Here is a 55,024-nt window from a genome sequence, read left to right as displayed (position 1 = left end):
CGGGGAGCTTGCCCGCCCGGAAGTCGCTGAGCACCGCCTCCGTGTACTCATTCAGCCGCACGGCGGGCACGATGCCCTTGAGTTTGTCGCCCGTGCGCTGCGCCTGCCCGATGCTGCCCGCGAGGTGGACGTTGTAGACCTCTTCCTCCCCGCGCAGCGCGCCCATAAAGCCGAGGTCGGCCACCTGGTAGCGCGTGCAGGCGTTCGAGCAGCCCGTCAGGTTGATCGTGAAGGGCACGTCGAGGTCGGCGAACTTCGCCTCGATATGGTCCACGAGGTTCGCGGTCCGCGCCTTCGTCTCGGTCAAGGCCAGGCGGCAGAACTGGGTGCCCGTGCAGGCGATGGTCGTGCCGCGCAGGGTGGTCTTCGGCGCGAGGTCGATGGCCTCCAGCTCGGCGGTCAGCGCCGCGATGTCCTCGCTGCGGACGTGCGGAATCATCATGTTCTGGAAGGCGGTGGTGCGCAGCACGCCCTTGCCGTAGCGGTCGGCGAGGTCGGCCAGCCGACGGGCCTTGTAGGGATCGATGCGGCCCACGGTGGTCGCCACGACGACGTAGTTCAGGCCGTCGGCTTGCGGGTTGACGCCCAGCACGTCGTTGCCGCCGAAGCGGGCGACGGGCGCAGCGGGGCCGTCCGTGAGCTTGCGGCCCAGATATTCCGTCTCCACGATCTCGCGGAACTTCTCCACGCCGATGTCCTTGATCAGGAACTTCAGACGGCTCTTCTTGCGGTTGACCCGGTAGCCGTGGTCGCGGTAGGCCCCGGCGATGGCCCGCCCGACCTCCACCACTTCCTCGGGCTTGATGAACGCCCCCAGCCGCTTGGCGAGGTGCGCCACCGCGCCCAGGCCGCCGCCCACCCATACGTCGAAGCCGACCTCGCCGTTCACCCGGTGCGCCAGGAAGCCCACGTCGTTGATCATGTGGATGCCTTCGAGCTCGGGGGTGGCGGTCAGACTCATCTTGAACTTGCGCGGCAGGTCCTGGAAGTCGTCGCTGCCGGTCAGCGTGCCCTCCATCGCGTGGGCGATGGGCCGCACGTCGATTGCTTCGCGGGCGTCGAGCCCGGCGAGCGGCGAGGCGATCACGGCGCGCACCGTGTCGCCGCAGGCTCCCCGGGGATGCAGCCCCAGCGGCTCCAGGCGGTCGAAAATCTCGGGAATCTTGTCGATGGTCAGCCAGTGAAACTGGAAGGCCTGACGGTCGGTCACGTCCAGAAAGCCTCGCCCGTACTCCTCGGCGATGTTGGCGACCTCGCGCAGGGTGGCCGTGGCGAACTCGGCGCTGGGCACGCGCACGCGCATCATCAGGAAGCCGTCCTCCTGGGGCCGCTGCGGGTACACGCCCGCCCACTTCAGCAGGTCGATCCGCTCGGGGTCGATAAAGCCCTGCTGCGCGTACTGCGGGATCAGGTCGAAAATCTGGAAGGGCGGGACTTCTTTTTTGAGAGCTTCGATGTCGCTCATGGGATCTCCGGGTGGGGGGAAACGAGAGGTCAGGGTCGGAGCGAGGGTGAACAACGTCGGACGCCGGGCTCCAGCAAACTCATGCCCCCCAGGATACCCGAAAGATGACAACTTCGATCAACTTGTCTCGACCGAGGAGACAGACGAGGTGTTGAGCCGCGCTTAAGCGTTCGGCTTGAGCAGGTGCCCCAGGCAGTGCCCGTAGCTCACACCCTGCCGCGCGTCCACCACGAGGTCCTGCACGCTGAATTCTTGAAGCACGGCGAGCATCGCGTCGCGCATCCGCTTGTAGACCGTGGCGCGGGCGTGGCAGCGGTCTTCTTCGACGCACGGCTCGTGCCAGTTGAGGCTGATGCACGAGAGGGGCGCCACCGGGCCGTCGATGGCGCGCACGATCTCGCACAGGCTGATCAGGTGGGGCTTGCGGGCCAGCGCGTAGCCGCCGCCGATGCCCTTTTTGCTCTTGACGATGCCCTTGGCCGTGAGCGCCGCCAGAATCCGCACGAGGTAGGGGCGGTGGACCCCGGTCGCGTCGCTGATCTCCTCGCTGGCGACCCAGCGCGCCGGGTCCTGCATCCCCAGGAAGCCCAGCGCCTGGAAGGCGTACACGTCGGTGGCCGAAAGCCGCATGAGGGAAAGTCTAACGTCCGAAGCTGATCGGTGGTTGTGCCCCCGGGTGACTGGCGACCCACCCGGGATGGGGCTCCAGCCTCGCCTTACTCCCCGAAGCGTTCGCGCAGGTAGTTCAGCGCCACCGGGTCAAATCTTCCCCCCGGCACCCAGCGTTCCTCCAGGTTCTCGGTGCCGAAAAGAGCCCAGGCGGCGGCCTCGGTGTCGGCGTCCCACGCGCCGCCGGGGAGGGAACCCGCGTAGTCCTGGCGAATCAGCAGCGCCCGCAGCCAGCGCCGCCCGTCCTCGTCGAGTTCGACCGTTGTTTCGGGCCGCCCGAAGAGGAGGTCGGAGATGCCGAGCAACCTCTCCAACTCCGCGCAGGGATCGGGGTGATCGTCGGCGCGCAGGTTCACCCAGTCGTCGGTGAGGCCGCCGTAGCCGCGTCCCGGCCCGACGCACAGCAGGGCCGCCGATTGCCTGCCCCTGCGGTCCCCGCCCGCCGCGTCCCCGGCCCGCAGCGCCCCGAGGAGTCGGCGGGGAAGAGGTTGCCCGGCGCCCGCCTCCCAGGCTGAAACCATCGCGTCCACGACCTCCGGCCCGGTCAGGATGTTGCCCTGGATCGCCACGTCCGGCCCGGTGAAGCCGCCCGCCCAGGCGTGACACCCCGCGCCGCTGTAGGTGACGCTCCGCCCGTCGGCCCCCACGATCCCGAACTGCCGTTGATGGATGGTGGCGTCCTCGGCCTGGAACTGCGCGGACACCTCCTCCGGGCTCAGCCCCTCGGCGAGCAGGCGCAGCCCGTCCGGCCCGAAGTTGGGATTCACGTAGCTCTGGGTCGCCACCGCGCCCACCCCCGAGCGCGCGAAGGGGACGAGGGCGCCCACCGCCAGGAACTTGCTCGCCACCGCCACGCCGAGGTCTCCGGTGGCGGGGTCGCGGCCCACGATGGAAAAGGTCATGGGGCGAGGGTAACAGGCGCGGGCCCCGGTACGCTGGTCCCATGCTCCTGAAAGCCTGCCTGAACGGGGGCCGCCCCGTGGGAAGCCACTCGGCCCTGCCCGTCACCCCGTCCGAACTTGCACAGGCGGCAAGGGGGGCGGTGGCAGCGGGCGCCGGGGCCCTCCATCTGCACCCTCGCGACGAGGGGGGCCGCGAGTCGCTGGAGGCGGAGGTCGTGGCCGCCGCGCTGAACGCCGTGCGTGCCGCCTGCCCCGGCGTCCCGGTCGGCATCTCCAGCGGCTTCTGGATTCTGCCGGACGTGGAGGGGCAACTCACCGCCGCCCGTGCCTGGACCGTGCGCCCCGATTTCGTCTCGGTGAACTGGCACGAGCCGCACGCCGTTCCCTTTGCGGAGACGCTGTTGGAGGTGGGCGTGGGGGTGGAAGCCGGGCTCTGGACGGTGGAGGCGGCGCGGTCCTTCCTGGGCTGGCCGTCGCGTGACCGGGCGCTGCGAATCCTCGTCGAGGTGATGGACCGGGAGCCGCGGGAGGCGCTGACGGAGGCCGCCGCCATCCTCGCCCTGCTCGACGAGGCCGGGGTCACGCCGCCCCGCCTCCTGCACGGCGCGGGGGTGAGTGCGTGGCCTCTCCTGCACGAGGCCGCCCGCCGGCGACTGGACACCCGCATCGGCCTGGAAGACACCCTCACCCTGCCGGACAGCTCGCCCGCCGCCGACAATGCCGACCTCGTGAGGGCCGCGCGGCGCGTGTTAGCCTCGCCCCGATGACTTTTGCCGCCGCCGTCACCGAGCGCACCCGCCACCTGAAGACCCGGCTGTGCGTGGGCCTCGATCCCCGGCTGAAGGCGTACCGGGACGTGGACCACCTGCGGGCGCACACGCTCGACGTGCTGGAGGTGACGGCCCCCCTCGCCGCCTGTGTCAAGCCGCAGCTCGCCTTCTTCGAGGCGCTGGGCCTGCGCGGCTTCGCGCTGCTGGAGGAGGTCTGCGCGGCGGCCCGGCTCCTCGGCCTGCCCGTGATCCTCGACGGCAAGCGCGGGGACATCGGCTCGACGGCGGAAGCCTACGCGCAGGGGTGGCTGGGCGGGCCACACGCGGGGGACGCGCTGACGGTCAACCCCTTCCTGGGGTTCGGGACGCTGACCCCGTTCGTGGAGGCCGGACGCAGAAACGGCGGCGCGGTCTTCGTCCTCGTGAAGACGAGCAACCCCGACCAGGCAGACCTCCAGGGGCACGGCGTCAGCGAGCGCGTGGCCGCCGAGGTCGCCCGCCTGGGGGCCGAGGAGGATGGCGAGTACGCGGGTGTGGGGGCGGTGGTCGGCGCGACCCATCCCCGCGACCTCGCCGCCTTCCGCGCGCTGATGCCCCGCGCCCTGCTGCTGCTCCCCGGCCTGGGAGCGCAAGGGGCCGCAGCCGCCGACCTCGCCCCCGCCTTCCACCCTGGGGGGACGGGGGCGCTGGCGAGCGCGAGCCGGGCCGTTCAGTATGCGGACGGGCTGGACGTGGCGGCGAGCCGGGAGGCGGCGCGGCGGCTGCGCGACGAACTGAACGCGGCGCTGGGCTGACCTACCGCAACCGGTCGTCCCCCGGGTGGACGGCGAAGACGCCGCCCCACGGACGGTAACGGCTGAGCAGGCGGTCGGTCCGGACCTCGCCGCCCTTCATCTGCACGCGGCGGACGAGTTCCACCCGCATCCCGGAGGCGGGCATGTCCACCCGCCGCGTCTCGCCGGGCGCGAGGCCGGGATCGGCCAGGAAGGTAGGCGGAAGGGCCGGCCTGCGGTCGCTGACGCGGGGCTCCGAAACCTGGACCTGCCGGTCGGAGGGCCCGCCGAAGAGGTCCACGCGCAGGGTCTCTCTCTCCAGGTCCCAGGACACCTGCATCAGCAGCGGCCCGCCCGTGTCGTTGCGAAAGCGCAGGTTCTTGCTCGGCGCGTACACGGTCGCCTCGAAGCCCACCGGGTCGTAGTAGGCGACCTGATGGGAGTGGGCGTGCCGCTCGACGATGGGCAGCCCCGCCAGGTACGCGGCGCGGAAGACGGTGGTGCTGACCTGGCAGATGCCGCCCCCGTCCTCCAGCGCGAGGGTGCCGCCCGCAATGACGTAGCCCGGCACGAAGCCGCGCGCCCGGTTGATCGCGCCCGTTCGGGCGTTGAAGTCGTAGACGGCGCCCGGCTCCACCCACCCCCCGTGCAGCCTGCCCCCCCCGACGCGGATGTTGTGGACCCGGAAGTCCGGGCTGCCCGCGAAGCTCGACTCGCCCGCCGCGAGATGGGCGACCACCCCCCGTTCCCGCAGCGTCCGCACGCTCCGCGCGGGCGGGGTGAGACCGACCTCGACCTGTGCGGTGCGCCGCCCCTCCTGCAAGGCGTCCAGCACCGCCCGCTCCGCCCGGTCCCGCCGCACCGTCCACCCGGTCTGCCCCTGGGCGGTCCACACGCCGCCCACCCGGCGGAACACCGCGTCGCGCGGCTTCCGGGCGTCGATCCTGGCGTACACGGCCTCCAGCGCGGACTTCAGAGGGGCCACCGACCCCTGCTCCCGCACCTGCCGCACCTGCTCCGGGGTCAGGGTCAGGACGTACCTCCTCTGGAGGAGGGGCCGTTCGACCCTCCCGCCTCGCAAGACGGGCTCGGGGGCGCTGACCTGGAGGGTGAGCGGCAGGGGAGGGGCCGGGCGCGGTGGTCGGCTCGTCCCCGGGGCGAGGCCCGCCGACCCCACGGCGCCGCTCACCCCGCCGAGCAGCGCGAGCCGCAGCGCGAGTCCGAGCGGGGACATGCCCCGGCGGGCGGTTCTGGTCACGGGTGGGGCCTCCTTGCTGTTCATCCTCCGCCTCCAGCACTCGGGGGGAAACAGGCGGGCTCTCCCTGCTTCCCCCCGCGGCCCGCCCTCGCCTCAGCTCGGCGGCAGCAGCACCGTGTCGATCACGTGGATCACGCCGTTGCTCGCGGGCACGTCGGCCCGGGTCACGGTCGCGTCGTTGATCCGCACCGTGCCGCCGCTCGCGCTGACGGTCAGCGTGCCGCCCTGCGCGGTCGTCGCGCTGCTCAGCCCGGCCACCTGCGCGGAGGTCACCCGCCCCGGCACCACGTGATAGAGGAGCACGGCCCGCAGTTGCGCGGGGTTGTTCAGCAGGGCCTGAAGCTGGTCGGCGGGTACCTTGGCAAAGGCCGCGTTCGTCGGCGCGAAGACCGTGAACGGCCCGGGTCCCGCCAAGGTCTGGGTCAGCCCCGCCGCCTGCACCGCCGAGAGCAGCGTGCTGAAGTTGGGATCGTTCGACACCACCGCCGCGATGGTGTTTCCGGTCGGCACATTGGCGCCGCCGCCCGCTGTGGCGGGTCCCGCAAGAAGAAGGACGGCGCTCATTGCCAAGAGACGCGTTCTCATAGGTTCCTCCCCGAACACGAGAGAAGGGGGTCGCCGTCATGAAGACCCACGCCTTCATTTCCGAGAACGGCCCGTCAGACACCCGAGTTTTGCCCCTCTTTCGTTGTCGATCAGCGTAAGAAGAAAGGTGACGACAATGGGTATCTGTCCGTACAGTTGTGCTTGAGCGGAAAACCTGCGTCTTTTCATGGACATCATGGGTGAGCGATGAGCCAAATGGTCGGAAGCTCAGCCACCGTCGAGCCCGAGGTCGCCGGAGTTCTCCACGGGAAGAGGGGAAACCTCGAAGGGTTGGCGCCGGAGGAGAACAGTGACGCTGATCTCGTCCTCAGCGAGCTGACACAACCGCACTTCGCCCGTGATGGTCGCGTCCTCGATGGGGGCGTCCTTCCCGGAGCTGGGCGAGCGCGTCCTCGGCGGTCAACACGCGCCTCACGCCCCGTCCTCCCCCGCCCCGTGCGCCTCCCGCAGCTTGCGCCACCGCTCGGCCACCCGCGCCTCCCAGCCCTCGCCCGTCGGTTCGTAGAGGTCGAGGCGCACGCCCTCGGGGAGGTAATTCTGGCGGAAGCTGCCCTCCGGGTCGTCGAAGTAGTAGGCGTAGCCGGTGCCGTACCCCTGCTGCCTCATCAGGGCCGTCGGCGCGTTGCGCAGGTGCAGCGGCACGGGCAGCGTCTCGCCCTCCCGCACGGCGTCCAGGGCCTTTTTCCAGGCCACGTACACGCTGTTGCTCTTGGGGGCCAGGGCGAGGTACACGACCGCCTGCGCGAGGGCGAGGTCTCCCTCCGGGCTGCCCAGGAATTCCGCCGTGTCGCGGGCGGCGACGGCCAGCCGCAGGGCCTGCGGGTCGGCGAGCCCGATGTCCTCGGCGGCCATGCGGACGACGCGGCGGGCGACGTACATCGTGTCGGCCCCGCCCTCGATCATCCGGGCGAGCCAGTACAGAGCGGCGTCCACGTGGTTGCCCCGCACGCTCTTGTGCAGCGCCGAGATCAGGTTGTAGAAGTCCTCGCCGTTCTTGTCCATCGCCGGGAGGTGGCGCCCGAACGCTTCCCGCGCCGCCTCCTCGTTCACCGGGTCGGCGAGGGTGGAGGCGACCTCCAGCGTGCTCAGCGCCCGCCGCGCGTCCCCGTCGGCGAGCCGGGCGATCAGGTCGAGGGCCCCTTCCTCCGCCGTGACCCCCGGCAGCCCGCGCGGGTCGCTCAGCGCCCGCCCCAGCAGGCCGCGCAGGTCGTCTTGCGTCAGGGCTTCGAGCACCAGCGTCCGCGCCCGGGAGCGCAGGGCCGGGTTGACCTCGAAGCTCGGGTTCTCGGTCGTCGCGCCGATCAATGTCAGCAGGCCGGACTCGACGTGGGGGAGGAGGGCGTCTTGTTGCGCCTTGTTGAAGCGGTGGATCTCGTCGAGAAAGAGGATGGTGCGTTGGCCCCGCCCCCGCAGCCGCTCGGCCTCCGAGACCGCCTCGCGCACGTCCTTCACGCCCGCCGTCACCGCCGAGAGGGGGATGAAGTGCGCGCCGACCTCACCCGCGACGAGGCGCGCGAGCGTCGTCTTGCCCACGCCGGGCGGCCCCCAGAGGATCAGCGAGCCCAGCCGCCCGGAGTCCAGCACCCGGGTGAGCGGCTTGCCCGGCCCGAGCAGGTGCGTCTGCCCCACCACTTCCGCCACGGAGCGCGGGCGCAGGCGTTCGGCCAGGGGAGCGGGCGGGTCGAAGAGGGTCACGGGGGGAGGATAGCGGGCAGGTATGGGGAAGACCCCTCGGTGGTCCTCGTGCCGGAACTGTTCAAGGCGGCAGGGTCCGAGTTGTCGCCCGCACTCCCGGATGGACCGTTTCGGCACATCGAGTTCGGCGGCGAATGAAGACCCCTTATCCTCCCCCTATGGACATCGCCGAACGCTACCTCCGCCTCGCCCACGCCATCGACGCGCACCGGGAGGGCTTCGTGGACGGGTACGGCGGTCCGCAGGAATGGGCCGACCGCACCCCGCGCGACCCCGCCGATCTCCGCGCCGAGGCCCAGGCCCTGCTTGACGGGGTGGCGAGCGTGGAGGACGACGCGCGCCGCACCTTCCTGACCGTACAGGCGCGGGCGATGGACACGATGACCCGGCTGATCGCGGGCGAAGAGCTGCCCTACGCGGACGAGGTACGCGGCCTGTACGACATCGAACCCGTGCGGGCGGATGTGGCGGCCCTGGAGCGGGCTCTCGCGGAGCTCGACGCGGCCCTGCCCGGCTCGGGCTCCCTGATCGAGCGAGAGGAGGCGTTGCGCGCCCGGGTCGTGGTTCCCAAGGACGACATCCTGCGGGTGGCCGAGCCCATCCTCGCGCACCTCCGGGAACGGACGCGGGAACGCTTCGGGCTGCCGGAGGGCGAGAACTTCACCATCGGGCTCGTTCAGGACAAGCCGTGGTCGGGGTACAACTGGCCGCTGGGGAACCTGAGAAGCCGCATCGACCTCAACACCGACCTCCCCGTGTTGCTGCCGAGTCTGCCCGACCTCCTCGCCCACGAGGGCTACCCCGGCCACCACACCGAGCACGCGACGAAGGAGGCGCGGCTCGTGCGGGAACGCGGCTGGCTGGAGCACTCCATCCAACTCCTGAACGCCCCCGAGTGCGTGGTCAGCGAGGGCGTCGCCACGAACGCCCGCCGCGCCCTGATGACGCGTGAGGAATTGGAGGCGTGGCTGACAGGCGAACTGGCGGGGGTGGCGGGCCTCGACCCCGGGGACGTGGCCGCCTTCCTGGCCGCGAGTCGGGCGCGCCGGGACCTCAAGGGTGTCAGCGCCACCGCCGCCCTGATGCTGCACGGGGACGGGGCGCCCGAGGCCGAGGTCCTCGACTTCCTGCGGCGCTACGGCCCGGCGAACGAGCAGAGGGCCCGCCAGAGCCTGCGCTTCATCTCGCAGCCCACCTTCCGGGCGTACATCTTCACGTACAGCGTGGGCGGCGACCTCGTGGAGGGGGTGCTGGAGCGAGGGGGCACGCCGGGCTTCGCGCGACTGCTGGGGGAACCCGTGACGCCGGGCCAGCTTCGGGAGGGCACGCCAGACGCGGCACAATGACGGAATGGACCTTCAGGCGCAGATCGCACACGCGGGCTTCCCGGAGGGGGCCTTGGTTCACGTCGTCGGCGAGGGACCGGGGCGCGTCTTCCGGGTCACTGGGCTGGAGGGACGCGGGTTTGAAATCCTCCTGACCGACGATGCGGTGCAGGTGTACGGCGAGGGGCCGACGGTGGCCCTCGTCCTGGGGCGCCTGCGCGAGCGGGCCGAAGCCGGGTTGCCCCCCGCCCGGTCCCCCGGCGAATACGGGCGTCAGGTCTTCGTGGGGGATTGACGCGCTACAGGCCGAACACGTCCGCGAGGGCCGCCCGCGCCGCCCAGTATCCGGGCATCCCGTGAATTCCGCCGCCGGGGGGCGTGGCGCTGCTGCACAGGTAGACGCCGGGCGCGGGGGTGCGGTAGGGGGTCGGGGTGGGTACGGGCCGGGCGAGCAGCCCCCACAGGTCGCCCCGTCCCCCGTTCACGTCCCCGCCCCGGTAAACCGGGCTGAAGGCCTCCAGTTGACGGGCATTGGTCAGCCTGCGCGCGAGGATCAGGTCTCGGAACCCCGGCGCCGCCCGCTCGATCTGTGCCTCGACCGTCTCCGCGTACGTGTCGGGCGTGCCGGGCGCCGTGTGCGCGTAGGCCCAGAAGGTGTGCCCCCCGGCAGGAGCGCGGGTGGGGTCGAAGAGGGTGTGCTGTGCGGCGAGGATGTATGGAGACTGGGGGGCCACACCCCGCGCCACGCTCGCCTCTGCCCGAACGATGTCCTCCAGCGTGCCGCCGAGATGTACGGTCCCCGCCCGCGCGAGGGTTGGGTCACGCCAGGGCACGGGGCCGCTCAGCGCGTAATCCAGTTTCAGGATTCCCGGACTGTAGCGGTAACGGCGCACCCAGGCGCGGTAGCCGGGCGTCACCCGGTCCCCGAGCAACTTCAGTAACACACTGGGGCTGGAGTCCACCAGAACGGCGCGGGCGGGCGGCACGTCTTGCATGGAGCGCACCTCCACCCCCGTCTCGATCTCACCGCCCAGGAAGCGCAGGTAGGCAGCGAGGGCGTCCGCGAGACTCTGCGCCCCCCCTCGCGGAAAGGGCCACCCGACCGTGTGGGCAAGGGTGCCGAGCAGGAGGGCCGCCGCCCCCGTCCCCGGCGTGGCGAGCGGCAGGTTGACGTGCGCCGCCAGCCCCGCCCAGGCCGCCCGAGCTTCAGGAGTCTGAAAAAGCCGCGCCGTCAGGGTCGAGGGGGGCACGCCCCGCAGCCCGAAGCGGGCGAGCGTGAAGGGGTGCCGGGGCAGGCGGGGGAGGGGCCGAAGCACGTCGTCCAGCAGCCCCTCCCAGTGGGCCACCAGCGGTCCGAACAATGCCCGCCACGCCCTCGCGTCCGGCCCAAAACTCGCCGCCGTCCTCTCCAGGTTGCGCTCTATGACCACGCCCGTCCCGTCCGGCATGACCTGGGCATAGGGGGCGTCCGGCCACACCCACTCCAGCCCGAAGGCGTGTAGCGGCCACTCCCGGAAGGCGGGCGAGGCGTAGCCCAGCGGGTGAATCGCGCTCCCCACGTCGTGAACGAAGCCGGGCAGGGTGAGGGGGGCGCTGCTCAGCCCTCCGCCTGGCCCCGCGTGCCGCTCCAGAAGGCGCACCCGCAGCCCCGCCCGCGCGAGCGTGACCGCCGCCGCCAGCCCGTTCGGCCCGGCCCCCACCACCACCGCGTCCAGCCTTTCCGGCGTCATGGAGGAAGGGTAAGGGAGGAGGTGGGCATCAAAAAGCGGCGGACGGGTCCTCTTGCCCGTCCACCGCTCGAAACCGGAGCCTCTACTCCCCCGGCAGCCAGCGCCGCAGCAGCCTCGGAACCACCTCTGCCGCGACGACCACCAGCAGCGCATACCGCAGCCCCCGGACGAGGCCGATGTCCCGGACCTCCTGCGGCAGCAGCGCCAGCCCGAAGAACACGGCGAATACGATCAGCAGGCCGACCACGCCGACGATCACCCGGCCCGCCACGTCACGCGGGGGGGCGAAGGTGGGCCGCACGAACCAGAACCCGGCGAGCAGCCCCAGCGCCGTGCCGTACTCGCGCGGCGTCCCGGCGGGCAGGAAGGCGGCGAGGCCGAGGAGGATCACGGGGATCAGCCACCGCAGCGCCCCCTCCTGTGGAAAGAAGCCCCGCACGGCGAGGGCCGCGAAGACCACCCCCAGCAGCAGGCCGACGATCACGTCGCTGGGGTAGTGGACGTTCAGCACGAGCCGCGAGACGGCGATCAGCGCGATGAGGAGAAGGGCGAGGGTCCATACCGGGCGCCGTCCGACCTGCGCCGCGATCCCGCCCCACAGGGTCGCCGCCATCTGCGCGTGCCCGCTGGGGAGCCCGGGACCGCCCGCCGTCGCCCGCGCCGTCGCGCTCGCCGCGTTGGGGTCGTTCGTGAAGGGGCGGGGCAGGTCGAGGCCGAACTTCAGCGCCGTGTTGACGAGGTACGAAAGGGCGAAGGCGACGCCGAGGTCGCGGCCCCCGCGCGGGTTGACCAGCCAGGTGTACAGGGCGAGCGCCACGATGAACACCTCGTCGCGCCCCAGGTTCGTGACGGCCAGCCAGAAGGATTCCATGCGCCGTATTGTGACGTATCCCCCGTTTAACGGTCTCGGGAAGGGCGCCGGTCTACACTGGGGGTATGACCGTCCAGACCCCCGACGTGCTCCTCGAGGTGCGGCACAAGTCCGAGTACGCGCTGGAGTTGCGCGGGATCACCAAACGTTTTCCGCTGGTGCTCGCCAACGACAACATCAGCATGGCGGTGCGCTGGGGCTCGGTGCACGCTCTGTGCGGCGAGAACGGCGCGGGCAAGAGCACCCTGATGAAGATCGTCTACGGCGCCCAGCCCCCCACCTCCGGCGAGATCGTGGTGGACGGCGAGGTCGTGAACTTCACCGACCCCTCACAGGCCATCGCGCGCGGCATCGGCATGGTCTTCCAGCACTTCATGTTGGTGGACACCCTCACCGTCACCGAGAACGTGATCCTGGGCGCCGAGCCCACGGCGGGCACCTCCATCGACTACGCAGGGGCGCGGCGGCGGGTCGCCGAACTCATCAAGCAGTTCAACTTCGACCTGCGGCCCGACGCCCTCGTCGGTGACCTCCCCGTCGGCCTCCAGCAGAAGGTCGAGATTCTCAAGACGCTCTACCGCGGCGCCCGCATCCTGATCCTCGACGAGCCCACCGCCGTCCTCACGCCGAGCGAGACGGACGAGCTGTTCGATTTCCTCAAAAACCAGTACGCGGCGAGCGGCAACGCGGTGATCTTTATCAGCCACAAGCTCCACGAGGTCCTGCACATCAGCGACACCATCAGCGTGATCCGCGACGGCAAGATGATCGGCACCATCCCCGCGCAGGGCGCCACCACCGAGACCCTTGCCCGCATGATGGTGGGCCGCGACGTGAGCCTCAAGGTGCAGAAGAAGTCCGCCCAGCCGGGCGCGGTCGCCCTCGACGTGCGCAACGTCACGGTGAAGGGCGCGCACGGCAACGCGGTGGATGGCGTCTCCTTCCAGGTGCGCGCGGGCGAGATCGTGGGCATCGCGGGGGTGGAGGGCAACGGCCAGAGCGAACTCGTGGAGGCGATCACGGGGCTCACGCCGGTGGGCTCGGGCGAGATCACCTATCTGGGCAGGCACGCGCGGGGGGTGCGTGAGGTCGAGGAGAGCGGCCTGTCGCACATCCCCGAAGACCGCAACGAGCGCGGCCTCGTGCTCGACATGACGACCGCCGAGAACTTCATCCTGGGCGAGCACGACCGCCCCCCCTTCGCCGGGCGGCTGGGATTCCTGAACCTCGACAAGATCAACCAGACGGCCCGCGAACTCAGCGAGCGGTACGACGTGCGCCCGCGCAGCGTCAGCCTCCAGGCGGGGCGCTACAGCGGCGGCAACGCGCAGAAGATCATCGTGGCCCGCGAGATGCGCAAGGGACCCAAGATTCTCGTCGCCTCGCAGCCCACGCGCGGGGTGGACATCGGCGCCATCGAGTTCATCCACGCCCGCATCGTCGAGGCGCGCGACCAGGGCCTCGCGGTGCTGCTGATCAGCGCCGACCTCGGGGAGGTCATGAACCTCGCCGACCGCATCCTCGTCATGTACGAGGGCCGCGTCGTCGGCGAGGTGGACGCCGCGACCGCCACCGAGACGCAGCTCGGCCTGCTGATGACGGGCAGCGGCGGTGCGAGCGGGCGCAGCGGCGCGGTGAGCGAGACGCAGCAGACGGGCGAACGCTGAGGGAAGGCACAACCAGAAAGAGGCCGCCTCCGATATGGGGGCGGCCTCCTCGTTTGACGGGAGAAGCTTACACGTCCTCGTTCGTCGTCGAGATCAGGGTGCAGCTCGTGTAGGTGTCCACGGTGCTGACGTTCCGGCTGTTGAAGTTGTAGGTGGCCGTGCCGGTGTTGACGCTGAGGGCCGCGTAGAAACCGGAGTTGAGGTTGTTGCCCGCCCGCCCGCTGGCCTCGACGATCTTGACCTTGGCCCGGACCGGATTCACCACGATGGACTGGGGGAGGAAGCCATCAGCCGGATTGGCGGTGAAGGTCAGGCGGTAGCTGCCGTTGCCGACGGCGGCAAGCTGCTGCCCAGTCACCTGAGCGTTGTAGTTGCTGTCATAGGCACTGGTGGTGAGGCCCCGCAGGCCCACGTCCACCGTCTGCACGTTGCCTCTGACGTTGAAGTACACGGAGACCTGAGTGGTGGCCGTCGCGTTGTTGAAGTTGTCGCAGGAGACGAAGCGCCCGTTCTGCGTCCGGTACTCCGTCCGCACCTCCGATACACGCCCCGACCCGCTTCCGTCCGGCGCGGTCCCAGTGCCGCAACTCGCCAGCAACGCGCTCAGGCCGACTGATCCCAACAGCATCTTTTTCATAGGCCTCACTGTGGCTGCCTAAACTGATCCCGGCGTGATGGGCCCTTGAGAATTCGTGAGGCGATTACAAATGAGGGGGAGCTTGGGTGTCCGGCCTCCCCCAAGCTCTGCCGTGCGATTACGGATTTTAGAGCATCTGCCGCAAGAATATTGTCTTGCTGAGCGAAGCGGAGCATCTCCCAGCCGACGAGCCAGACCCTTCGCTTCGCTTAGGGTGACAAGTCTTTTTGCGTCAAGTGCTTTAGACCATCTGGAGCGGACTGCTCAGCGCCGCCGCCTCTGGACTGAAGCGCGGCAGCTCGGGCAACTCGCGGCCCTGGGCGTCCACCACCTTGCCGTACAGCATGTGTGGGGTGGCGTGTTCGATGCGGACGTGGTGAATGCCCGCACCCGTCACGCCGACAGCCTTGGGCACCACGGTCGGGTGGTTGCCGCGCGTGTGGCCTTCGAGGAAGGCGGAATCGTGGGCGTCGCCGCGCAGCAGGACTTCCTGAAGGGTGCCGACCCTCAAAGCGTTCTTGCGCGCGCTCCACTCCTTCTGCCTCACGATCAGGCGTTGCAGACGCTCCGTCTTGACCTCGCGCGGCAGGTCCTGGAAGTGCCGGTAGCTCGGCGTGCCGGGGCGCGGCGAGTAGATGAACATGTAGGCGCTGTCGTACCCCACCTCGTCGTAGAGGCTCAGCGTCTCCCCGAAATCCTCCTCGGTCTCGCCGGGGAAGCCCACGATGATGTCGGTCGCCAGCACGACGTCCGGCAGGTGCCGCTTGATCTCCGCGATGTGCCCGAGGTACTTCTCGCGGGTGTACTCGCGGGCCATGCGGCGCAGCACCCGGCTCGATCCACTCTGCACCGGCAGGTGGACGAACTCGCACACGGCGGGCGTCTCGGCTATCGCGGCGGCCACGTCCTCGGTGAAGTTCATGGGGTGACTCGTCGTGAACTTGACCCGGCGCACGCCGCTTCGCCCCACCATCCGCAGCAGGTCGGCGAAGGAGGGATACCCGGCCAGCCGCGCCCCCTGGTCCACCCCATAGGCGTTCACGTTCTGCCCGAGCAGCGTGACCTCCTGCACCCCGGCGGCGAGCTGCATGTCCAGCTCGCGCAGGATCGAGTCGGGGTGGCGGCTGACCTGCGGTCCGCGCGTGGTGGGCACGATGCAGTAGGTGCAGTGGTGGTCGCAGCCGCGCATGATCGTGAGGTGCGCTTGCAGCCTCCCGGCGGGCGGCGGGGGGATGTGGTCGTGCAGTTCGTCCTTGAACTGGAGGCCCCAGAAGCGCTCGTTGCTCTCCAGCGCCTTCCCGATGTCGAGCAGGCTGCCGGGCCCGAGAAGCACGTCCACCTCGAACTTGCGGGCGATCTGCTGGCCCTCTTCGAGCTGCGCGAGGCAGCCCATCATCCCGACGACGAGGGGCCGCTGACTCTTCTGTTTGCGCAGGTCGCCGAGGAGGCTCCTCACCTTGTCCACCGGCTTGCCGCGCACGGCGCAGGTGTTGATCAGGACGAAATCCGCCTCGTCCACGCTGCCCACCATGTCGGCGCCGAACGAGACGAGCTGCGACTCGACGAGGTGCGTGTCGTATTCGTTCATCTGACACCCGTAGGTGATCAGGTGTGCCTTCATGCCTGTACCTTCATGATCTGGCCTCCTGGGCCTGACGGAGGGATTCCGGGGCCCCTATGTCCTCGCGGGTGGCTCAGAGCACCACTCCCGCAAAGCGGAGGAGAGTCTAGCGCGCAGGCTCAGGGCACGGTGGGAACGGGCGTCACGGGGGCCAAGGGGACGGGGGCAGAGGCGGGCGCGGCCTCCCCGGTCTGCTTTTCCAGCGTCACGTTGTAGCCCAGCAGCTCGCGCCCCAGCAGCACGGTCCTCAGCACGCCGCTGAATTTGGTCCCGACGATCTCGCCGCGCAGGGTGCCCCGGTACTTGTTGCCCTCCTCGAAGAGGCCCACGTCTATGGCGCCGCCATTCTCGACCCGCTGGAACTTCCCGCTCACGGCGTAGGCTTTGCGGCTCTCCAGATTCGTCATGACGCCGCTCGCCTTGCCCTCACGCTCCTGCACGCTCAGCACGAGGCGGTAGGGCACCCGGCCCGTGCCCCCCACGCCGACGCCCTCGTAGGTGCCGCCCACCGCGCGCTCCAACGGCGTGGTCGGGCTGATAAAGGCCCCGAGGGCACACCCGGTCAGGGCGGTGAGGAGGGCCGTGGTGCAAAGGAGGCGGGGCAGGACGTTCGGGAACATGCCGGAGATTATGCGGCGTGCGTGAAGCGGGTCTGACAGGACGGGCCAGTTCGGGGCTCGCGCCTTCACGCGCCCTCGTCGTGCCTGGCCGTCTGGCCTTCGAGGCTCAGCGCCAAGCCCAGCAATCGGTCGTCCTCCCCGTGCCGCCCCACGAGCTGCACGCCGACGAAGGGCGAGGAGGAAGGCAGCGCGACGGTCGGGGCGCCGAGCAGGCTGAAGGGCGCGGTGAGGCGCAAGACGGCGCGGCGCAGGGGGGTGCGGCCCTCGCGGAGGTCCACGTCCTCCTGCCCGATCAGAGGCGGTGGGGTGGGCACGGCGGGCGCGAGGAGCACGTCATGACGGGTGAGGAGGGCGTCCAGTTTGGCACGGTACGCGGCACGGCGTTGGTGGGCCGCCCCGACCTCCGCCTGGGTCAACTTCCGCCCTTGCCTCAGCAACCCCAGGGTGAAGGGGGTGAAGCCGGGGTCGTCCTGTTCGAGAGCCTGAGCGTGGACCTGCGCGGCCTCGCTGAGCACGATGGGCGAGTAGGCGTCGAGGACTTCGGGGAAGTCGGCGTCCTCCAGCCGCGCGCCCAGCCCCTCCAACTGTGCCGCGAAGCCCTGCACAGCCCCCAGCACCGTGTCGTCCACCCAGCCGTCCGGGAGCCACAGGCCGACCCGCAGGCCCACCCACTCCTGACGCACGACCTCCCGCCCCGTCAGAGCCTCGTGAACCCGCACGAGCGTCCGCACGTCCCGCGCCAGAGGCCCCGCGTGGTCGCACGTCCAGCTCAGCGGCAGCACCCCCTCCGTGCTCCACGCCGGGTGGTCCTTCGTCGGCTTGTACCCCGCCACCCCGCACCACGCCGCCGGAACGCGGATGGAGCCGCCCGTATCGGTGCCGAGCGCGAAGTCCACCTGCCCGAGCGCCACGCTGACCGCCGCGCCGCTGCTGCTGCCCCCCGGCACCCACTCCGGGTCGAAGGGGTGCGTCGTCCCCCCGAAGCCGTTCATGCCCGTGATCCCGAGGGCGATCTCGTGCAGGTGCGTCTTGCCGACCGCCGAGGCGCCCAATTCGATCAGCCGCCGCACGAGGACGCTCTCGCCGGGATCGGGGACGGGAGCGCGCGTGCTCGCCGTGAGCGGCCACCCCGCCACCCCGTACAGGTCCTTGACGCTGAAGGTGAGCCCCGCGAGCGGCCCACCCGGCTGGCCGGACAGGGGAGAGGCCGGGCGGTACGCCCACGCACGCTGGGAGTCGGGCAAGTCGGGGAAGGTCACGCGGCCCAGGGTAAAGGGTCATGCGTGCCCTCGCTGACGGTTGCCCTCAGAACGGCAGGATCGCGGGTTGCTGCCACACCCCCTGCGCCAGGGTGAAGGGTCCGAAGGTGGGGCGTCCCAGCACGCCGAGGTCGGCGGTGAAGGTGCCGTCCACCCGGTAGCTGACCTGGGTGCCGCGCGCCACCTTCAGGAAGGCCCCGGCGGTCTGGAGGGTGACGGGAATGCCGAGGTTCGCGTCCTGCACCGTGCTCCCCCGCGCGGGGAGGGCCACGTTCGGCAGGTCCACCCGCCCCACGTCCGCCCCGTCGATGAAGAGGCGGGCGTTGAAGTTGGCGAGGCGCACGGGCACGGGGTTGGGGTTCTCCACCCGCACCCGCAGGGCGAGGTTCGCCTGGGCCGGGGTCGGGCCGCTCGGGAGGGCGAGGCTGGTGAGCCGGACCTGCTCGACCTCGAAGGTGGGGACCTGGATCACCCGCTGGGTCGGGGCGCAGGCCCCCAGCAGGGGGACGAGGAGGGGCGCGAGGAGAAGCCGGTTCATGCGCGTCACGTTACCCGCTTCCGCCCCGCCGCGCCTGACGACCCGCGAACGGGCTACGCTGCCCCCCATGACCAGGATGATGACGGCCCTCGCCCTCGCCGCGCTGTCGGGCGGGGCGGGTGCCCTGAACCTCGACTTCGGCGTGACGTACCGGGGCGGCGGCGCCTCGGTGTGGGACGGCGGGCTCGTGCGCTTCGGCGTGAGCGACCTGACCCTGGGCCGGGGCACCCTCGCGGCGGGCGTGTCGAACCGGGCGCTGGAGGTCGGCGTCACCCAGGGCCTCAGCGTCCCCCTCGTCGGGGCCGTGGCGGCGAGCGCCGACGCCGCCGTCACCTGGGGGGGAGGCGTGCGGCTGGCCTCGCGGGTGAACGCGACCCTCGGCCCGGTCGCGCTGAACGCGGGGGGCGCCCTCTTCACCACCGCGGCGACGGCGGTGGACCCCCTCGCCGCCTGGACGCTGGCCCCCACCGACCTCAGAGAACGCGGCTGGAACGCGGACGTGACGGCCCGCTACCGCCTCAGCCGCACCCTGATCGCGGTCGCGGGGGGCGAGTTCGGCGCACAGCCCCAGGCACTCGCGGGCGTGGAGTGGCGGCGCGACCTCACCCGCGTGCTGCCCCCCGCCGAGGGCGACGACCCGGAGGCCGAGCCCGCCACCGAACGCACGGGAAGCGTCACCCTGCGGCTGGGGGCGCGGGCGGGCCGGGACGTGCTCGGCGTGACGGGCGGGGTGACCTACGGGGCAGAGTCGGGCGTCACGCTCACCCTCGACGCCCTCGCGGGGACGGGGGCGGGTGGGGCGGCCACCTGGGGTGCCTCGGGCAGCCTGAGCGCCCCCGACGTGCTCGGGGAGGACAGCCTCGCGCGAGCCTACGTCGCCTACGAGCCGTGGCGGACGGCGAGCGCGCCGCTGCGGGTGGGGACGGAGGTGCGGGTGCCCACGGGGAGCGGCACCCTCAGCGTGGACGTGCGGGGGGGGCGGCTCCGCGACGGATCGGCGGGCTTCGGGGCGCAGGTGGGCTACTCCTTCCCGCTGGGCGGACCTCCCGAGGAGCCGGGGGAGGAGCCCTGATTTCCGCGTCCCCGCGGCGGTGAACCCCCCGTCAGCGTCCGCGCGTCCTTCTCATCGGGGGGGGTGGAAGACTCCCAGGGTGAAGAAAGCTCTCTCCCTGCTCACCCTCGCCGTGCTCGTGTCCGGCGCGAGTGCCCAGACCGCCCAGGACATCCTCAGCCGCGTCGACGCCGCCCAGAAGGCCGCCAAGGACGTGACCTTCCGCCTGAGCGGGACGGCCACCCTGGAAACCGCCCCCCAAAGAATCGACCTCACCGTCAAGAGCATCCCGGCCCAGGGCGTGGCCCGGTTGCAGTTCGCCGCCCCCGACGCCCTCGCCGACAACGTGGTCGTGGCGGACAAGAACGAGATTCGCCAGTACCTCTTCCTGACCAACCAGATCACCGTCACGCCCACGAAGACCGCCGCCGCGAACTCGGGCCTGGGCGGGCTGGACTTCACCGGCCTCACGAACGCCGCCACGCTGCTGAATACCTACAACGTGCGCCTGATCGGCACGGGCACCGTGGCAGGCCGCAAGGTCTACCAGCTCGAGGCGACCCCCAAGGGCACGGGGGGCACCGACCGCGCCCGCGTGTGGATCACCGAGGCGGGCTGGCGCCCCACCCGCGTCCAGCTCGTCGGGAACGGCAACAAGGTCCTCGCCGACCTGAATGTCACGAATTACCGCGTGAACAGCGGCCTGACCGTCTCGGGGCTCAAAGCCCTGCCGAAAGACGCCCAGGTCATCCGGCAGTAGCGGGAAAGGCGAGGAGGGGGAGTGGGAAATGGCCTGCTCCCCCTCCTGCTTTGGGAGAAACTTCCTTCCAACCACCAGAATTCTGCCAGGCAAAACACCCCCGCGCGGGTGGCAGGGTTGCTTGGTCGGTGCGCGCCCTTCGTCGCGGCTCAGCTCAGGATGCGGCGGGCGCCGATATAACGGCTGGCCCAGTACACGTTGCCGAAGAGGGGCTCGATGACGGTGCGGCCCTTGAAGCTGTTCGCGTTCGCCATCAGGCCGTCGCCGATGTAGATGCCCACGTGGCTGGCGGCGCGCCCGGTGGTGTTGAAAAACACCAGGTCCCCGGCGCGCAGGTCGCGGCGGCTCACGCTGGCCCCCATCCGCCACTGGGCGGCGGCGGTGCGCGGCAGCCGGATGCCGAGCTGCGAAAAGACCCGCATCGTGAAGCCCGAGCAGTCCAGGCCCCGGCCCCCCGTGCCTCCCAGCGCGTAGCGGATGCCCAGGAAGCGGGTCGCCGCCGTGCGGATGAAGGCGCTGCCGCCGCGGGGCGCGGGGGCCTGCGCGCTCGCGCTGGGGGGCACGGCGGCGCTCACCTGGCGAGTGGGCGCGGCGGGGCTGGCCGGACGCGCGGCGACCGGGGTGGGGGACGCACCTTCCTCTGCGCCGCCGACCTCCAGGGTCTGGCCGACCTGGAGGGTAGGGCTGGGCAGGCCGTTGAGCTGCATCACCTGCACGGGCTCCATCCCGTACTTCTGCGCGACGCTGTAAAGCGTGTCACCGGGTTTGACGGTGTGCGTGGCGGCGAGGGAGGCCCCACTCGTCAGGGCACCGGCAATCAGGAGGGTACGTAGCGCGTTCATCGACCGGGAGAGTTTAACCCGACTTTATTTTATTTGCCCTTCATTCTTGGACGAATACGCCCTCGCTATGCGCCTATACGGTCTTTATGCTTCCTGATCCCCTCGTCAGAAACGAGAAGAATTCGACTCCAACTCAGTTTTCTCAGCTCCGGGCTCACGACCGCCCGTTCCGGGCAGCCGTCGTCACAGACGGTCTCAAAGGTGTCCCGGCGCAGGTTACGAAACTCATGATTCTCAGGGAGGTGGGCGAGGTGGTGGGCAGGGGGAGGGCGCGGGCCGTGGGAGCGCCCCCGGCCTATACTCAGCGCCAGCCTCGCAGGCCGACCCGCCCCTCTCCCGCCGGAGGAGTCATGAAAGAACAGATGACCACCGACCAGCTCTTGCAGGGCCTGAAGCATTACCGCCGCATCGCCCGCCAGGACATGTTGCGTGCCCCTGAGACGCCCTACCCACAGGCTTTCCTGACCCACGCGGAGAGCCGCCGCGAGGTATACGCCGAGCTGAGCGCCTATGCCGGGGAGCACGCGCCCGACGAGGTGACCCTCTACGCCCTCGACCTGTACCGGCGCCTGCCCTTCGTGACGGGCACGCCCGAGCCCGAGCACCCTGACATCAAGGGCCGCGAGAACGCCCTGGAAAACTATTTCCTGCTCGTCGGCCTCGACCCCAAGACCCGGCGCGAGGCCCGCAGCAAGCGGCCCAAACTCGGCGCCGCGCCGGAAGAGGCCGCCCCCACCCCAGCGGGCGAGACCCCGGCGGCGGGCGGCTAGGGCGCCCCACCCCCCCAACCGTGCCCCCGTCGCCGCCGCTCCTTCCCGGGCGGCGGTACGCTGTGGCCCATGCTTTCTCGCATTCGGTGGAGGCGGACGTGACGGGCGCGGACATGGCCGCCCTCGGGGCGCTCGAAGCCCGCGCCAAGGGCTGCACCGCCTGCAAGCTGCGGCCCGGCTGCACCCAGGTCGTCGTCGCGGACGGCCAAGCGGCGGCCCCCCTCCTGATCGTCGGCGAGGGCCCCGGCGGGGACGAGGACCGGGTGGGCCTGCCCTTCGTGGGCCGCGCCGGGCAGCTCCTCGACAAGATTCTGGGGGCCGTGGGCCTCACGCGGCAGGACGCCTACATCACCAACGTCGTCAAGTGCCGCCCGCCCGCCAACCGCACCCCCGAGCCCGACGAGATCGCCGCCTGCACCGGGCTGTGGCTGGGGCCCCAGCTCTCGTTGCTGCGCCCGCGCGTGATCCTCACCCTGGGGAACACGCCGACCCAGTACCTTCTGGGCACCCGGTTGGGCATCACCAAGACGCGCGGCACCTGGCACCCCTACCGGCACGACGACGGCGGGGGCGGCAGCTACGAGGCCCTCCTCATGCCGATGTTCCACCCCGCCTACCTCCTGCGCCAGGACACCCGCGCCCCCGGCGGCCCCAAGAGCTTGACCTGGCGCGACATCCGCGAGGCCGCCGCCGTGCTGCGCGGGGAGAAGGAGCCGGAGGGGCTGGCGACGGCCCAGCCGAAACCCGAGAGCACGCAGCCCACGCTGTTCTGAGTCTCTCGCGTCCGGGTCGGGTACGCTGGGGTATGGATCATGGGCGGACGGAAGACGAGCGGGCGGCGGGCCTGCTCACGGCGGAGGTGCTGCTGGAGATTCGGGACCTCCTCCGGGACATCCGGGGGCGGCTGGCAGGGGAGAACGCGGCGCCGCTCGCGGCAGCGGACCTGGGTGAGGAACTGCGGCGGGTGCAGGCACGGCTGGAGGCGGCGGACGCGCCCGAGCCCCTGCCGGGCGACGTGGTGGCCGCCGAGCCAGAATCCGACCGCTCGGTGATTTCCGAGAGTTGACCCCTCCGCCCGGGACGCTCCGTCCCACGTACACTGCCCCCCATGCCCAACCTCGAATTCGTCGGCCTCGTCAACTCCCTGCAAGCGACCGCCGAGGCCGCGCTGGGGGACCTCAACGCTGCCACCGCCAGCGCCGCCCGCGACGGCCTGCTGGATGAAAGCCGGGCCCGGCAGACCGCCGAACGCTCCCTGCGACTCCTGACCATGCTCGCCGAGAAGACGCGTGGCAACCTCGACTTCACGGAGGCCGAGCTCCTGACGGACGCCATCGGCAGCCTGCGCGCCCGCCTGGGGAACTGAGGGGGTGCGCGCCGTCCTCCAGCGGGTCACGCGGGCCCGCTGCACGGTGGGGGGCCAGGTCACGGGCGAGACGGGCCCCGGCCTCCTGATCCTGCTCGGGGTCGCGCCCGGGGATACGCCCGACACGGCCCATACCCTCGCCGCGAAGATCGTCAAGCTGCGCGTCTTCGGCGACGAGGCCGGGAGGATGAACCGCAGCCTGCTCGACGTGGGGGGCGGGGTGCTCAGCGTCAGCCAGTTCACCCTCTACGCCGACACCCGCCGGGGCAACCGCCCGGGCTTCTCCGGGGCCGCGCCGCCCGAGCAGGCCCGCGCCCTGTACGCCAGCTTCAACGCCGCCCTGCGTGGGCACGGCGTTCCGGTGGGGGAGGGCGTCTTCGGCGCCCACATGAGCCTCGACCTGACGAACGACGGCCCGGTGACGCTGGTGCTCGACACGGCGGAGGGGTAGGGCCCGGAACGCACACAGCCTGTCATGCCGAGTGGGGCGAAGCGTCCCCACGCTCAGCCCACCCCCCGCTTTTCCCCGTGTGGGAGGGCGCTCCCCGCCGCCCTTACGGTAGACCTTGCGCCTGGAGTGCGGCTATTCTGCCCTCATGAGCCGCCCCCTCCTGCTCGCCGCCGCCCTCCTGCTGGGCGTGGCGGGCGCGTACACCGTCAAACCCGGCGACACCCTCTACAGCATCGCGCGGACGCACGGCACGACCGTCGCCGAGATCACCCGCCTCAACGGCCTCAAGAACACCTCGCTGGAGGTCGGGCAGACCCTAAGGCTGCCGGGTGAGACGGCCCCGCAGGCCCCGGCGCCCGCGACTCCGCCCCCCACGACGGCGGCACCTGCGCCCACCCCCCTGCCCGAACCCGTGCCCGTGGGGACGGCCCAGGTCGCGGGAGTCACGGTGACGGCCCCGACGAGTCTGCGGATGGGCGACGCCTTCGTGATGCGCCTGAGCGGGCCACGGGCGGGGCAGGCGACGGTGCGCTTTCCCAGCGAGGTCGGCGAGGACGTGCGCCGCCCGGACGAGTGGCTGATCCCCACGGGCGCGGCGGGCGAGTACGTGGTGTTGGGGCGTGTGGTGCTCGGCAAGACCACCCCGGTCGTGTACGAGATCAAGGTGGGCGGCGATCAGGTGCGGGGCAGCATTCCGGTCACCGGGCTCACCCAGACGATCCAGTACCTCAACCTGCCGCCCTCCATCAGCGGCAAGCTTCAGGACCCGGGGCGCAAGGCGGAGGAGGCCCTCGTCGAACGGGCGTACACCCGCCGCACCCCCCAGGCATGGGCGCGGCCCTTCCAGCCTGCCGTGAACGTCCGCGCCCAGAGCAGCGCCTTCGGGCAGCCCCGCACCTACGTGGCGGGCGGGCCCGTCCAGTACCACTACGGCACCGACTACCCCGCGCCCACCGGCACCGCCGTGCGGGCCGTGAACGACGGCACGGTCGTCGTGGCGGGCCGGTACCCCGTGCGCGGCGGCCTCGTGATCATCGACCACGGGGCGGGCCTGACGAGCCTGTACTTCCACCAGAGCCGGGTGACCGCCAGGGTGGGGCAGAAGGTCCGGCGCGGCGACAAGATCGGCGAGGTGGGCTCGACCGGCCTGAGCGACGGCGCGCACCTGCACCTCGAAATGCGCGTGCGCGGCGAGGCCACCAACCCCGCCGGGTGGATGAACCGTATCTGGCCGAGGTGAGGCGGGAGCCGTCAGCGGTCAGCCAGGACCGGAAGCTGACGGCTCAGGGCCCATTGCTGCTACCTTCTTCCCCATGCCCGACCTGCCCACCCTGGAGCAACTGAACACGATGGGCGAGGGGCTGCTGCCCGGATTGATCGGCATCCGTTTCACCCACGCGGAAAGGGGCCTGCTGCGAAGTGAATTCACCGTCCGCCGCGAACTCCTCGCCCCGAACACCTTCCTGCACGCGGCGTCCGTCGTGGCCCTTGCCGACACCACCTGCGGCTACGGCACGCGGATGCTGCTTCCCGAAGGCGCGAGCGGCTTCACCACCATCGAACTCAAGAGCAACCACCTCTCCACCGCCCGCGAAGGGCTTGTGACCTGCGAGGCCCGCGCCGTCCACGCCGGGCGCACCACCCAGGTCTGGGACGCGGAGGTGAGGAGCGGGCAGGGCAAGGTTATGGCCGTGTTCCGGTGCACGCAGGCAGTGCTGTATCCGAAGGGGTAAGTGGTCAGTGGGTGAAGTGCCCGCCCCGACCTGCCTCCGGCCTCCGCCTTTCGTCCTTTTCCACTGACCACTCACCACTCCCCACTGACCTTATGCCCTCCGCCCGCTTCTTCCTCCACCACCCCGACCCCCTGACCCGCGAGGTCGCGCGGGGGTACGCGGGGGGTGCTTTCCTGATGGACAATGGTGGCGGCGTGGCGTGGTACGCCGTCGAGCGGCGGGCGCTCGTGCCCCTGACGGAAGCGGAGGGCCTGCACGTCGCGCGGCGGCTGCGGCGGGAGCTGGGGAGATTTGAGGTGCGGGTGGACACGGCCTTCGCCGACGTGGTGGAGGGCTGCCGGGGCCACCTGCCGGGTGCGCCCGAGCGGGACGGCGAGTGGATCAGCCCGCCCCTCGCCCACATGTACACCCACCTGCACGGCACGGGGCTGGCGCACTCCTTCGAGGTGTGGCGGGACGGCGAACTGGCGGGCGGCGTGCTCGGCCTCGCGCTCGGCGGCGCCTTCATCGCGGAGAGCAAGTTTCACCGCCTTCCGAACGCGAGCAAGGCGGCCCTCGTCCACCTCGCCGCACACCTGCACGCGCGGGGCTTTTCGCTCCTCGACGCGCAGATTCAAAACCCGCACCTCGCCCGATTGGGGGTGTACGAGGTAGGCGGGAAAGAGTACCGGGAGCGGTTGTTCCGGGCGCTCGGGCAGGACGTGAGCCTGTAGAGCTTTCGACGCAAAAGCGGTGTCATGCTGAGCGGAGCGAAGCATCTCGGCCTGGTAGGCGAGACCCTTCGCTCCGCTCAGGGGGACAGTCCAGATAACGCAGGAGCGGCCCACCGGGCAGGAAGGTGGGCCGCTCCCGTCCTTCCGCTCAGCGCACCTTCGTCCCGGTCGGCAGGTCGAGCCTCGTGCCCACCAGGTCGAGGTTGCCCTGGTCGTCCTCAGCGGCGAGGATCATGCCCTGGCTCTCGATCCCGCGCAACTTGGCGGGCTTGAGATTGGCGACGAGAACGACCCGGCGGCCCACGAGGTCTTCGGGCGCGAACCACTTGCGGATGCCGCTGACGACCGTGCGCGTCTCCTCGCCCATCCGCACGGTGAGCTTGAGGAGCTTGTCCGCCTTCTCGACGGCCTCGGCGCCCACCACCTCGGCAATCCGCAGGTCCACCCGCGCGAAGTCGTCGATGGAGATGACGGGCTCGGTGGCGGCGGGGGTGGGGCTGGGCGTGGGCGCGGGCTGGGGCTGGTCGCTGGGCTGGGTCACAGGTTTTCTCTCCTTCTTGGGGGCGGGTGTGGGAGGGTCGGTCTCCTCTTTCTCGCGCGCCTCGGGCTTGGGGAAGAGGATCGGGCCGCCGACGACGCGGGTTCCGGCAGGGGTCAGGCCCCACGCACCCGTCAGGGCGTAGGACTGCCCGCCCAGGCCGAGTTGCCCGCGCAGCCCTCTGGCCTTGCCGGGGATGACCGCCTCCAGCGCCACGCTCGCCACCCGCAGCCCCTCGGCGGCGGTGTAAAGCACGGTGTCTAAGCGCCGGGCCGTCTCCTCCGACTTGGCGAGGTTCCACGGCGCGCTCTCGGCGATGTAGCGGTTGAGGTCGCGCACGAAGTTCATCGCCGTCTCGATCGCCATGTTCACCTTCAGGTCGCGCACCAGCCCCATCACCTCGCCGGGCAGGGCCAGCGCCGCCGCCTCGATGCCGTGCTCGCGTTCGCCCGGCTCGTGCGCCTGCGGGATCACGCCGCCCCGGTACTTCTGGATCATGCTGACGGTGCGGGAAAGCAGGTTGCCCAGGTCGTTCGCCAGGTCGGAATTCAGCCGCGAGACGAGGATGCCCTCGCCGTACGGGCTGTCCGCGCTCAGGGTCGCTTCCCGCAGCAGGGTGTAGCGGATCGCGTCCACCGGGTACTCGTTCACGAGCTGTTCGGGGTTGATGGCGTTCCCCAGCGACTTGCCCATCTTGCGCCCGTCCTCCGCGAGGATGTGGCTGTGGACGACGAGTTTGCGGTAGATCGGCAGGCCCGCCGCCCTGAGCATCGTCGGCCAGAAGACGGCGTGCGGCTTGAGGATGTCCTTGCCGATGACGTGCCACGCCAGGCCGATGGTCTCCTCGCCCATCCCCCGGCTGACGGGGCCGGAGACGTAGTTCAGCAGGGCGTCGAACCACACGTAGGTTACGTGGTCGGGGTCCCAGGGCAGCTCGATGCCCCACGGCACGCGCGACTTCGGGCGGCTGATGCTCAGGTCACCGATGGGCTCGCGCAGCATCTCCAGCACCTCGTTGCGGTATCCGGCGGGCTGGATGAACTCGGGATTGCTCTGGATGTGCCCCAGGAGCCACGCCTGGTACTTCTCCATGCGGAAGAAGTAGTTCGCCTCGCGCCGCAGCTCGGGCGGGTCCTTGTCGCCGGGGTAACGCCGTACGCCGTCACCGCCCTCGACGAGTTCCTTTTCGGTCACGTACCGCTCGGCGCCCACCGAGTACAGGCCCTCGTACTCGGCGAAGTAGATGTCGCCCGCGTCGTACACCCGCTGGAGAATGTCCGTGACAAAGCGCTTGTGGCGCCCCTCCGTCGTGCGGATGAAGTCGTCGTAGCTGATTTCTAGGCGGTCCCACAGGCCCTTGAAGGCGCTCATGGAGAGGTGGTCCACGAACGCCTGGGGGGTCTGTCCGGCCTTGGCGGCGGCCTTGGCGATCTTCTCGCCGTGCTCGTCGGTGCCGGTCAGAAAGGTCACCTCAAACCCGGCGAGGCGGTGGTAGCGCGCGATGGCGTCGGCCAGGATCTTCTCGTAGACGTGCCCGATGTGGGGGGCGCCGTTCGCGTAGTCGATGGCGGTGGTGATGTAAAACTCTCGCTCGGGTGATCTGGTCATGTGCCGCTTCTCCCCGCCTGACTCGCCTTCCTGGTCGGAGTTGGGGTCAGGCAACCGTTCCAAGATACGAAAAACATGTTTGCAAGTAAAAATGTTTACAGGTTTACCAGCAAAAATGCTGCGCCTGGAGGAAAGAGAAGGGGCGGGATGCTCGCCTCCGCACCCCGCCCCTCCCGATCTCGTCAGGCGCGCGGGGGCATTCGCATGGGCATGGTCTGCTCGCGGGTGACGGTCATGCCCCCAGTGTACGTGCCCTGGCAGGACGGATGAAAGTCCGCCTTCTGGCGGAGGGCGGGGCGCGGGAGTACGGTGGGGCCACAGCCCGAAGTCCGTCCAAGACGCAGCAGAACGCGTGGGGCTGGTCCTCGACCCCCGCCGACCCGCCATGAGGAGGGCGCCCCATGACCGACACCCCGACCCCCGGCACCCCCGATCCGGAGCTTTCCACCAAAACCGACCAGCCCCAACCCGCCCAGGGCCTAGCCCCCGGGGCCCCCGGCCTGCCCCCCACCTGGGCCAGCAGCGACAAGGACTTCGTGACGACCGCCCTCGGCGCCTCCCGCGTGTGGGTCACAGGCGGGCACGGCGCCCTGAACGAGGTCTACTGGCCCTCCACCGGCGAGCCGCAAATCCGCGATCTCACCTTCTATCTCGTGGGCGAGTCGGGGTGGGTGGACCTCAAGCGGGAGCGGCGCTACGTCTTCTCCATGCCCAAGCCGTACCTCCCCCTTCCCACCATCCTCCACCGGGGCGAGGACTATGAGCTGACCCTGGAGGTGCTGCCCGACCCCGTGCGGGACGTGGTGCTGATCCGCTACGCCCTGAGCGGGCCCTACCGGCTGGTCGTCCTCCTCTCCCCCCACCTCACGCCGAGCGGGCATGACAGCGCCGCGTGGGTGGAGGGGCAACGGCTGCTCGCGGCGAGCGGCGAGCGGGCCGTCGCCCTGCTGGCGAGCGGGCCGATGACCTACCTCAGCGCCGGATACGTGGGCTTCTCCGACGGCTGGCAGGACCTGAGCGCGCACGGGCGGCTGACCTGGGCGTACGGGCGGGCGGAGAACGGCAACCTCGCCCTCACCGCCGAACTGGGGGAACCGTCCGGGTTGATCGCGCTGGGCTTCGCCCTGAACGTGCAAGGGGCGCAGGGGCTGGCCCGCGCGAGCCTGGCCGAGGGGGACGAGGCCGCCCGCCGCGCCTTCCTGCACGCCTGGGAGGGATGGGGGGGTGCCCTCAAGCTCGACGCCCCGACGCCCGAGTTAGAAGCCGAAGCCCTCTTGAGCGCCACCGTCCTCAAAATCCACGAGGACCGGGCGTACCCTGGCGCTCTCGTCGCCAGCCTGAGCATTCCCTGGGGGGACACGACGGACACGCTGGGCGGCTACCACCTCGTCTGGCCGCGCGACGCGACGCTGGCGGCCTTCGGCCTGATCGCCTGCCACCAGCGCGAGGACGCCCGGCGGGTGCTGGCGGGCTTCATCGCCAACCAGCAGCCCGACGGCCACTGGCTGCAAAACTACTACCCCGACGGGCGGGGCTTCTGGCACGGCGTGCAGCTCGACGAGACCGCCTTCCCGGTCCTGCTCGCCGCCAAACTGCGCGAGGAGGGGGAGCCCGAGCTGGAGGGTACGGGCGACATGGTGCGCCGGGCGCTCGCCTTCGTGGCCCGCACCGGCCCCACCAGCGACCAGGACCGCTGGGAGGAGAACGCGGGGGTGAACCCCTTCACCCTGGGGGTCGCCATCGCCGCCCTCGTCGCGGGGTCGGGCTGGCTGGAGGAGGAGGAACGGCACCACGCCCTCGGCCTCGCCGACGACTGGAACGAGCGGCTGGAGAGCCTGTGCTACGTCACCGGCACGCCGCTGGGCCGCGAATTGGGGGTGGACGGCTACTACGTGCGCCTCGCCCCGCCCGACCGCGACGGCACCCTCACCGGGCAGGTGACCCTCCAAAACCGCGAGGGCCAGGGCATCGAGGCGTCCGCCCTCGTCAGCCTCGACTTTTCCTACCTGCCGCGCCTGGGCCTGCGTTCGGCGACCGACCCGCGCATCCGGAACACCGTCCGGGTGGTGGACCACCTCCTCGCCGAGGAGACGCCCACGGGCACCTTCTACCACCGCTACAACGGCGACGGCTACGGCGAACACGACGACGGTTCGGCGTACGACGGGCACGGGGTGGGGCGGCTGTGGCCCCTCCTGAGCGGCGAGCGGGGGCACCTCGCCCTCCAGGCGGGGGAGGACCCCATGCCCTACCTCGACGCGCTGCTGCGCTGCTCCAGCCCGGGGGGACTCCTGCCCGAGCAGGTCTGGAACGGGCCCCCCATCCCCGAGCGGGGGTTGTACCCGGGCCGCCCCAACGGCAGCGCGATGCCCCTCCTGTGGGCGCACGCCGAATTCCTGAAGTTGCTGCACGCCACGCAGACCGGTCGCCCCGCCGAACTCCTGCGCGAGGTGGAGAAGCGTTACCGCGAGCCCCTTCCCGCCGAGGTCCGGCACTGGCGGCCCGCCGCGCCCGTCCCCCACCTCGAACCCGGCCTGCTGCTCCTGATCGAGGACGACCGGCCCTTCACCCTCCACTTCGGCTTCGACGGCTGGCAGGAGGCGCAGGACCGGGAGGCCGTGCCCCTGCCCTTCGGCCTGTGGGGGGTGACCTTCAGCCCCGGGGACCTGGAAGGCCACGAGACCCTCGACTTCACCCGGCACACGGCGGCGGGGTGGGAGGGGCAGGACCACCACGTGCGGCTGGGGCAGACGGACGTGCGGACGTCGCTCGCCGCCAGGACCGCCCAAGGCTAAGGGATCGTTGAAGGGCGGGCCGCCCCCAAACGCTGTCCGTGCCTATGTTCCCGGGCGCGGGGAGGGTCAGCATGGGCGGATATGCGAAAGAGCCTTTCGCGCTGGCGCCGCCGACCCCGGGAAGAAACCGTCCAGGCCCTGATCCAGGAGAACATCGCCGTCAACCAGGTCTTGCAGGCGCGGGCCGAGGAGAGCCTGACCCGGCTGCACCGTCCCATCGAGCAGATCGGCGCGCTGGTGGGCCGCCCGGCGTTCGTGGCCGGATTCCTCGCCCTGTGCCTGCTGTGGATCGGGACGAACCTCGGCCTGAAGTGGGACGGCAAGACGCCCTGGGACCCCCCGCCCTTCCCATGGATGCAGGACGTGTTCGGGCTGCTGGGCCTGCTGGTGACCACGGTGGTGCTGGTGGCGCAGGCGCGGCAGGGCCAGATCAACGAGCAGCGGGCGCAACTGGCCCTCCAGATCGCCCTGCTGACCGAGCAGCGCAGCGCCAAGATCATCGAGCTGCTCGAAGAACTGCGCCGGGACCTTCCCAATGTCCACAACCGCCTTGACCCCGAGGCGGAGGTGATGATGCAGGCGAGCGACCCCGCCGCCATCGTGGAGGCCCTGACCCCCCTGGAGGCGGGCAGGGAGACCAGCCTGCCGCCCGGGGGCAGTGCCTCGGGGGAAAGTGCGGCGGCGAGGGAGGAGGGGCGGCGGGATGCTGACTTGCTTCCCGGTTGAACCCCCCCGCCGGGCGCGAATCGGGGGGGCGTTCCCTTCCCCTGAGGGCCAGGCCCCTAGAATCCGGGGCGTGATTGCTTACCTGAGTGGCGTGGTGCGCGAGGTGCGCGACTCCAGCGCCGTGATCGTCGCGGGGGGGGTGGGCTACGAGGTCTTCTGCCCCGCCTCGACCCTGGGAAAACTGGCGGTGGAGGCCCCGGCGGAACTAAACATCCGGCACGTCATCCGCGAGGACGCCCAGCTTCTCTTCGGCTTCTCTGACGCCGACAGCCTGCGCCTCTTCGACCTGCTCACGGGCGTGAGCGGGGTGGGCCCCAAGCTCGGGCTCGCCCTGCTCTCCGCCATGCCCGTGAGTGCCATCGCCCAGGGGCTCCTGACGGGCGACGTGAAGCTGCTCTCCAGCGTCTCGGGGGTGGGGAAGAAGACCGCCGAGCGGCTGGTGCTCGAACTCCAGAACAAGGTGCCCGACCACCTCGCCGCGCCCGTCACGCCCGACGGGGTGAGGGCGGCTCCGGTCACGAGTACGGCGGGCCGGGACGCCATCGAGGCGCTGCTGGCGCTGGGCTTCCGGGAGGGCCAGGTGCGGAGTGTGGTGGCCGAACTCCTCGCCGCCGATCCCGCCCAGAGTGCCGACGCCCTGATCCGCAAGGGTCTGGGGAGGTTGCGTTGACGGCCCGTTTCGAGGGAGGTGGTCCCCAGGGGGGGCCCAGCGACGTTCACATCGAGGACCGCTCGCCGGACGGGGCCTCCGAGACCGGGCAGCCGGAGGGCTCGGGCGAGCAGCGGGTCACCTGGCTGGAGCTGTTTTTCGACCTGATCTTCGTGACGGCCTTCGACCAGCTCGCCAAGCGGCTGGGGGACGCGCCCACGGGAGGCAACCTCCTCGTGTTCGTGCTGATGTTCACGGCGGTGTGGTGGGCCTGGGCGGGCAACACGACCTTCGCCGCGCGCTACGGCAACGACAGCCGCGCCTACCGCTGGGGCACGCTCGTGCAGCTCCTGACCCTGGGGACCCTGACCCTCACCCTGCGCGGCGACCTCAGCGACACCGGCATGGCCTTCGGGTTCGCCTACACCGCCAATCGCCTCGTGCTGGTGGGCATGTACCTGCTCACCCTGCGCACCCACCCGCAGGGGGCCGCCTTCGCGCGCGGACAGGTGCTGGGCTTCGGGGCCGCGGCCCTCTTCTGGTTTGCCAGCGCTTTCCTCCAGGGCACGGCGGAACTCCTCGCCTGGGGGGTGGCGCTCACCATCGACGTGCTCACGCCCATCCTGGGCCGCGCCCGCCAGCGAGGGGCCCTGCCGCACCAGGAACACCTGCCCGAGCGGGTAGGCCTCCTCCAGATCATCGCGCTGGGCGGCATCGTCACCGAGGTCGTGGCGGGGAGCCGTCAGCAGGAGCTGCGCTGGTTCGAGCAGGCCCCCTCGCTGCTCGCCCTGGTCGCCGCCGTGGCGATGTGGCGGCTGTACTTCGAGCAGGCCCGCGCCCTGCCTGTCCTCGCGGCGCACCGGGCCGGGCGGGTCGGGTCGCTCCTCGCGTGGCTCTACGGGCACCTGCCCTTCACCCTCAGCATCGTGATGCTCGCGGTGGGCTTCGGCCACGGCATCTCCGACGAGAACGGCGCCCGCGACGTCATCAACCGCCAGCTTGTCGCCTGGCCCCTCGCCCTGGCGTGCCTCACCCTGCTCTTCTTGCGCTGGAACGCCTCGCGCGTCACCCGCCACCCGTTCCTCGACCTCAGTGCCGTCTCCATCGGCCTCGCCGCCCTCTCGGGAATCTCCCTCGCCTTCTTGCCGCTGGACACCCTCGCCACCCACGCCGCCGCCTGCGCGGTCATCCTCGTCGCTGCCGTCGTCACGGCCCTCGCCCCCGCCACCCGCCGATTGGGCCGGATTGAGGAGGCGCTGGGGGGGAGCGGGACGCCGGTTTGAGGTGAGGCGGGGAAGGGGTGGAGATGGCGTCGCCCCAGAAGTCCGCGAGTTGCCCGCTGGGGAAAGGGGAAGGAGGCATCTTCCTGGTGGTGGGGATGGTCACACGCCCCCTCACCCCGGCCCTCTCCCACGGGGGGAGAGGGAAAAAAAGAGTGGGAGCTTTCGCGCTTTTCAAAACGTCTCTCCGGACGCCCGTTGAGTGGCCGAGGGTGGACGGTCCTGGCCCACGGCCCCGCCTTGCTCGCGCAGCGAGACGGTGGACCCGCGACTAAGACGCGACAAGATCACACATTCCGTTCAGGAGGACCCGTCCACCCGCGCCGCCCGTTTGTCCTTGCCCAGCGCAGCGCCGCTCCCCCTGCCCCCCCGGGGGGAGGGGGCTGGGGGGTGGGGGCCAACCGTCGCAAGTCGCCCGGCCCCTCTGCATCCCTCCCTACAGCCCAACCGTGCCTCCCCATGTTGCACTGAGCCCATGACCACCCAGGGCGGCACGCTGATTATCGGAGCAACGGGCGGAATCGGGGCGGCAGTGGCCCGCTCATTCGCAGGGCAGTCCCCGCTGACCCTGGCCGGGCGCAACGGGGAAAAACTCCAGCCCCTCGCCGCCGAACTCGGAGCGCACACCTACCCCCTCGACGTGGGCTTCGAGAGCCACGTCCGCACCCTGTTTGGGGGCCTGGACGGCCTGGAGACGGTCGTGTACGCGGCGGGCGCCGCCCTGCCCCAGCCCCTCGCCGAGGCGGACGCGGCCAAGGTGCGCTCGGTGTGGAACGCCAACTATTTCGGGGTGCTGTGGACGCTCAAGTACGGCCTGCCCCGGCTCGCCCAGGGCGGTCGGCTGTACGTGATCGGCGCCCGCCCTGAACTCGTCACCGCGCGCGGCTTCTCCCAGTACGCGGCGAGCAAGGCCGCCGTCGCCCGCGCCCTGGAAATTGCCCGGCTGGAGACACGCGGCAAGACCCTGACCCTGGTGCTCCCGCCCGCCGTGGACACGCCCCTTTGGGCGCAGGTGGGCCGGGCCCCACGCGGAGCCCTCGCCCCCGAGGCCGTCGCCGCCGCGCTGCTCGCCGACCGCGCGGGGCCGGGCGTGGACGAGTTGCGGGTGGGCTGAGGGTTCCAGACGAGCCCCACGCCCACCCATCCGCCCGCCGTTACGATGCGGAGCATGACCGACACCGCCCCCGCCCGCCCCACCACGGCGCCGGACTTTGAGGCCCACCTCCCCCTCAACCGCCGCCGCCTGATCGCCCCCGGCCCGGTCGAGGTCGAGCCGCGCGTCCTCCTCGAACTCGCCCAGCCGCAGATGCACCACCGCGCGCCGGAGGGGGTCGAGAAGTTGCAGGAGGCCCGGGCCAAGCTCTCCCGTCTCCTCGGCGCCCCCTACGAAGCCGTGATCACCACGAGCAGCGGCACCGGGGCCTTCGAGGGGGCCCTGGTGAGCCTGACCCCCGTGGGCGCGAAGGTGGTGAACGCCCAGGCGGGCAAATTCTCCGAACGCTGGGGCGAGATGGCGCGGCGGCTCGGCTACGACACGACCGTCGTGGCCCGGCCCTGGGGCGACGTGCTCGACCCGGGCGAGGTCGCCGACGCCGCGAAGGACGCCCACACCCTCCTGATCACCCACTCCGAGACGAGCACGGGCGCCCTGCACGACCTGGAGGCGATCACCCGGGCGGCGAGGGCGCACAACCCCGACCTGATCGTCATCGCCGACTGCGTGACGAGCTACGGGGTCGCGGAACTGCGGCCCGCCGAGTGGGGGGTGGACGCCATCGTGAGCGGCAGCCAGAAGGGCACGGCCACGCCCCCCGGCCTGGGCTTCGTCCTCTTCAGCCCCGAGGTGCAGGGGCGGATGATTCAGGACACGGGGCGCGGCTTCTACCTCGACCTCACCCGCGAGCTCAGGGGCCAGAAGGCGGGGAACACGCCCCAGACCCCCGCCATCAACCTGATCTGCGCGCTGTCGCTGGCCCTCGACCGTCTCATCGCCGTGCCTCTGGACGTGCTGTGGGCCGAGAAGCGCAGGCAGGCGGACGCCCTGGTCGCCGCCGGGACGGCCCTCGGGGCCCCCGCCTGGGCTCCCCGCACCACGCCCGCCGTCGCCGTGCTGCGGCCCCCCGCTCCCCTCAGCGGGCGGCAGGTCAGCGCCCGCCTCGCCGAGATGGGCCAGCGCGCCCTGCCCGGCCAGGCCCCGCACGAGGACACGGTGTTCCGCGTCTCCACCCTGGGCTACGCCGACCGCTACGACGCGCTGGGCATCGCGGGCATGTTGGAAGACTGCTTCGCCAGCCTGGGGCTGCGCTTCGAGCGGGGGGCGGCGGTGCAGGCAGCTTGGGAGGCGCTGGCGTAGGAAAAAGCCTTTGTTTTTAGCTCCTCTGCTGCGCAGCTCTGCGAGTTTCCCTTGAGAGGGGGATTATGACTCGCAGAGGGGGTGAACGGGCCGGGCCTCCAAGACATCTTGCTGGCCTCCTGAAGCCCCTTCAATCAGCGCCCCTCCCGCGCGTCCGCCAGCAACTCCCCCGCGATGGCGAGTGCGGCGGGCCCGAGCGGGCTGCGGGTCACGCCCAGCAGGATGCCGAGCTTGTCGCGCCGGGCGCTGGAGATGTACGTCCAGCGCTCCAGATCGGGGCGGTGGGTTCGGGCGGTCTCGTCGCGCAGGTAGCGCACCGCCCCGTCGTAGTACCCGACCTGGAAGGCGGCGCGGGCGCGTTTCTCCTGCTCGACGAGGCCCAGGCCGCGCGTGGCGAGCAGCACCCGCCGGGCCTCGTCCTCGCCGCCGAAGCCGTAGAGGTTTTCCAGGCGGTAGACGGCTTTGGGAAAACGCAGTCCGGCGGCGGCCCGCCACGCGTGCGGCAGCCGAATCTCGAACTCGGGCCAGGCGTGCGTATGGGTCAGCAGCGCCGGATACAGCAGCGAGAGGGCCACGTCGCGCGCCTCGGCGAGCGCGAGCAATTGCTCCTGCGGGCCGTGGCCGGGGCCGGTGTACTCGCGGCGGGCGGTGTCCAGCCGGGCGGCGGCGCGGCCCAGCAGTTCCTCCCGGTGCGCGGCGAGCTGGGCAGGGTTCAGCGTCCAGAGGGTGCGCTGAATGCGCCCGTAGTACCCGGTCGGGTCATACACGACGCGGCTGGTGGCGAGCAGGGCGAGGGGCGCTTCCTCGCGCGCCACGTCCCACTCGCGCCACCCCTCCAGCTTCTCGAAGGGGAAGCGCTCGACCGTCACCCCGGCGCGCGTCTCGGTCTGGTGGGAGAGCAGGCCGCGCTCGAAGGTCACCAGGGTCGGCAGGCTGCCCACCCACGCGACCTCCGTGCCGTGGCTCCCCGTCTGGGCGACCGCCCTCACCTTGCGGTCGGCCACCAGCCGGTTCTGTACCTTGTCGGGGTCCTGCACGCGCGCCTCCGCCCCCAGCATAGCGGCCTCCCCCCACGGGTCCGCGGCGGGCGCAGGGCCGGGTGAAGGTCAGGGCAAGGGAGTGGGCGACACCTGCCCGGGCATGGGGGCAGGTGGAACGGGCGCCTCCGCCCGTTCGAGCACCCGCCGCAGGTGTTCGAGGGGCCAGGTTCGCATCTCGTCCTCGTCCTCGATGTGGGGCTGGATGCCGTGCGTGTACCCCAACGCCCGGTACACCTCGCCCACCAGCCGGGCGTCTTGCATCAACGCCCGTCCCTCGTCCACGGGCAGGAGGTCGGCCCAGACCGTCAGGTACGCGGTCTGTGCGGCCTCCAGCGTCCCCGGGGAGGCGCCCTCCGGGGCGAGGTAGAGGGGGTCCGCGTCGAGGAAGGGGTGGGTCACGCTCGCGTCAGACCAGTCGAGGAGGGTCCAGCGCCCGTCCCCTTTCCGCGCGGCGTTGTTCCGGTGGAGGTCCCCGTGGCCGACCACCTCCGGCAGCGGCGAGGTGAGCAGCCGGACGCACGCCTCGTGCAAGCGGCCCTCCAGCATCCACAGCCGGGCGGCCTCGGCGGGGGTCAGGCCGCCTTCCTCGCCGAGCAGCAGCATGTCGCTCCGCAGGAGTTCGGGCAGCAGCGCGGCCACCCACGCCGGGCCGTGGTCGGGTACCCCCCGTGAGCGCAGTTCGGCCAGGACCGTCACGCTCGCCCGCTGCACCCGCGCGAGGTGGGCGGCCAGAGCCGTGCCGTCATCATCCTCACCCGGTACGTCCCCGGCGTGCCCCATCAGCAGCAGCCCCCGCCCCTCGTCGGCGGCGAGGACGGGCGGAGCCGCTCCCGGAATCTCGCCCGAGAGCACGCAGGTCGCCGTGACCTCCCGCGCGAGGAAGGCGGGTACGGCCTTGAGGTACACGGGGTCCCCGCCCCCCTCCAACCCCACCCGCCACAGGGCGCTGATGCCCCAGTGCTTGAGGGGCTCGGGCGGTCCGGCGCGGGTGAGGCCCTGCTCCCCCAGTTCCTCGTCGAGCCACGCCAGCGCGCCCGCCGCCCAGCCGACCCGCGCGAAGGGGGGCCTGTGCGGCGGGGCGGGGATGAGGGCGGCCTCGGCCCAGCCCCGCTCGTTCTCGGGCAACTCGCCCGGCAGGACCCAGGCCGCGCCCGTCAGCCCCTGCGGCGCGTCGAAGTGCCACACCGCCTCGCGCACGAGGGTGCCGTCCGGGTCCTCCCCCAGCCGGGCGAAATGCAGCCGCCGCAGCGGGGCCAGCCAGGGGGAGAGGGCCGGGAAGGCGTTCGTCAGGCCGCGCCCCACGAAGGTGTTCTCCGCCACCACCGCCGCGGGCAGGGCGCCGCTCACCGCCGCGACCCGCCGCCCGTCCGGGTGCGTGACCACCGCGCGGAGGGTGGCCCGGATGCTGTGCGTCATGCCCGCAGTGTGCGCCGCGTGGCGGCCCGCGCGCCTGCGCCGGGTGGCTTAGCCAAAGAAAAGGGAGGAGGCCACCTGCGCCCCCTCCCCCAGCTCTCCCGTCTTACCCGCCCGCCCCGAGCCGTCCCAGCCACACGCCCACCCCGAAGACGACCGCGCCGCCCACGACGACCTGAAAGACCGTCTGCCCGAGCGGGCTGCGCATGTACCGCCAGCGGATCAGGGCGATGGCGAGCAGCTCGACGATCACGACCACGTACGCCAGCGTCAGCGCCGCGCGCAGGTCGGGCAGCAGGAAGGGGAAGGTGTGCAGCATCCCGCCCAGGATGGTGGCGAGCCCCGTGATCACCCCGCGCGCAACCGGCGTGCCGCGCCCGCTGACCTTGCCGTCGTCGGAGAGCGCCTCGGCCAGCCCCATGCTGATCCCCGCCCCGATGCTCGCCGCCAGCCCCACCCAAAAGGCGTCGATGGGTCTGCCCGTCAGCCCCGCCGCCGCGAAGATCGGCGCCAGGGTGCTCACGCTGCCGTCCATCAGCCCCAGCAGCGCGGGCTGCACCTTTTGCAGCACGAAGGCGTGCTCCTGGTGCGTGGGCGTGAGGGTGGCGACGGCGGGGGCAGGGGATCGGGCGGGCGTGGACATGCCCGCATTCTACCCTTAATAGGAATGATTCTCAATAAGAGCCATCCGAGTGGGAGAACTCAGGACGAGAGGAACAAGCAGCACAGGCACGCCCACCGCGGGAGGGCGGCTGAGCACCCGGGAGACGGCCCCGGACGCGCCGACCTTCAGGCGCCTGGGGTCGTTTGGGCGTGGTGTGTGGTGGGAAGCAGCTCCCTAGCCTTCCCGCGTTTCCAGCAGCAGTTTGGGGCGGAATTTCAGCCCGTCCGCCGCGACGAGGTGGGCGGGGATGCCGTTCAGGTTCCGCAGGGCCCGCTCGGGGTTCGCGCCGTGGAGGTGGCCGTAGACGACCAGATCGGGCCGGGCCGCCTCGATCACGTTGCTGAGGGGATTGGGGGGATAGGGCGGGCTCGCGGGAGGGTAATGCAGCATCAGGATGAGGGCGTCGCCGGGTTGCCGGAGACGGGCGGCGGCCTGGGTGCTCAGCCGCAGCCGCTCGGCCTCACGGTTCAGCAGCCGCTCGTCGTCCTCGCTCAGGGGCTCGTAGCCGGGAGTCACCCAGCCGCGCGAGCCGCACACGACCACCTTGCCGACCCGCACGGCGTCGTTTTGCACGGCGAGCATCCCGGGGGGCAGGGCGGCGCGCAGCTTGGAGGCACTCGTCCACCAGTAGTCGTGGTTGCCCCGCAGCAAGACCTTGGTGCCCGGCAACTCCGCCACCCGGGCGAGGTCCACCAGCGCGTCGGGGAGCCGCATCGCCCACGAGAGGTCGCCCGGCAACAACACGAGGTCCTCCTCACGCACGACTTCTCGCCACTCCCGGAAGATCGCCTCGGGGTGCCCCGCCCAGTTCGGCCCGAAGACCGTCATCGGCTTGGGCGTCACGGTGGCGAGGTGCAGGTCGGCGATGGCGTAGACGCGCATGGGGCAGGCTCCGGGCAGGGGTGGGGAAGGGGCGAAAGGCGCGCGGGGGCCCAAAGCGAAAGCCTCCCGCATGGGGAGGCTTCCCGCGTGGTCGGGGCGAGAGGATTCGAACCTCCGACCCCGTCGTCCCGAACGACGTGCGCTACCAGGCTGCGCTACGCCCCGCCCTACCACGGCTCCAGTCAGACGGGCACAGAGGCCCGCTTTTGGTGCGTCGGGTAGTCTACGCGGCCCCCCCGGGGGTGTCAAGCGAGGGCCCCCCCGCCGTCCGGATGGGCATGGATAGGTCGTCGGGCCGGGTGCGGCGAAGCATCTTGCCCCGTTGCAGGAACTCCGCTCCTTCTCTCAGGTGACTCGCTCCCGATGAAGCAGTGGAAAGAAAATAATTGTCACCCTGAGCGAAGCGAAGGGCCTCACGAGCATCGTCTGGAGATGCTTCGCTCACGCTCAGCAAGACAGTCTCTAGGTCGGTTGCTCCAGACGCTGAACCTTCAATCCTCGTCCTAGAACTCCGGTTCCGGCTCGTCCTCCCCGCCCCCCTCCTCCGGGTGGGCCGCCGACACCTCCCGGATCGCCGTCCAGATCACGGCGCCCGGAAAGCCGCGCCGGGCGAGGAAGGCGTAGGCCGTCGCCCGGGGGTCACGCCTGCGGGCGAAGCTGGGCCAGCGGCGCTCCAGGATTGTTACCGCGTCGGCCTGTTCCTCCTCCGGGTCGCGGGTGGCGAGCGTCTCCTCGATCAGCCCCTCGCCCACGCCCCGGCGCTTGAGGGTCTGGCGCACACGGAAGCCCCCCACCCCCCGGCGGTGGCCCTCGGCGCGGGCGACCCCCTCGTCGCTCTGGTAGCCCAGCTCCTGCACCCGGGCGAGGACCTCGGCGGCGAGCGTCTCGTCGTCGGTGCGCTTCAGGAGGCGGGCTCGCAGCTCCGTCTCGGTGAGCGCCCGGCCCGAAAGCGCGCGGAAGGCATAGGCGAGGAGGTCGTCGCGGGCCTTTTGCCGGTCCTCCGGTGTCCTCTCCTCTCCCGCCGTCACGCGCACAGTATGCCGCTTGCGCCCGCCTCCCCGCACCCGCTAAGATGCCCAGGTTGCCTACCGCCCGGTGGGTGACCTCCGCCCGGTCAAAGGCTGGTCGGAGGGCGCCGAGGCTCTGCCCACGAGGAGCCGGGCGCGTCGTGTTCCCCTGCCAAGGCACCGGGAACCGCCCCGCGAGACGCGGGAGAACAAGGAGAATTTACATGGCCCTTCGTCACAAGTCCGCCCAGAAGCGTCACCGCCAGAGCCTCAAAAGGCGCCTGATCAACCGCAGCCGCAAGAGCACGATCAAGACCTTTACCAAGAAGGCCGTCGCCGCCGCGGGGGCGGGCGCCGAGAACGCCGGAGACCTCCAGCGCAAGGCCGAGAGCCTGCTCGACAAGGCCGCCAAGGGCAGCACCCTCCACAAGAACACCGCCGCCCGCAAGAAGAGCCGCCTCGCCCGCGCGATCAACAAGGCCAACGCCGCCAAGCAGCAGGCGTAAGCGAGCGTCACCAACAATAAGGGGCCATCTCCGCGTGAGGTGGTCCTTTTCCGATCAGCCCGGCATGGTCTCCCGCACGAACGTGATGAAGTCGGTGTTCACGGGCTCCAGCCCCGCCTGCCGCATGATCAGCGCGATCTGCCCCCGGTGGTACGCCCCATGCGCGAAGACGTGGTGGAGGATGTCGCCTACGGGCGTGTGGAAGACCCGTCCGGTGCTGTTGGGGTAGGTCACCACCTCGTCCAGCCGCGCGTCGGTCAGGACTTCGAGGAAGGCCCGGTAGTCCAGCCCGTTGAGCGGCAGGCGTTCTCCGCAAGTCTCCAGGTCCCACTCCGGCCAGATCGGCGTGGTCCGGGCGTCTTCTCCACGCAGTCGCAACAGCCAGACATGCTCGGCGGCGAGGAGGTGGGCGAACAGCCGCACGGCCTGAGGAGGAGGAGTGGACGTCTGCCGCAGCGCCCTCAGCACCCGGTGGTTGCCCCATTCGGTGTGGGCCAGCGAGCGAGCGAGGAACGCGAGGGCCGTCATCGCCAGCCTCCTACTGCCGCGCTTCCTTGAGGTCGAGCGTGCCCGAGTAGCGGTCGAACTCGACGGTCAGGCGGTAGATGCCCATCTGGCCGCTGCCGAGCAGGTTGAGGGTCCACTCGCCCTTGGGGCAGGTCTGCCCGGCGACCTGGGTGCCGCTGGGGTCGAGGAGACGCAAGACGGCCTTGCCGCTGCGGACCGAACACGTGCCGTGCACGCCGACGCTCTTGTCGGCCTCGTACAGGTCGAAGGCGTACCGGTTCTCGCCCTGCGCGTTGAGGAGGTGGGTGGGCGTCAGCGTCACGTAGCCGAAACGCAGCCCCACGGTGAAGTACAGCAGCGCGACGGCGACCGCCAGGGCGACGAACAGGAAGCGCACGCCCCCACTTTACTCCGTCTTCACGAAGCCTGCCTCAGCCCGCCCGTTGGGGGGGAGAGCAGGAAAAAAGACACGGATGAGGCGGGCGACCCCCTCCCGCAGCCGCTCGGGCGGCAGGGGCGCGAAGGCGAGCAGGACGGCGGGAGGCCGGGCGTGGTGCGCGAGCGGCGCGGCGGGGGAGAGCGCCACCCCTGCCGAGGCCGCCCGCCTCACCGCCGCCTCCTCCGAGAGCGGGGCGGGCAGGGTGACGTGGACGTGCAGCCCGGCGCGGGCGGGCGTCACCTCCCACCCCGGGAGCCCGGAGGCCAGGGCCGCGAGCAGGACCTCGTGGCGGTGGCGGATGGCCGACCGCGCCCCCCGCAGGTGCCGCGCGTACGCCCCCGAGGCGAGCACGTCCGCGAGCGCGAGGGCGTCGAGCGTGGCGGGGGCGCGGTCGGTGAGGGGCCGGGTGCCCGCCAGCACGCGCGTGATGGCCCCCGGCGCGACGAGGTAACCGCTGCGGGTGACGGGGGCGAGGCTCTTGCTGAAGCTGCCGAGCAAGATCACCCGGTCGGGGGCGAGCCCCTGCATCGCCGCCGGGGGCCGCCCGCCGTGGTGCAGGTCGGCGGCGTAGTCGTCCTCCAGGATGAAGGCCCCCGCCCGCCGCGCCCAGGCCACCACCTCCGTCTGCCGCCCGGCGGGCAGCGGGACCGTCGTGGGGTACTGGGCCCCCGGGGTGAGATACAGCAGGGTCGCCCGCTCCGGCAAGGCCGCCGGATTCAGGCCCGCCGCGTCCACCGGCACCGGGCAGAGGGTCGCCCCCGTCGCCCCGAGCGCCGCCCGCGCTCCCGGGTAGGTGGGGTCCTCGACGGCGGCCACCCGCCCCTCCTCCAGAAAGACCCGCGCCAGCGCGTCGAGGGAGGCCTGGGTGCCCCCCGTCAGCATCACCATGTCGGGGGTGACGCGGGCGCCGCGCTCGGCGTTGAGGTAGGCGGCGAGGGCCCGGCGCGTCTCGGGCGGGCCGAGAAGGGTCTCCAGGTCGTCGGGCGGGCCTCCCTCCCCGCGCTGCCCGGCGGTGCGGGCCTGGCGGGTCAGGGCCTGCGCCCACGCGCCCGCCGGGTAGAGGTCGGGGACGGGCTGCCCAACCCGGAAGTCCACCGCGTAGCCGCCGCCCGCGTCCGGCACCCGCCCGGCCAGGGCCCGCGCCGCCCACGCGCTGAGGGGCAGGGGGAAGGCGGGGGCGTCCTCGCGGACGGGCGCCGCCCCCGGCACGGCCACCCGGGTGCCGCTGCGCGCGCTGCTGTGCACGTACCCCTCCACCCCGAGCTGCGCGAGGGCGTCCACCACCGTGTTGCGCGAGACGCCCAGCCGCGCGGCGAGGGAACGGTGCCCCGGCAGCCGGACGTCCTGGGGCAAAGCCCCCTCCAGGATCGCCTCCCGCAGCGTCCGGGCCACCCGCGCGTGCAGGGCCTCGCCCGGCAGCGCGGGCCGCAATTCGGGGATGGTCCGCGTCAACGGCGTGTCCCCGGGGCCCTCAACGCCCGAACTCCCGGGCGAGCCACGCGGGGTCGCCCCCCTCGGCGGAGAGCGCCTGCCCGGCCAGGGTGAGGAACCGGCCCTGCGCCTCCTGCGCCTCCTCGCGGGTCAGACCGTGGGCGGCGGGGTCTTGCAGCAGCTCGCGCAGCAGGGGGAAGACGGGCGTGTCCGGGTGCACCTCACCCTGCACGGTCACGTCCGCCCGCCATTTGAGCAGGTAGTCGAGGGCGTAGGGGCCGGGTTCGAGGACGCAGCCGCCGGGGTAGGGAATTCGCCTGGGGGCGGGGAAGGTCACCGCGGGAGTCCGGGTGGGGGTCGTCATGCGGACAGGATGCACCCGCCCGGTGGGAAGGAGCCAGGGCGGCGGTCCCTCCCGACTTCGCTCATGTGCGGCTCATGGCCCGGGCCTGCACTATCATGGCCCCACGATGAGCGAGGCGCTGGTGCAGGCGTATCGGGACGCCCTGTCGGAGTACGAGCGGCTGAGGGACGCGGCGGTCGCCCACACCACCCGGCTGCTCGCGGGGGCGGGGCTGAACATCCACCACGTGACGGGCCGGGTCAAGCGCCCCGCGAGCCTCGCCGACAAGCTGCGGCGCAAGCCGGGGCGGTACGCCTCGCTCGCCGACGTGACCGACCTCGTGGCCGTGCGCGTGATCACCTACTTCGAGAGCGACGTGAACGTGGTCGCCCGGCTGATTGAGGAGCACCACACGGTCGATTGGGACCACTCCATCGACAAGTCGAAGGTGCACGACCCCGACCGCTTCGGGTACATGGGGGTGCATTACGTCGTCTCGCCCTCGCCGGGCGTGCCCGACTTCGCTGCCCTGCCGGTGGTGGAGACGGGGGCGAGGTTCGAGGTGCAGATCCGCTCGATCCTCCAGCACGCCTGGGCGGAGATCGAGCACGACCTCGGGTACAAGAACCGCGAGGCCGTCCCACGCGAGGTCCGGCGCCGTTTCTACCGCCTCGCGGGCCTGCTGGAGATGGCCGACGAGGAGTTCATGGCCCTGCACCGCCTGTCGCGCGACTACGCCGCCACGCTGCAAGGGCGCATCGCCGAGGACCCGGACGGCGTGTACATCGACGCGCAGAGCATGACCTACCTCCTCGGCGTCTCCCCGGTGCGCGACCTCGACCTCGCCGTCGCCGCCGCGCTGCGGGTGCCCTTCCTCGGCGCGTGGCCCGACCCCGAGCGGCCCCAGCGTCTCGCCAGCCTGCTGCACTACGTGGGCGTGCGCTCGGTCGGGCAACTCCTCAAGGAACTGCGGCGCCACGAGGAAGAGGTGCGGCGCTTTGCCGCGGCCCTGCTGCCCCGCCTGCGCGAGGCCTGGACCCCGGCGGGAGGCACGCGCCCCGGCACGGGCGTCATCCACTACGCCCTGCTGCGTGCCTGCGCGAACGCGGCCCTCGACCCCCAGGAGGTCGTCAGCCTCCTCGACCTCAGCGGCGCTCGCGACGTGGCCGGGATGGTGGCGACCGTGCGCGAGGTCTACGAGCGCGAGATCGTGAACCACGCGGCGGATTAGGAGCCTGCCCGGGTGTGATCCGGCAGCAGGGGAGCGACAGGCTTCTCTTACCCCCGCCGCGCCCGGTACCGCCGGATCAGCGCGGTCGTGCTGGAGTCGTGCGAGAGCTGCGGCTCGCCCTGTGCCTGAAGCTCGGGCACGATCTTCCCGGCGAGGACCTTGCCGAGTTCCACGCCCCACTGGTCGAAGGAGTTGATGTTCCAGATCGCGCCCTGCACGAAGACCTTGTGCTCGTACAGGGCGACCAGGGCCCCCAGCGTGCGCGGGGTGAGGCGGTCGGCGAGGATCGTGTTCGTCGGACGGTTCCCCTCGAAGACCCGGTGCGGCGCCAGCGTGGGGGAGACGCCCTCGGCCTCCACCTCCGCCTGCGTCTTCCCGAAGGCGAGGGCTTCGGTCTGCGCGAAGACGTTCGCCATCAAGAGGTCGTGGTGCGGCGGCAGAGGATTCAAGGTCTGGCAGAAGCCGATGAAGTCGCAGGGAATCAGGCTGGTCCCCTGGTGGATGAGCTGGTAGAAGGCGTGCTGCCCGTTCGTCCCCGGCTGGCCCCAGACGACCGGCCCGGTCTGGTAGTCCACGTTGCGTCCGTCCAGTGTGACGTGCTTGCCGTTGCTCTCCATGTCGAGCTGCTGGAGGTACGCCGGGAAGTACATCAGGTACTGGTCGTAGGGCAGCACCGCGTGCGTCTGCGCGTCGAAGAAGTCGCGGTACCACAGGCCAAGGAGCCCAGTTAGAACGGGGAGGTTGCTCTCCAGCGGCGCCGTGCGGAAGTGCTCGTCCATGTCGTGCAGCCCGGCCAGGAATTCGCGGAAGCCGTCCGGACCGACCGAGATCATCAGGCTCAGGCCGATGGCGCTGCCGACGCTGTAGCGGCCCCCCACCCAGTCCCAGAAGCCGAACATGTTCTCGGTGTCGATGCCGAACTTGGAAACCCCCTCCGCGTTCGTGCTCACCGCGACGAAGTGCCGGGCGACCGCCGCATCGTCCCCCAGCGCCGCGAGCAGCCACGCCCGCGCGCTCGTCGCGTTCGCCATCGTCTCCTGGGTGGTGAAGGTCTTGCTGGACACGATAAAGAGCGTCTCTTCCGGGTCGAGGTCGCGCGTCTTCTCGGTGAGGTCGGTGCCGTCCACGTTGGAGACGAAACGCAGGGTGAGGTCGCGCCGGGCGTAGAACTTCAGCGCCTCATACGCCATCACGGGCCCCAGGTCCGAGCCGCCGATCCCGATGTTCACGATGTTGCGGATGGGCCGCCCGGTGAAACCCAGCCACCCGCCCGAGCGCACCGAGTCGGCGAAGGCGGCCATGCGGTCGAGCACCTCGTGAATCTCGGGGACGACGTTGTGGCCGTCCACCCGCACCTCCGAGCCCCGGGGAGCGCGCAGGGCCGTGTGCAGCACCGCCCGGTTCTCGGTCACGTTGATCCGCTCGCCCGCGAACATGGCGTCGCGCCGTGCCTCCACCCCCGCCGCCCGCGCGAGGCCGAGCAGCAGGCGCAGCGTCTCGTCGGTGACCCGGTTCTTGGAGTAGTCGAGGTAGAGGCCCGCCCCCTCGGCGCTCAGGCGCTCGCCCCGCGTGGGGTCGGCGGCGAAGAGGTCACGCAGATGCAGGCCCGCGACCTCGCGGAAGTGGTCTTGCAGCACCCTCCAGGCCGGGAGCTGCGTGAGGGGACCGGCGGCGGCGGGGAGGGTCATGGGCCGAGCATACCAACGGGCCCGGCGCGGGCGGCTTGAGCCTTCCTCAGCCCTTGGGGTCCGGCAGGGCAGACGAAGGCCCCGAGGCGGTCGGCCCGCCCGCGACGTCCCCGAGGCTCACGCCGGGGGCCAGCGCCCCGTGGATCAGCAGGCTGAAGCGGTCCTGCCAGTCGCGCAGCACCTCGCGCTGGTCACGGTAGCCGCCGTGCAGCAACGCGAGCAGGCAAGCGTCCACGAGCAGGGCGCTCAGAAGGTGCGTGTTCACCCCGTCGCGCAGCGCCCCCCGGTCGCGCATGGCGATCAAAACGGGCTCGACGAGGGCGACGAGGGTGAGCGCGGTGCGGACCCCCTCGCCGGGCTCCTCCTCTCGCCGCCCGCCCAGGACCGCGTGCCCGACCGCGCCGACGAGGTGCCGGTAGCGCACGCCGAGGTCGGCCATCCGGGCCGTGACGTGCGCCCACACCGCCTGGGGGGCCGCGCCCGCGTGCAGCCGCCGCACCGCCTCGTCGCGGGTGTCGCCCACGGTGCGCTCGAAATGGGCGAGCAGCATGTGGACCTTGCTGGGGTAATAGCGGTAGAGGTTCGTGCGGCTGACATACGCCGCGCGGGCGATGTCCTGGGCGCTCGTGGCGTCCAGGCCGCTGCGGGCGAACAGCTCGAAGGCCGCGCGGGCGATGCGCTCGCGCCGCGCCTCGTCCTGTTCGGTCCGGTCTACCTTCACGCCCTCCAGGGTAGCGCCCGGCCCGCCTCCCACGCAGCCCCCACCCTTAGGGTTGCGTTGGGGGTTGTCGGGAGAAGTCCGCCGTCAGGGCCGGGGCGGCGCCTCCAACCTCCTCACCATACCGGCCCTCATGAACTCTCGCTGTGCGCCATTCGTCTGACAGCGCACCCGGGGGGCGCTTAGAGTGGATTCCCGGAAGCTGCCTACCCTCCGGGAAAAGGACGTGAAGCCGTGCATATTTACCAGCTCTCTGGCCGGAACATGGACGTGACCGACGCGCTGCGCGATTACGTCGAGGAGAAACTCACGCGCCTGGACCGCTTCAGCGACCAGATCACCGAAGCGCGCGTGACCCTCACCGTGCGGGACGTGCGCGACGCCGCCCGGCGCAACCGCGTCGAGGTGCAGCTCAACGTCCCCAACGGCGTCATCCGCGCCGAGGAGCACCACGCCGACATGTACGCCGCCATCGACCGGGCGTCGGACGTGCTCGAGCGCCAGCTTCGCAAGTTCAAGACCCGCTACATGAAGCGCCGCCAGGACGCCCTCCCCGAGCCCGAGGCCGCTCCCCCCGAGGGAGGCACGCTGCCCGCCGAGGACGACGTGGAGGACTTCCGGCCCGAGATCGTGCGGCAAAAGCGGTTCGACATGCGCCCCATGAGCCCCGAAGACGCCGTGACCCAGATGGAGGCCCTGAGCCACGACTTCTACGTCTTCAGGAACATGGACACGGGCGGCTGCGCCGTCGTCTACCGCCGCCGCGACGGCAACTACGGGCTGATCGAGCCGAGCTGAGCGCCCGCGGCAGACGGGGTGGGGAGGGTGGGGCGCAGGTCCCGTCCTCCCCACCCCTCACGTTCCCCTCATGGGCCCGGGCGCGGGGAGCCTGCCATCTGCTAGGCTGGGGCGTTCATGATCGCGCATGTGGTCAATCCCGGGTCCAGCAGCGTGAAGCTCGCGTGCGCGACCGTCCTGCCGGGCGACAACCCGGCCCTGCCCGGCCAGCTCCGGGTCAGCCTCACCCGCGCGGAGGTGCCGCTGCCCGGCCCGCCCGGCGAGGACGACCTGGGGGCGCTGACGCGGGCGGTGCTGGAGGCGACCGCCGATTGGCCCGCCCCCGACGCGCTCGTCGCCCGGGGGGGCTGGCTGGGGCAGGTGCGGGCGGGCACGTACCGGGTCACGCCCGAGCTGGCGCGCTTCGCCGCCTCGGCGGGCCGGGACGCGGCGGGGCTCGGGGGCGCCCTCGCGCTCGCCGTCGCGGAGGTGCGGGGGGTGCCCGCCTTCGTGGTCGACCCGCAGAGCGTGAACGAGCTGCTGCCCGAGGCCCGCGTGACCGGGGTGGCGGGCGTGACCCGAGGGGCCCGCTTCCACGCCCTCAACGCCCGGGTGGTCGCCCGCCGCGCCGCGCACGAGGTCGGCAAGCGGCTTCAGGACGCCCGCGTGGTCGTCGCGCACCTGGGGGCCACCACCAGCGTGACGGCCTTCGACGGCGGGCGGGCGGTGGACACGACGGGCACCGGCCCCGACGGCGGCCCGCTGGGGGCGCTCCAGGCCGGGCCGCTGCCCACGGGCGCCCTGCTGGGCCTCGCCCGGGAGCGACCTGACGCCGAGGTGCGCCGCCTCCTCGCCGCCGAGAGCGGGTTCCTGGCGCTGACGGGCACGGCGGACCTGCGGGAGCTGGAGGCGCGCGAGGCGACCGACCCCGCCGTGCAGGCCGCCACCGCCGCCTTCGTGCACGGGGCGTGCAAGGCCGTCGGCGAGCAGTGCGGGGCGCTTCCGGCCCGCCCGGACGCGCTTGCCCTGACGGGGGGCATCGCCCGCTGGGACAGCCTGGTGGACCGCATCGAGCGGCGGCTCGCGTGGATCGCCCCCGTCATCGTGATTCCCGGCGAACTCGAACTCGAAGCGCTCGCCGAGGGCGCGGGCCGCGTGCTCCTCGGGCTGGAGCCGCCGCGCGAGTGGACGCCGCCCGCCGTGCCGACTGCCGGGAGCGGCTGACATGGCCCGCCGCCGCCCGCCCCGCGCCGCCCCCGAGCCCATCCGCGCCACGAGCATGTGGCGGGTGGATCAGGTCTTTCTCGCCCGGCGGGGCCAACGGGTCGAGGTCATCTGTTCCCTGGTGAACGACCGGGGCGGCCTGCGCAACCTCAGCGTGGTCGCCCCCACCGACGACCCCCGCGAGGCTGTCCGGCACGCGGCCCGCTTCGTCGCGGGCAAGGGCAACGTCAGCTCCGCCCGGCAGGCCCGCGTCCGCTGGGCGCGCGAACAGACGACCACCCTGCAAGACGAACTCATCCGCGACGTGGCCCTGGAGGACGACTTTCAGGACGCCTTCGAGGACACGCTGGCCGAGGTGCGCGACCGGATGCGGTAGGGAGGAGATCGAACAACCTGCGGCTCTCTTCTGGCACGCCTGAGCCGCCTCGGTCGCGCTCAGCCCAATAACCTGTATGGGTCCCACCCCGGAGCACCGGGCAGAAGAAGACTTGTCACCCTGAGCTGAGCGTAGGGTCCCTGAATGGCGTCGAGAGGCGCTTTACCTCACTCGGCACGACATTGTTTTCCCTACAAATGCTTCCGGGCAAAGCAAAAAACCCCACCTCTCCCGGTGGGGTCTCTCTTTGGTTGCAGGGACAGGATTTGAACCTGTGACCTCCGGGTTATGAGCCCGACGAGCTACCAGACTGCTCTACCCTGCGTCGCCCTTTGCATCCGGCGTTTTCCGGCGCTCAGGAATAGTAGCGCGGAGTTCCCGATCTGTCAACCTCCACAGCCCGTGGGTGGAGGAGCAGCCGGGAGGCTCCGTACCCCAGCCCACCGCCCGGGAGGGCTCGGGCGCGTAGGCTGGGCCGTGTGACGGCGGGCGACGTGGTTCCGGAGGAGGCCAGCGGCATCCAGGCCCGCAAGCTGCGGCATATCGAGGCTTGTCTGTTGCCAGAAAGCCAGTACGCGGGAGTGACGACCGGGCTGGAGCGCGTACCCTGGCCATACCGGGCGCTGCCGGAACTCGACCTGGAGGCGGTGCGGCTGGAGACGACCTTCCTGGGCAAGAGCCTGCGGGCGCCCGTGTTGATCGGCGCGATGACGGGCGGGGCCGAGCGGGCGGCCTTGATCAACCGCCGCCTCGCCACCGCCGCCGCCCGGCTGGGGGTCGGCATGATGCTCGGGTCGCAACGGGTGATGCTGGAGCGCCCCGAGGTCGCCGCCAGCTTCCGGGTGCGCGAGGTGGCCCCGGACATCCTCCTCGTCGGCAACCTCGGCGCGGCGCAGTTCGGGCTGGGGTACGGGGCGCGCGAGGCCACGCGGGCGGTGCGCGAGGTCGGGGCCGACGCCCTCGCCATCCACGTCAACCCGCTTCAGGAGGCCCTGCAAGCGGGCGGGGACACGCGGTGGGCGGGGCTGACGGCACGGCTCGCGGAGGTCGTGCCCGCGCTTCCCTTTCCGGCCCTGCTCAAGGAGGTCGGGCACGGGCTGGACGCGCGGACGGTTCGCGCGGCGGCGGGCCTGGGTTTCGCGGCGCTCGATGTGGCGGGCGCGGGCGGCACGAGCTGGGCGCGGGTCGAGCAGCTCGTCCACTACGGGGCCGTCCTGAGTCCCGACCTGTGCGAGGTGGGCGTTCCGACCGCGCGTGCCCTGCGAGACGCCCGCCGGGCCGCCCCCGACCTGCCCCTGATCGCCTCGGGCGGCATCCGCACCGGGCTGGACGCCGCCCGCGCCCTTGCGCTCGGGGCTCAAGTCGTCGCGGTGGCCCGCCCGCTCCTCGAACCCGCACTGGAAAGTGCCGAGGCGGTGGAGGCGTGGCTGGCGCGCTTCATCCACGAGCTGCGGGTGGCCCTCTTCGTCGGGGGGTACGCGGGCGTGGAGGAGGCGCGGGGGACGGCGCGGCTGGGGTGAGGGACCGTCCTACCCTCCCGCCGTCACCGTCTCCGGAATCAGCACCCGTTCCACCCGCGCTCCCACGCCCGTCAGCACCTCGTATTCGACCGTGCCTCCCCAGGCGGCCACGTCGCCGACGGTAATCCCTCCGGCCCCCCAGACCTCCACCCAGTGACCGGGCCGGACTTCCAACCCGGTCACGTCCACCATGCACTGGTCCATGCAGATGCGGCCCAACACGGGGCGGCGCTCGCCCGCGACGAGGACGTGGGCTTGCCCGGTCGCGTTGCGGGGATAGCCGTCCGCGTAGCCGAAGCCCACCGTGGCGACCGTCGTCTCGCGCGTCGCCCGCCACAGCCCGCCGTAGCTGACGGTCTCGCCGGGGTGGACCGGGTGGACGTGGGTCACGCGGGCGCGCAGGGTCATCACCGGGGTCAGGCGGGCCCGGTCACGCAAGTGCGCGGGCGCGAAGCCGTAGGCGGCCAGACCGGGGCGCGCGAGGGCGAGGCCGGGCAGCGCCCCGAAACTCAGCACGCCGCCCCCGTTCGCCGCGTGGGCGAGCACGGGCGGCAACGCCTCCAGCACCCGCCGGAAGCGGGCGAGTTGCTCGTGCGCAAAGGAGAGGTCGGGCTCGTCGGCGGTGGCGAAGTGGGTGTAGGCCCCCTCCAGCATCCCCCGTTCGGCGAGACGCAGGCCCACGGCGACGGCCTCCTCGGGGCGGGCGCCGAGGCGGTTCATGCCGGTGTCCACCTTCAGGTGCGCGCGGGCGTGGGGGGGCAGGGCGTCCGCCTCGGCCAGGGAGGCGACGGGCAGCCGCACACCCAGGTCGGCGAGGGGGGAGACCTCCTCCGGGGCGGGCGGGGTCAGCAGCAGAATGGGCTTGCCGAGCCCCAGCGCGGCGAGGGCCACGGCCTCCTGCGGCACCGCCACCCCGAAGCCCCACACGTTGGGGTGGCGGGCGGCGACTTGGGCCACCGCCTCCAGGCCGTGCCCGTAGGCGCCCGCCTTCACCGGCAGCAGCAGCCGGGCTCCCCCCCGCCGGGCGAGCGCGGTGAGGTTGCCTGTCAGGGCGGCTTCGGAGATCAGGGCCTGGGCGCGGGGCAGCACCCCCCCATGCTAGGCGCCCCGGTGCCTGGGCGCGGAGGCGAAGGCCACGCTGTCTGGACCCCTCACCCCCGGCCTCTCCCCCCGGCAGGGGAGAGGGCCCCGTGGCGGGCGGGGGCCCGTGTATCCTGGCCGCAAGTGACCCTGCGCCGCGTCCTCTCCCGCACCGCGTTCGTGACCCTGGCCGCCCTGGCAGGCCCCCTCGCCCCCGCCCAGACCGCCGCGCTCGGCGGCACCCTGCCCCTGGTGTCGGTGGGCCAGGGGTGGCCGCAGGCGCAGGAGACGTACGTGATCCGCGTCTCTGCGGCGGACGCCGGCAAACCCCTCGGGCTGGAGGTCTACAGCCCGTCTCTCAACCTCGCGGACGCGGAGGGTCGGCGCGGGCCGGTCTACCTCGGGGACGAGGCGGGCCGCCGGGGCGAGGCTTTCGAGACGACCTTCGCCCTCTCGGGGCCCGGCGGCGTGATCGCCGAGCGGCGCTTCGCTCCCACCCGCGAGCACACCTGGGAGGGCCTCTTCGCGGGCGGGCTCCCGGCGGGCACCTACACCCTGCAGGTGGGCAGCCGGGGCGACGGCAAGAACGCCTTCGCGCTGCGGGTCGCCGCGCCCTTCGCGCTGGAGACGACCGCCTTCTCGGCGGGGGCCCGGGGGAACGACCCCGCGCCCGTCCTCGTCGCGCGGCTCAACGTGACCTCGGCGTGGGTGGGGAGGCCCTTCGACATCTCGAACTACGACCTCGACGGGGCGCGCGAGGTCGAGACCTGGGCCGTGCTGCCCGGCGGGCGGCGGGTGAACCTCACCCCCAGCGCGAACGGGAAGGCGGCCACCGACCGCTTCACCGTCACGGCGGATGGGCTCGGGGAGTGGCAGGTCTTCCTGCGGGTCTTGCCCACGACCCGGCAACCCTCGAACGCGCTGCGCTACGCCTTCCGCCTCGGGGGCACGCTCGTCCGGGCGCGGGTGGGCGGCTTTACCCCGCCGAGGGGCGCGCGGCTGACGAACCGCCTCCTGGTGGATGTGGTCGATCCGCAGGGCCGCCCGGTTCCCGGGGCGAGCTACACGGTGACGGGGGACAATCTCGTGCGGCCCAGCCTCCCCCCCGGGTACGTGCCCGTGGGGAGCACCCTGTTGGAGGGCACGGGCAACGTGGTGTCCCCCACCGAGGTGCGCTACCGCCCCGGCTTCACGCGGGTGCGCTTCGTGGCCCGCTCGCCCCAGGGCTTTCTCACGGTGGAGACGGTCGCCGTGTTCGGGCGCGAGCGCCTGCCCCTGAGCGGCATCTCCTTCCGGGTGGCGGGCCGCAGCTTCACCACGCCCGTGAACGTGCCCCTCGCGCCCGGCGACTACCCGGTCACGCCGACCCCGCTGCCGGGGAGCACGGTGACCCCGCCTCCCCCCGCCCAGGTGACCGACAACGGCACGGGCCGGGTCACCATCGAGTACCGGGTGCGCCCCGAGGTCTCGCTCGTCACCTTTCCCGACGTGGTGGACCCCTGCGGGGTGACCCAGCTCACCGCGACGGCCCGCACCGAGTTTCCCTATCGCCTGCCCGTCCGGCTGCGGCTGACCCTCCCGGCGGGCTGGGTGAGCGACAGCCGCCCCGAACTCTCCGGGGGCCTCAGCGCCGTCTCGCCCCTGCGGCTGCGGGCGCCCGTCCGGGTGTGCCGCACCGACACCGCCGAGGCGACCCTCGACCCCTTCGACCTGCGCACCACCGGGCAGGCGCGGGTGCGCAACCCGGGCGGCGCGAACGTCACCCGCACCGTGCAGGGCGGGGGCCGCGCCGCCCTCAGCAAGACCGCCGAACCCGGCGCGCGCGGCTTCACGGTCACCCTGACCCTCAACGTGGACACCACCCTCGAAAACGTCCGGGTGATCGACCCGCTGCCCGCCGGGGGAGGCACGCCCGCCGTGCGCGGCCCCGTCTCCGTGCAGGGCCCCAGCCTCGCCAGCGTCACCCCCCGGGTCGAGGGCGAGGCCATCGTCCTCGCGCGGGTCATTCCCGGCACCTACACCCTGACCTACCCCCTCTTCACCGACCTCCCCGCCGACCGGGTGGTCACCGCGCCCGACCTGAGCTGGTAGAGAGTTCCCCCCGCCGCGTGAAGGGGGACTGCTCATGAGAGGCGGC

55 protein-coding genes and 2 tRNA genes (1 of these 57 cut by a window edge) are annotated in these 55,024 nt (G+C 71.8%); 28 read left to right on the top strand and 29 right to left on the bottom strand.

The window, feature by feature from the left end:
* The 3 genes from A7B18_RS08415 to A7B18_RS08405 all read right to left on the bottom strand — a co-directional run.
* Window positions 1-1,465, bottom strand: the 5' portion of a protein-coding gene (locus A7B18_RS08415; RefSeq protein ID WP_102126234.1) for a nitrite/sulfite reductase. Its footprint begins 95 nt before the window's first position; only the first 1,465 of its 1,560 coding nucleotides appear in the window; its start codon is at window positions 1,463-1,465; its stop codon lies off the left edge, out of view.
* A gap of 162 nt (window positions 1,466-1,627) precedes the next feature.
* The gene (locus A7B18_RS08410) at window positions 1,628-2,095 is read right to left on the bottom strand and encodes an Rrf2 family transcriptional regulator (RefSeq protein ID WP_102126233.1); all 468 of its coding nucleotides are present in this window, start codon (window positions 2,093-2,095) and stop codon (window positions 1,628-1,630) included.
* A gap of 86 nt (window positions 2,096-2,181) precedes the next feature.
* A complete protein-coding gene (locus A7B18_RS08405) occupies window positions 2,182-3,036 on the bottom strand; it encodes a DUF1028 domain-containing protein (RefSeq protein WP_102126232.1) in 855 nt (284 codons plus the stop codon).
* Window positions 3,037-3,077: 41 nt separating this feature from the next.
* On the opposite strand from A7B18_RS08405, the gene A7B18_RS08400 reads away from it, so the two are divergent.
* Both A7B18_RS08400 and pyrF read left to right on the top strand, forming a co-directional pair.
* The gene (locus A7B18_RS08400; protein WP_102126231.1) at window positions 3,078-3,803 is read left to right on the top strand and encodes a 3-keto-5-aminohexanoate cleavage protein; all 726 of its coding nucleotides are present in this window, start codon (window positions 3,078-3,080) and stop codon (window positions 3,801-3,803) included.
* Window positions 3,800-4,600, top strand: coding sequence for an orotidine-5'-phosphate decarboxylase (gene pyrF / locus A7B18_RS08395; RefSeq protein WP_102126230.1), 801 nt, complete (start codon window positions 3,800-3,802; stop codon window positions 4,598-4,600). Before A7B18_RS08400 ends, pyrF begins: the two co-directional genes overlap by 4 nt.
* Window position 4,601: 1 nt before the next feature.
* Here pyrF and A7B18_RS08390 read toward each other — a convergent pair whose 3' ends face one another.
* From A7B18_RS08390 to A7B18_RS08380, 3 genes are all read right to left on the bottom strand, one after another.
* The gene (locus A7B18_RS08390) at window positions 4,602-5,837 is read right to left on the bottom strand and encodes a VanW family protein (protein WP_245872796.1); all 1,236 of its coding nucleotides are present in this window, start codon (window positions 5,835-5,837) and stop codon (window positions 4,602-4,604) included.
* A gap of 93 nt (window positions 5,838-5,930) precedes the next feature.
* Entirely contained in the window at window positions 5,931-6,422 is a 492-nt protein-coding gene (locus A7B18_RS08385) for a fasciclin domain-containing protein (RefSeq protein WP_180970072.1), read from the bottom strand.
* 432 nt (window positions 6,423-6,854) lie between these two features.
* On the bottom strand, window positions 6,855-8,138 hold the full coding sequence (locus A7B18_RS08380) for a replication-associated recombination protein A (protein ID WP_102126228.1): 1,284 nt from the start codon (window positions 8,136-8,138) through the stop codon (window positions 6,855-6,857).
* Between the two features lie 158 nt (window positions 8,139-8,296).
* Between A7B18_RS08380 and A7B18_RS08375 the strand changes: the two genes are divergently transcribed.
* Window positions 8,297-9,484 (top strand): hypothetical protein, encoded by a 1,188-nt coding sequence (locus tag A7B18_RS08375; RefSeq protein WP_102126227.1) that lies wholly within the window; start codon window positions 8,297-8,299, stop codon window positions 9,482-9,484.
* 4 nt (window positions 9,485-9,488) lie between these two features.
* Window positions 9,489-9,758 (top strand): hypothetical protein, encoded by a 270-nt coding sequence (locus A7B18_RS08370; RefSeq protein WP_102126226.1) that lies wholly within the window; start codon window positions 9,489-9,491, stop codon window positions 9,756-9,758.
* A gap of 4 nt (window positions 9,759-9,762) precedes the next feature.
* Here A7B18_RS08370 and A7B18_RS08365 read toward each other — a convergent pair whose 3' ends face one another.
* A complete protein-coding gene (locus tag A7B18_RS08365; protein ID WP_102126225.1) occupies window positions 9,763-11,193 on the bottom strand; it encodes a phytoene desaturase family protein in 1,431 nt (476 codons plus the stop codon).
* Between the two features lie 82 nt (window positions 11,194-11,275).
* Window positions 11,276-12,064: a phosphatase PAP2 family protein gene (locus tag A7B18_RS08360; protein WP_102126224.1), complete on the bottom strand. Its 789-nt coding sequence runs from the start codon at window positions 12,062-12,064 to the stop codon at window positions 11,276-11,278.
* A 65-nt stretch (window positions 12,065-12,129) separates the two neighbouring features.
* Here A7B18_RS08360 and A7B18_RS08355 point away from each other — a divergent pair, with 65 nt between their 5' ends.
* Window positions 12,130-13,731 (top strand): ABC transporter ATP-binding protein, encoded by a 1,602-nt coding sequence (locus A7B18_RS08355; RefSeq protein ID WP_102126223.1) that lies wholly within the window; start codon window positions 12,130-12,132, stop codon window positions 13,729-13,731.
* Between the two features lie 67 nt (window positions 13,732-13,798).
* On the opposite strand, the gene A7B18_RS08350 is transcribed toward A7B18_RS08355, so the two are convergent.
* From A7B18_RS08350 to A7B18_RS08330, 5 genes are all read right to left on the bottom strand, one after another.
* Window positions 13,799-14,368: a hypothetical protein gene (locus tag A7B18_RS08350; protein ID WP_245872795.1), complete on the bottom strand. Its 570-nt coding sequence runs from the start codon at window positions 14,366-14,368 to the stop codon at window positions 13,799-13,801.
* 241 nt (window positions 14,369-14,609) lie between these two features.
* Window positions 14,610-15,989 carry a tRNA (N6-isopentenyl adenosine(37)-C2)-methylthiotransferase MiaB gene (gene miaB / locus A7B18_RS08345; RefSeq protein WP_102126222.1) on the bottom strand — a complete coding sequence of 460 codons (1,380 nt, stop codon included), beginning with the start codon at window positions 15,987-15,989 and terminating at the stop codon, window positions 14,610-14,612.
* Window positions 15,990-16,108: 119 nt separating this feature from the next.
* The gene (locus tag A7B18_RS08340; protein ID WP_102126221.1) at window positions 16,109-16,609 is read right to left on the bottom strand and encodes a hypothetical protein; all 501 of its coding nucleotides are present in this window, start codon (window positions 16,607-16,609) and stop codon (window positions 16,109-16,111) included.
* Window positions 16,610-16,674: 65 nt separating this feature from the next.
* Window positions 16,675-17,868 (bottom strand): amidase, encoded by a 1,194-nt coding sequence (locus A7B18_RS08335; RefSeq protein ID WP_102126220.1) that lies wholly within the window; start codon window positions 17,866-17,868, stop codon window positions 16,675-16,677.
* 46 nt (window positions 17,869-17,914) lie between these two features.
* Window positions 17,915-18,406: an LEA/WHy family protein gene (locus A7B18_RS08330; RefSeq protein ID WP_102126255.1), complete on the bottom strand. Its 492-nt coding sequence runs from the start codon at window positions 18,404-18,406 to the stop codon at window positions 17,915-17,917.
* Window positions 18,407-18,473: 67 nt separating this feature from the next.
* On the opposite strand from A7B18_RS08330, the gene A7B18_RS08325 reads away from it, so the two are divergent.
* Both A7B18_RS08325 and A7B18_RS08320 read left to right on the top strand, forming a co-directional pair.
* Window positions 18,474-19,478, top strand: a complete 1,005-nt coding sequence (locus tag A7B18_RS08325; protein ID WP_245872794.1) for a hypothetical protein — start codon at window positions 18,474-18,476, stop codon at window positions 19,476-19,478.
* A 79-nt stretch (window positions 19,479-19,557) separates the two neighbouring features.
* The gene (locus A7B18_RS08320; protein ID WP_102126219.1) at window positions 19,558-20,217 is read left to right on the top strand and encodes an outer membrane lipoprotein carrier protein LolA; all 660 of its coding nucleotides are present in this window, start codon (window positions 19,558-19,560) and stop codon (window positions 20,215-20,217) included.
* Between the two features lie 149 nt (window positions 20,218-20,366).
* Here the strand turns inward: A7B18_RS08320 and A7B18_RS08315 are convergent, their stop codons facing one another.
* Window positions 20,367-21,059 (bottom strand): C40 family peptidase, encoded by a 693-nt coding sequence (locus A7B18_RS08315; protein ID WP_102126218.1) that lies wholly within the window; start codon window positions 21,057-21,059, stop codon window positions 20,367-20,369.
* A 350-nt stretch (window positions 21,060-21,409) separates the two neighbouring features.
* Here A7B18_RS08315 and A7B18_RS08310 point away from each other — a divergent pair, with 350 nt between their 5' ends.
* The 8 genes from A7B18_RS08310 (at window position 21,410) to aat (ending at window position 26,092) form a co-directional block, all read left to right on the top strand.
* Window positions 21,410-21,829 carry a hypothetical protein gene (locus A7B18_RS08310; RefSeq protein ID WP_102126217.1) on the top strand — a complete coding sequence of 140 codons (420 nt, stop codon included), beginning with the start codon at window positions 21,410-21,412 and terminating at the stop codon, window positions 21,827-21,829.
* A gap of 113 nt (window positions 21,830-21,942) precedes the next feature.
* Window positions 21,943-22,602 carry a uracil-DNA glycosylase gene (locus A7B18_RS08305; RefSeq protein ID WP_102126253.1) on the top strand — a complete coding sequence of 220 codons (660 nt, stop codon included), beginning with the start codon at window positions 21,943-21,945 and terminating at the stop codon, window positions 22,600-22,602.
* Between the two features lie 32 nt (window positions 22,603-22,634).
* Entirely contained in the window at window positions 22,635-22,895 is a 261-nt protein-coding gene (locus A7B18_RS08300; RefSeq protein WP_102126216.1) for a hypothetical protein, read from the top strand.
* A gap of 42 nt (window positions 22,896-22,937) precedes the next feature.
* Complete coding sequence (locus A7B18_RS08295; protein WP_102126215.1) at window positions 22,938-23,195, top strand: DUF1844 domain-containing protein; 258 nt, start codon at window positions 22,938-22,940, stop codon at window positions 23,193-23,195.
* 4 nt (window positions 23,196-23,199) lie between these two features.
* Complete coding sequence (gene dtd, locus A7B18_RS08290; protein WP_102126214.1) at window positions 23,200-23,646, top strand: D-aminoacyl-tRNA deacylase; 447 nt, start codon at window positions 23,200-23,202, stop codon at window positions 23,644-23,646.
* 145 nt (window positions 23,647-23,791) lie between these two features.
* Window positions 23,792-24,886 carry a LysM peptidoglycan-binding domain-containing M23 family metallopeptidase gene (locus A7B18_RS08285; RefSeq protein ID WP_102126213.1) on the top strand — a complete coding sequence of 365 codons (1,095 nt, stop codon included), beginning with the start codon at window positions 23,792-23,794 and terminating at the stop codon, window positions 24,884-24,886.
* Window positions 24,887-24,959: 73 nt separating this feature from the next.
* Entirely contained in the window at window positions 24,960-25,379 is a 420-nt protein-coding gene (locus tag A7B18_RS08280) for a PaaI family thioesterase (protein WP_102126212.1), read from the top strand.
* Between the two features lie 92 nt (window positions 25,380-25,471).
* Window positions 25,472-26,092 (top strand): leucyl/phenylalanyl-tRNA--protein transferase, encoded by a 621-nt coding sequence (gene aat, locus A7B18_RS08275; protein WP_102126211.1) that lies wholly within the window; start codon window positions 25,472-25,474, stop codon window positions 26,090-26,092.
* Between the two features lie 148 nt (window positions 26,093-26,240).
* Here aat and metG read toward each other — a convergent pair whose 3' ends face one another.
* The gene (gene metG / locus A7B18_RS08270) at window positions 26,241-28,238 is read right to left on the bottom strand and encodes a methionine--tRNA ligase (RefSeq protein WP_102126210.1); all 1,998 of its coding nucleotides are present in this window, start codon (window positions 28,236-28,238) and stop codon (window positions 26,241-26,243) included.
* A 401-nt stretch (window positions 28,239-28,639) separates the two neighbouring features.
* On the opposite strand from metG, the gene A7B18_RS08265 reads away from it, so the two are divergent.
* From A7B18_RS08265 to A7B18_RS08240, 6 genes are all read left to right on the top strand, one after another.
* The gene (locus A7B18_RS08265; protein ID WP_102126209.1) at window positions 28,640-31,033 is read left to right on the top strand and encodes a glycoside hydrolase family 15 protein; all 2,394 of its coding nucleotides are present in this window, start codon (window positions 28,640-28,642) and stop codon (window positions 31,031-31,033) included.
* A gap of 81 nt (window positions 31,034-31,114) precedes the next feature.
* Complete coding sequence (locus A7B18_RS08260; RefSeq protein ID WP_102126208.1) at window positions 31,115-31,759, top strand: DUF1003 domain-containing protein; 645 nt, start codon at window positions 31,115-31,117, stop codon at window positions 31,757-31,759.
* Between the two features lie 70 nt (window positions 31,760-31,829).
* Window positions 31,830-32,429, top strand: a complete 600-nt coding sequence (gene ruvA / locus A7B18_RS08255; RefSeq protein ID WP_102126207.1) for a Holliday junction branch migration protein RuvA — start codon at window positions 31,830-31,832, stop codon at window positions 32,427-32,429.
* Window positions 32,426-33,691, top strand: coding sequence for a low temperature requirement protein A (locus tag A7B18_RS08250; RefSeq protein ID WP_245872793.1), 1,266 nt, complete (start codon window positions 32,426-32,428; stop codon window positions 33,689-33,691). The genes ruvA and A7B18_RS08250 overlap by 4 nt, the downstream gene beginning before the upstream one ends.
* Before the next feature lie 472 nt (window positions 33,692-34,163).
* On the top strand, window positions 34,164-34,802 hold the full coding sequence (locus tag A7B18_RS08245; RefSeq protein ID WP_102126206.1) for an SDR family NAD(P)-dependent oxidoreductase: 639 nt from the start codon (window positions 34,164-34,166) through the stop codon (window positions 34,800-34,802).
* Between the two features lie 54 nt (window positions 34,803-34,856).
* Window positions 34,857-36,041, top strand: coding sequence for an aminotransferase class V-fold PLP-dependent enzyme (locus A7B18_RS08240; RefSeq protein ID WP_102126205.1), 1,185 nt, complete (start codon window positions 34,857-34,859; stop codon window positions 36,039-36,041).
* A gap of 134 nt (window positions 36,042-36,175) precedes the next feature.
* Here the strand turns inward: A7B18_RS08240 and A7B18_RS08235 are convergent, their stop codons facing one another.
* From A7B18_RS08235 to A7B18_RS08210, 6 genes are all read right to left on the bottom strand, one after another.
* Window positions 36,176-37,099 (bottom strand): hypothetical protein, encoded by a 924-nt coding sequence (locus A7B18_RS08235; RefSeq protein ID WP_245872792.1) that lies wholly within the window; start codon window positions 37,097-37,099, stop codon window positions 36,176-36,178.
* Between the two features lie 48 nt (window positions 37,100-37,147).
* On the bottom strand, window positions 37,148-38,497 hold the full coding sequence (locus A7B18_RS08230) for an aminoglycoside phosphotransferase family protein (RefSeq protein ID WP_102126204.1): 1,350 nt from the start codon (window positions 38,495-38,497) through the stop codon (window positions 37,148-37,150).
* A 103-nt stretch (window positions 38,498-38,600) separates the two neighbouring features.
* On the bottom strand, window positions 38,601-39,137 hold the full coding sequence (locus tag A7B18_RS08225) for a VIT1/CCC1 transporter family protein (RefSeq protein ID WP_102126203.1): 537 nt from the start codon (window positions 39,135-39,137) through the stop codon (window positions 38,601-38,603).
* 195 nt (window positions 39,138-39,332) lie between these two features.
* A complete protein-coding gene (locus tag A7B18_RS08220; RefSeq protein ID WP_180970071.1) occupies window positions 39,333-40,040 on the bottom strand; it encodes a metallophosphoesterase in 708 nt (235 codons plus the stop codon).
* A gap of 88 nt (window positions 40,041-40,128) precedes the next feature.
* Window positions 40,129-40,205: transfer RNA gene (locus A7B18_RS08215), tRNA-Pro, on the bottom strand.
* Between the two features lie 338 nt (window positions 40,206-40,543).
* Window positions 40,544-41,068, bottom strand: a complete 525-nt coding sequence (locus A7B18_RS08210) for a regulatory protein RecX (protein ID WP_245872791.1) — start codon at window positions 41,066-41,068, stop codon at window positions 40,544-40,546.
* A gap of 203 nt (window positions 41,069-41,271) precedes the next feature.
* Between A7B18_RS08210 and rpsT the strand changes: the two genes are divergently transcribed.
* A complete protein-coding gene (rpsT, locus tag A7B18_RS08205; RefSeq protein WP_102126200.1) occupies window positions 41,272-41,553 on the top strand; it encodes a 30S ribosomal protein S20 in 282 nt (93 codons plus the stop codon).
* A 54-nt stretch (window positions 41,554-41,607) separates the two neighbouring features.
* On the opposite strand, the gene A7B18_RS08200 is transcribed toward rpsT, so the two are convergent.
* From A7B18_RS08200 to A7B18_RS08185, 4 genes are read right to left on the bottom strand one after another with little or no spacing between them, the layout of a single operon-like run.
* Window positions 41,608-42,081, bottom strand: a complete 474-nt coding sequence (locus A7B18_RS08200) for a DinB family protein (RefSeq protein ID WP_102126199.1) — start codon at window positions 42,079-42,081, stop codon at window positions 41,608-41,610.
* A gap of 10 nt (window positions 42,082-42,091) precedes the next feature.
* Window positions 42,092-42,457, bottom strand: coding sequence for a hypothetical protein (locus A7B18_RS08195; RefSeq protein WP_102126198.1), 366 nt, complete (start codon window positions 42,455-42,457; stop codon window positions 42,092-42,094).
* A 9-nt stretch (window positions 42,458-42,466) separates the two neighbouring features.
* On the bottom strand, window positions 42,467-43,951 hold the full coding sequence (gene pdxR, locus A7B18_RS08190) for a MocR-like pyridoxine biosynthesis transcription factor PdxR (RefSeq protein WP_102126197.1): 1,485 nt from the start codon (window positions 43,949-43,951) through the stop codon (window positions 42,467-42,469).
* Window positions 43,952-43,970: 19 nt separating this feature from the next.
* Window positions 43,971-44,294, bottom strand: a complete 324-nt coding sequence (locus A7B18_RS08185) for a hypothetical protein (RefSeq protein WP_102126196.1) — start codon at window positions 44,292-44,294, stop codon at window positions 43,971-43,973.
* Window positions 44,295-44,400: 106 nt separating this feature from the next.
* On the opposite strand from A7B18_RS08185, the gene A7B18_RS08180 reads away from it, so the two are divergent.
* On the top strand, window positions 44,401-45,504 hold the full coding sequence (locus A7B18_RS08180; protein WP_102126195.1) for a GTP pyrophosphokinase: 1,104 nt from the start codon (window positions 44,401-44,403) through the stop codon (window positions 45,502-45,504).
* A 47-nt stretch (window positions 45,505-45,551) separates the two neighbouring features.
* Here A7B18_RS08180 and pgi read toward each other — a convergent pair whose 3' ends face one another.
* Window positions 45,552-47,192 carry a glucose-6-phosphate isomerase gene (gene pgi, locus A7B18_RS08175; protein WP_102126194.1) on the bottom strand — a complete coding sequence of 547 codons (1,641 nt, stop codon included), beginning with the start codon at window positions 47,190-47,192 and terminating at the stop codon, window positions 45,552-45,554.
* Window positions 47,193-47,238: 46 nt separating this feature from the next.
* A complete protein-coding gene (locus tag A7B18_RS08170; RefSeq protein ID WP_102126193.1) occupies window positions 47,239-47,913 on the bottom strand; it encodes a TetR/AcrR family transcriptional regulator in 675 nt (224 codons plus the stop codon).
* Window positions 47,914-48,144: 231 nt separating this feature from the next.
* On the opposite strand from A7B18_RS08170, the gene hpf reads away from it, so the two are divergent.
* The 3 genes from hpf (at window position 48,145) to A7B18_RS08155 (ending at window position 50,287) form a co-directional block, all read left to right on the top strand.
* The gene (hpf, locus tag A7B18_RS08165) at window positions 48,145-48,708 is read left to right on the top strand and encodes a ribosome hibernation-promoting factor, HPF/YfiA family (RefSeq protein WP_102126192.1); all 564 of its coding nucleotides are present in this window, start codon (window positions 48,145-48,147) and stop codon (window positions 48,706-48,708) included.
* 117 nt (window positions 48,709-48,825) lie between these two features.
* The gene (locus A7B18_RS08160; protein ID WP_102126191.1) at window positions 48,826-49,911 is read left to right on the top strand and encodes a butyrate kinase; all 1,086 of its coding nucleotides are present in this window, start codon (window positions 48,826-48,828) and stop codon (window positions 49,909-49,911) included.
* A 1-nt stretch (window position 49,912) separates the two neighbouring features.
* A complete protein-coding gene (locus A7B18_RS08155) occupies window positions 49,913-50,287 on the top strand; it encodes a hypothetical protein (protein WP_102126190.1) in 375 nt (124 codons plus the stop codon).
* A gap of 248 nt (window positions 50,288-50,535) precedes the next feature.
* Here the strand turns inward: A7B18_RS08155 and A7B18_RS08150 are convergent.
* Window positions 50,536-50,612, bottom strand: a tRNA-Met gene (locus A7B18_RS08150).
* Window positions 50,613-50,766: 154 nt separating this feature from the next.
* Between A7B18_RS08150 and fni the strand changes: the two genes are divergently transcribed.
* Window positions 50,767-51,807, top strand: coding sequence for a type 2 isopentenyl-diphosphate Delta-isomerase (gene fni, locus A7B18_RS08145; RefSeq protein ID WP_245872790.1), 1,041 nt, complete (start codon window positions 50,767-50,769; stop codon window positions 51,805-51,807).
* 9 nt (window positions 51,808-51,816) lie between these two features.
* On the opposite strand, the gene alr is transcribed toward fni, so the two are convergent.
* The gene (alr, locus tag A7B18_RS08140) at window positions 51,817-52,896 is read right to left on the bottom strand and encodes an alanine racemase (RefSeq protein ID WP_102126189.1); all 1,080 of its coding nucleotides are present in this window, start codon (window positions 52,894-52,896) and stop codon (window positions 51,817-51,819) included.
* 135 nt (window positions 52,897-53,031) lie between these two features.
* On the opposite strand from alr, the gene A7B18_RS08135 reads away from it, so the two are divergent.
* Window positions 53,032-54,978 (top strand): hypothetical protein, encoded by a 1,947-nt coding sequence (locus A7B18_RS08135; RefSeq protein ID WP_102126188.1) that lies wholly within the window; start codon window positions 53,032-53,034, stop codon window positions 54,976-54,978.
* The last annotated feature ends 46 nt before the right edge of the window (window positions 54,979-55,024 follow it).

This window comes from Deinococcus planocerae, assembly GCF_002869765.1.
In the GTDB taxonomy this organism is placed as follows: Bacteria; Deinococcota; Deinococci; order Deinococcales; family Deinococcaceae; genus Deinococcus; species Deinococcus planocerae.
This window is presented reverse-complemented; position numbering and strand designations above follow the sequence as displayed.

Coding starts and splice junctions, on each gene's coding strand:
- A7B18_RS08410 (WP_102126233.1), bottom strand. CDS start 2,095: ATGCGGCTTTCGGCCACCGACGTGTACGCCTTCCAGGCGCTGGGCTTC.
- A7B18_RS08405 (WP_102126232.1), bottom strand. CDS start 3,036: ATGACCTTTTCCATCGTGGGCCGCGACCCCGCCACCGGAGACCTCGGC.
- A7B18_RS08400 (WP_102126231.1), top strand. CDS start 3,078: ATGCTCCTGAAAGCCTGCCTGAACGGGGGCCGCCCCGTGGGAAGCCAC.
- pyrF (WP_102126230.1), top strand. CDS start 3,800: ATGACTTTTGCCGCCGCCGTCACCGAGCGCACCCGCCACCTGAAGACC.
- A7B18_RS08385 (WP_180970072.1), bottom strand. CDS start 6,422: ATGAGAACGCGTCTCTTGGCAATGAGCGCCGTCCTTCTTCTTGCGGGA.
- A7B18_RS08375 (WP_102126227.1), top strand. CDS start 8,297: ATGGACATCGCCGAACGCTACCTCCGCCTCGCCCACGCCATCGACGCG.
- A7B18_RS08370 (WP_102126226.1), top strand. CDS start 9,489: ATGGACCTTCAGGCGCAGATCGCACACGCGGGCTTCCCGGAGGGGGCC.
- A7B18_RS08365 (WP_102126225.1), bottom strand. CDS start 11,193: ATGACGCCGGAAAGGCTGGACGCGGTGGTGGTGGGGGCCGGGCCGAAC.
- A7B18_RS08360 (WP_102126224.1), bottom strand. CDS start 12,064: ATGGAATCCTTCTGGCTGGCCGTCACGAACCTGGGGCGCGACGAGGTG.
- A7B18_RS08355 (WP_102126223.1), top strand. CDS start 12,130: ATGACCGTCCAGACCCCCGACGTGCTCCTCGAGGTGCGGCACAAGTCC.
- A7B18_RS08350 (WP_245872795.1), bottom strand. CDS start 14,368: ATGAAAAAGATGCTGTTGGGATCAGTCGGCCTGAGCGCGTTGCTGGCG.
- miaB (WP_102126222.1), bottom strand. CDS start 15,989: ATGAAGGCACACCTGATCACCTACGGGTGTCAGATGAACGAATACGAC.
- A7B18_RS08340 (WP_102126221.1), bottom strand. CDS start 16,609: ATGTTCCCGAACGTCCTGCCCCGCCTCCTTTGCACCACGGCCCTCCTC.
- A7B18_RS08330 (WP_102126255.1), bottom strand. CDS start 18,406: ATGAACCGGCTTCTCCTCGCGCCCCTCCTCGTCCCCCTGCTGGGGGCC.
- A7B18_RS08325 (WP_245872794.1), top strand. CDS start 18,474: ATGACCAGGATGATGACGGCCCTCGCCCTCGCCGCGCTGTCGGGCGGG.
- A7B18_RS08315 (WP_102126218.1), bottom strand. CDS start 21,059: ATGAACGCGCTACGTACCCTCCTGATTGCCGGTGCCCTGACGAGTGGG.
- A7B18_RS08310 (WP_102126217.1), top strand. CDS start 21,410: ATGAAAGAACAGATGACCACCGACCAGCTCTTGCAGGGCCTGAAGCAT.
- A7B18_RS08305 (WP_102126253.1), top strand. CDS start 21,943: ATGGCCGCCCTCGGGGCGCTCGAAGCCCGCGCCAAGGGCTGCACCGCC.
- A7B18_RS08300 (WP_102126216.1), top strand. CDS start 22,635: ATGGATCATGGGCGGACGGAAGACGAGCGGGCGGCGGGCCTGCTCACG.
- A7B18_RS08295 (WP_102126215.1), top strand. CDS start 22,938: ATGCCCAACCTCGAATTCGTCGGCCTCGTCAACTCCCTGCAAGCGACC.
- A7B18_RS08285 (WP_102126213.1), top strand. CDS start 23,792: ATGAGCCGCCCCCTCCTGCTCGCCGCCGCCCTCCTGCTGGGCGTGGCG.
- A7B18_RS08280 (WP_102126212.1), top strand. CDS start 24,960: ATGCCCGACCTGCCCACCCTGGAGCAACTGAACACGATGGGCGAGGGG.
- aat (WP_102126211.1), top strand. CDS start 25,472: ATGCCCTCCGCCCGCTTCTTCCTCCACCACCCCGACCCCCTGACCCGC.
- metG (WP_102126210.1), bottom strand. CDS start 28,238: ATGACCAGATCACCCGAGCGAGAGTTTTACATCACCACCGCCATCGAC.
- A7B18_RS08265 (WP_102126209.1), top strand. CDS start 28,640: ATGACCGACACCCCGACCCCCGGCACCCCCGATCCGGAGCTTTCCACC.
- A7B18_RS08260 (WP_102126208.1), top strand. CDS start 31,115: ATGCGAAAGAGCCTTTCGCGCTGGCGCCGCCGACCCCGGGAAGAAACC.
- A7B18_RS08245 (WP_102126206.1), top strand. CDS start 34,164: ATGACCACCCAGGGCGGCACGCTGATTATCGGAGCAACGGGCGGAATC.
- A7B18_RS08240 (WP_102126205.1), top strand. CDS start 34,857: ATGACCGACACCGCCCCCGCCCGCCCCACCACGGCGCCGGACTTTGAG.
- A7B18_RS08235 (WP_245872792.1), bottom strand. CDS start 37,099: ATGCTGGGGGCGGAGGCGCGCGTGCAGGACCCCGACAAGGTACAGAAC.
- A7B18_RS08230 (WP_102126204.1), bottom strand. CDS start 38,497: ATGACGCACAGCATCCGGGCCACCCTCCGCGCGGTGGTCACGCACCCG.
- A7B18_RS08225 (WP_102126203.1), bottom strand. CDS start 39,137: ATGTCCACGCCCGCCCGATCCCCTGCCCCCGCCGTCGCCACCCTCACG.
- A7B18_RS08220 (WP_180970071.1), bottom strand. CDS start 40,040: ATGCGCGTCTACGCCATCGCCGACCTGCACCTCGCCACCGTGACGCCC.
- rpsT (WP_102126200.1), top strand. CDS start 41,272: ATGGCCCTTCGTCACAAGTCCGCCCAGAAGCGTCACCGCCAGAGCCTC.
- A7B18_RS08200 (WP_102126199.1), bottom strand. CDS start 42,081: ATGACGGCCCTCGCGTTCCTCGCTCGCTCGCTGGCCCACACCGAATGG.
- A7B18_RS08185 (WP_102126196.1), bottom strand. CDS start 44,294: ATGACGACCCCCACCCGGACTCCCGCGGTGACCTTCCCCGCCCCCAGG.
- A7B18_RS08180 (WP_102126195.1), top strand. CDS start 44,401: ATGAGCGAGGCGCTGGTGCAGGCGTATCGGGACGCCCTGTCGGAGTAC.
- pgi (WP_102126194.1), bottom strand. CDS start 47,192: ATGACCCTCCCCGCCGCCGCCGGTCCCCTCACGCAGCTCCCGGCCTGG.
- A7B18_RS08160 (WP_102126191.1), top strand. CDS start 48,826: ATGATCGCGCATGTGGTCAATCCCGGGTCCAGCAGCGTGAAGCTCGCG.
- A7B18_RS08155 (WP_102126190.1), top strand. CDS start 49,913: ATGGCCCGCCGCCGCCCGCCCCGCGCCGCCCCCGAGCCCATCCGCGCC.